Below are 56556 nucleotides of genomic sequence, written 5' to 3' on the forward strand. Positions count from 1 at the left end.
TTTGCAGCGGTGGGTGTCGCCGGCAGGGGCTGCCCGAGCTTCACGGCCGGGGGGCGGTCCGGTGACGTCCCGGTGTGTCGCCAGGGGCGGCAGCTTTGCAGCGGTGGGTGTCGCCGGCAGGGGCTGCCCGAGCTTCACGGCCGGGGGGCGGTCCGGTGACGTCCCGGTGTGTCGCCAGGGGCGGCAGCTTTGCAGCGGTGGGTGTCGCTGGCAGGGGCTGCCCGAGCTCCCCGGCCGGCCTGGCGGCGCCCCGGAAAGCGCGGCTCGTGGACGTGACGGCGGCGGATCTCCTCGTCGGGCGACACGGCCGGGATTCCCGTGCCGTTCGGTGGGACGCCGCCCCTCACAGCTCCGCGTACACCACCGTCGCGTCGTCGTGGGTCTTGCTGCGGCGCAGATACGTCCGGGTCTCCGCGTCCGCGCGCTCCAGCTCCCGGACGCGGTCCACCAACGCCTGCGCCCCCTCCTTGCGGACAAGCCTGAGGCAGTCCTCCCAGTCGCCCTCGCGGAACTTCTCCACCCACCGGGACGCCCCGTCGGTCAGGGCCACCAGGGTGCGCACCGCAGATCGTGGCAGCACCCCCGTCACCGCGCGCCCCGCCACCGACGGATCGGCCGCCGCCGTGAAGAAGCCGCCCTCCTTGTTGCGGAGGGTGGCGTCGATCAGGGCGTCCGTGGCCAGGGAAGTGCGGGGGAGGCGGGAGAGGCGGTCGTCCAGTACGGCCGTGACCGTGCCGTCGGGTGCCTCCACGAGCAGCGCCGAGTCCGACAGGACCAGGTACTCCACCGTCTCCGGGGACCACCGCGCCATCACCACGGTCGCCTGCGGCGTCCGTGGGTGAGAAAGGTCACAACCTTCACCATGTGTCTCAGCTGTGCGCGCGATGGCCCGGGACAGCACCTCGGCCAGGGGAACATCCATGAGCGAAACGGCCAGTTCGGTCAGCGCCCCGCCGAGCCGGGCCGTGAACCAGGGCACCGAATGCAGACAGCCCGTCGGGCCGTCGGGCGGGGTGACCCCGTCGAGGGCGATCAGCACACCGCCCCGTCCGGAAGCGGGGAGAGCGACGCTCGCGAAGTCCTCGTTGGGACGGCCGGCAGCACCGGGTTCCGAGACAAATTCCGTACGCATTCGGCCAGTCTGCACGAGCCCTTCACATGCTTCGCCAAAGGGCGGCAACGATCGCGGAATTGACGCAGCCGCGCAGGTCAGACGCCGGGTTTGAGATGGAATGGTTCACTCCGGGCGAGCGTAGCGGCGAATACTGCCAAAGGTCTTCGCCGACGTCCAACCGGCCTGCCGCGCAAGGTCCGTGAGCGTGCCGCAGGAACTTGCCCGCCAACTCCCCTCCGAGGTTCACTCCTTCGGGTGGCGGCTCAGGCGATGCGCGGCCACCGCCCACCGGCGCTGGGAGGGTCGGGAACCGTACCCCGGTGTGCACAACAGTTGACGGAGCGCCACCCCGGGCCCATGGGTATCACGAGTTCAGGAATGCGAGCAGCGGTGCAGAAGACGCGGCCTCGTCGCACAGGCAAGCAGACGGCCTCCGGCACAGGCGCGGAGCGCACACCCGCCACGCCCGGCGCCCCCGAGACTCCCGTCGGCACGGGCCGCCCCACCCACGTCCGCACCCGGCTGATCCTCGCCGTCGCCGTCGTGGCCGCCGCCGTCGCCGGAGCCGGTGCCCCCTCCCTCGTCACCGCCTCCGGGGAACTCCACGACTCCCAGGACCTGGTGACCTTCGCCGAGCAGACCCAGGACGCCCTCGACCTCGCCCACTCGCTCGCCGACGAACGCGACGAGGTCACCTCCTACATCGCGGCCGGCCGCCCCGGGTCGAAGGCGCCCGGCGAGCAGTCGAGCGCCCGCGTCGACCGCCAGGTCGAGGAACTGCGCGCCGACACCGGCCTGTCCACGAGCCTGCGCGGCGACCTCGACGACATCGCCGCCGTCCGACGCTCCGCGCTCACCGGCAAGAGCACCGCCCTCGAGGCGCACAGCGCCTACTCCGCCGCCATCACCGAACTGCACCGGCTCGCCGAGGAACTGGCCGAGAGGATGCCGTCCCGCGCGGGCTCCGGCGCCCACTCCCTCGCCGAGCTGGACTCCGCCGTACAGCAGGCCGCCGCCACCCGCGGACTGCTGCTCGCGGCGCTCAGCGTGCCGACGACGACCCAGAGCGTCTACGACCCGATCACCGGCCTGACGAGTACCAAGAAGGTCTCCTCGAAGGCCGACGCCGCACAGCGTGACGCGCTCAGCGCCGCCGCCCAGCAGGCCCGGCTGCGCTCCGACGCGGCCCTCGCCGACTTCCAGGACTCCGCGCCCGCCACCGCCAAGGCGAGCTACGACTCCACCGTCACCGGTCCCGAGGTCAACTCCGCCGACAAGTACCTCGCCGCCCTGACCGACCAGCCCACCCTCTCCGGCGGCGACCTCGGCACCAGCACCACCAAGCTGGGCGCGGCCCTCTCCGCCCGCGTCGACCTCATGCGCGGCGCCGAGTCCGCGCTGTTCGACCGCCGCGTCAAGGAGCTCGCCCAGCTGCGCGACGACGACGTCACCGCGCTGGAGCTGCGCGTCGCGATCCTCGGCGCGCTGATGCTGCTGGCCGTCGGCATCGCCACCGCGATGGCCCGCACCCTCACCCGTCCCCTCTCCGTGCTGCGCCGCGGTTCCGCCCGGCTCGCCGGGGCCGAGGACCCCACCGCCGAGGAAGCGGTCTCCTTCACCGGCCGCAACGACGAGTTCGCCCAGGTCGTCCGCTCCGTCAACGCCCTGCACGCGCACACCGTCGCGCTCGCCGAGCGGGTCAACACCCTGGAGTCCGACCGCAAGCACCTGGTCGGCCAGCGGCAGAAGATGGCGGACGCCCGCGAGCAGCTCAAGGGCGAACTCGCCGAATCCGCAGCCCAGTTGCAGCGGTTGCGCACCACCATCGGCGCGACCTTCGTCAGCCTCGCGCTGCGTACCCTCGGCCTCGTGGAGCGGCAGCTCGCCGTCATCGAGAGCCTGGAGGAGCGCGAGCAGGACCCGGACCGCCTGGCGACCCTCTTCAAGCTCGACCACTTCGCCACGGTCATGCGCCGCCACAGCGAGAACCTCCTCGTCCTGGCCGGCACGGAGCACGTGCAGCAGACCGCCGGGCCCGTCCCGCTCGTCGACGTCGTCCGCGCCGCGGTCAGCGAGATCGAGCGCTACGAGCGCGTCCGCATCGCCGCCCTGCCGCCGCACGCCCACGTGGCGGGCTTCGCCGCGGACGACCTCTCCCATCTCCTGGCCGAACTGATGGAGAACGCCACCTCGTTCTCCCCGCCCGACCTGCCCGTCGAGGTCTCCGGCTGGCTCCTGGAGAGCGGCGAGGTCATGCTCTCCGTGCAGGACGAGGGCATCGGCATGACCGCCGAGCGGATGACCACCCTCAACTCCCGCCTCGCCGAGTTCGATCCCGACGCCGCCTACGAGTCGTACGACGAGGGCGACGAGGGACTCGGGCTGGGCCTGTACGTCGTGGCCCGACTCGCCCACCGGCACGGCGTCCGGGTGCAGCTGCGCGAGCAGAAGCAGGGCGGGGTGGCCGCGGTGGTGGTCCTCCCCAAGCCGCTGCTCACCGCCGCGCCCACCTCCGCCGTACCGGCCTCCGGCACCGGCCCGGTCACCGGCGCGTCCCACTCCTTCTCCCTCCCCGGCGCCGACGCGGAGGTCAACTCCAACGTCCTGAGCGGCCGTTCGCAGGGCGACCCCCTGGTGGACCTGGCCGAGAAGGCCGTACGCCACGCGGCTGCGGAGTCCCCCGCCGAGACGACGATGGAGCTCCTGGCCCCCGTACCGGCACAGGGGGAGCCGGACCCCGTACCAGAGGAGCCGTCGGCACCCACGGCCGCCGAGACCGAAGCCGCCACCGAACACACCCGCGCCGACGAGGAACCCCTCACCGACGAGGAGCCCCTCACCGACAAGGGCCTCCCCAAACGCACGCCCAAGATCACCGCACCCAGCATCCCGGCGCCCCGCCAACGGAACAGCTCCGTGGACGCCGACGCCCTCCGCCGCAGGCTGGGCGGCTTCCGCCGGGGGGCAGAGGCCGGCTACCGCGACGTGGAAGCGGAGATCCAGGAACAGACCGGCGAGACCAGACTGCCGGCGACGCACAGCACCGCATCCGAAGAAGCCACGGGGGGCACAGCCGAGGAGGCAAGCAGTTGACCGCGCCCAGTACCTTCGGACTGAGTCGTGAAGCACGCAATCTCCACTTCCTGCTGACCAACCTCGTCGAGGAGGTCCCCGGCGTCCAGTCCGTCGCCGTGGTCTCCTCCGACGGACTGCTCCTGCTCTCCTCCGACGCCGAGCGGAACGCGGCGGCCCGCGAGGCCCGCGAGGCGAAACCCTCCGGCCCGCGCGGCTCGTCCGCCGACCTCGCGACCGTCGTCTCCGGCATCGGCAGCCTCACCCTCGGCGCCGCGAAGCTCATGGACTTCGGCGCGACCAAGCACACCATGATCGCGATGGAGGACGGCAGCCTGTTCGTGATGTCGATCAGCGACGGTTCGCTGCTCGGTGTGCACGGCTCCGCCGACTGCGACATGAGCGTGGTGGCGTACCACATGGCGCTGTTCGTCGGCCGCGCCGGACACGTCCTGACCCCCGAACTCCGCAGCGAGCTGCGCCAGTCGCTGGAGAACGACGCGACAGGGAGCGCCCGATGACGAACAGGCCCGAGCTCCCGGTCCGCGGCGGCGACCGCAAAGCCGCCCGGGTACGGCCGTACTCGCTCACCGGCGGCCGTACCCGCTTCGGCCACGTCCTCCTCGTGGAGACGTTCGTGGCGAGCACCGCGGCCCTCGAAGCCGCCGAGGAGCGCAAGGAGCTCACCAACGGCGGGCTGAAGTCGGTCATGCCGGAGCTGCGGGCCATCGTCGAACTGTGCCGCCGGATGCGCACGGTGGCCGAGATCGCCGCGCTGCTGAAGATGCCGCTCGGCGTGGTCCGCGTGCTCCTCAGCGACCTCGCGGACCAGGGAAAGATCCGTGTGTACGGCACCGGGACCGGTCACGGTACGGGCCGTCCCGACCGCGCTCTGCTGGAAAGGGTGCTCAGTGGACTCCGTCGTCTCTGACGCCGCCGCCTCCCCCGGGTACGGCGTCACCCCGTTCGTCGATGTCGAGACCGACGACAACCTCAGGTCCTGGCAGACGGACCGCACGCGGGCCCCCATCGCCACGAAGATAGTCGTCGCCGGCGGCTTCGGCGTCGGCAAGACCACCCTGGTCGGCACCGTCTCGGAGATCGAGCCCCTCCAGACGGAGGCGCTGATGACCGAGGCCAGCGAGCAGGTCGACGACCTCACCGGCACCCCCGAGAAGGTCAGCACGACCGTGGCCATGGACTACGGCCGCATCACGCTCGACGAAGACCTGGTCCTGTACCTCTTCGGCACGCCGGGCCAGGAGCGCTTCTGGTTCATGTGGGACGACCTGGTGCGGGGCGCGATAGGGGCAGTCGTCCTGGCGGACACCCGCCGCCTCAAGGACTCCTTCCCCGCCCTCGACTACTTCGAGAGCTGCGGACTGCCGTACGTCGTCGCGGTCAACCACTTCGACGGCAGTGAGCTGTTCGAGCCGGAGGACGTGCGGGAGGCGTTGACGATCCCCGCCCACATACCTGTCATGATCATGGACGCGCGGCGGAAGATCTCGGTGATCGAGACGCTCCTGTCCCTCGTCGGCCACGCACTGGACGTCACCCCCGAGTAGGAGAACAGCACCCGCATGCGGAAGATACTCGTCGTCGGAGCCGGCCAGTCCGGACTCCAGCTCGCCCTCGGCCTCCAGTCGCACGGGTACGAGGTCACCCTGATGTCCAACCGGACGGCGGACGAGATCCGCTCCGGCCGGGTCATGTCGACGCAGTGCATGTTCCACACGGCACTCCAGCACGAGCGCGATCTCCAGCTGAACTTCTGGGAGTCCCAGGCCCCGAAGATCGAAGGGCTCGGCGTCTCGGTGGCGGCTCCCGGCTCGTTCGACCCGGGGCCCTCGCAGCGCGCGATCGACTGGCTGGGACGCCTCGACGGGTACGCGCAGTCGGTCGACCAGCGGGTCAAGATGGCCGGCTGGATGGAGACCTTCGCCCAGCGCGGCGGCCAGCTCGTCATCCACGGCGCGGCCGTCGGCGACCTCGACTACTTCTCCCGTACGTACGACCTCGTGCTGGTCTCGGCCGGCAAGGGCGAGCTGGTCTCCATGTTCGCGAGGGACCCGGAGCGCTCCCCGTACTCCGAACCGCAGCGCGCGCTCGCCGTCTCCTACGTGCACGGCCTGGGCCCGCGCCCCGAGCACCCGGACACCGAGGCCGTCCGCTGCAACCTCGTCCCCGGCGTCGGCGAACTCTTCGTCATGCCGACGCTCACCACCTCCGGGCGCGCCGACATCCTCTTCTGGGAGGGCGTACCCGGCGGCCCGCTCGACGTCTTCAACGGCGTGAAGGACCCGGCGGAACACCTCTCCCTGACCCTGGAACTCATGGAGACGTTCCTGCCCTGGGAGTACGCGCGCGCCACGAACGTCGAACTCACGGACGCCGGTGCCACGCTGGCCGGCCGCTACGCGCCCACCGTGCGCAACCCGATAGGCCGCCTGCCCGGTGGGGGACTGGTCCTGGGCGTGGCCGACGTCGTCGTCGCCAACGACCCGATCACCGGGCAGGGCTCCAACTCCGCGTCCAAGTGCGCGGCCTCCTACCTCGCGTCGATCCTCGACCAGGGGGAGAAGGAGTTCGACGAGGAGTGGATGCGGGCGACGTTCGAGCGGTACTGGGCCACCGCCCAGCACGTCACCAAGTGGACGAACGCGATGCTCGCGCCGCCGCCGGAGCACATCCTGAACCTGATCGGGGCGGCCGGGCAGCTGCCGCCGGTGGCGGACCGGTTCGCCAACGGCTTCGACGACCCGGCCGACTTCGAGAACTTCTTCTACGAGCCGGAGAAGACGGGGGCCTACCTGGCCTCGGTGGCCGGCGGCTGATCGGCGCCGCTGCGGGTGCGGGTCGTCCGTGGCCGGTCGGGCCCCCGCGGCGGAGCCGCTGATGTCACAGCCCCGCGCCCCTTCGCGGCGCGTCTGTCGGGACGTACGGCTCCGAGGAGCGGGTGGGCCGCGATCGGGGAGATCTTGATCCGCTGGCCGGTTCTCGGGGCCTCGATGACCTTTCCCCTCCCGATGTACATCGCCACGTGGGTCGCCTTCGGGAAGTAGATCACCAGGTCACCGGGGCGCAGCTTCTTCAACGGGATCCTCGGGAGCCGCGCCCACTGCTCCTGGCTGGTCCTCGGGATCGGGGTGCCGGCGTGTGCCCAGGCCTCCGACGTCAGCCCCGAGCAGTCGTACGTCCTCGGGCCCTCCGCGCCCCACTCGTACGGCTTCCCCAGCTGCCGCCGGGCGTACCGCAGGGCCGTCTCGCCCTTCCGGGTGGGCTTGGGGTCCTCCTCGGCGAGGGCTCCGGAGGTAGTCAGCTTCTCCTGCGCCTTCTCGACTCCCTTCTCCTCGAACTCGGCCAGCCGGGTGAGCTGTTCGGCGGTGAGGGAGGCGAGGAGTGCCTCCACGTCGGCGAGCTTCTCCTGTACGCCGTCCCGCTCCCGTTTCTGCCGGGCGGCGAGCGTGAGCTGGTCGTCGAGCGCCTTGCGGGCCCTGCGGGCGACTGCGTCGGCACGGTGCTCCGTGCCGGTCAGGCGGCCCACCGTCACGGCCCGCTCGCGCGCCAACTGGCCGATGACATGGCCCTGGTCGAGAGCGTGCTGGGGATCGCGGGCGAGCAGGAGGCGGACGTACGGCGAGATGTCGGTGCTGTTCTGGTACTGCTGCCGGGCCAGCCGTCCCGCGGCGCCCCGGCCGTCGTGCAGGGAGAGGCGCGCCTTGGAGAGCTGCGTATCGAGGCGGGCGACCTCCGCGCGCTTCTCCTTCAGCTTCTCCTCGGTGGTGTTGTAGGCCTCGGTGGCCTCCTCGGCCTCCCGGTACAGCCGCTGAAGGTCCGTCACCAGATCGGCGACGGAACGCTCGTGCGGCTCCGGCTCCGGGACAGCCGCCGCGGGCAGTGGCGCGAGGGCGGTGCCGACCGCCACCGCCGCCGTACACACCAGACGCAGAAGCCTTCCTGACACGTCATCACCTCCCGTGCGGAGCAGCCCCTCTGTTCCGCACGGCGAGCATCAGGCGGCGACGGCGTCCTCGCGCGCCGGGTGGGCGGTTCGGCGCAACGTCGTCACCCTTCGGTGTCAGCCGGTCCGTCGTCCGGCCTGGCGTCCGGCGTGTCGTCCGGCCTGTCGGGCTTGGACCAGGGCCATTTCAGCCCGGCCGCCTTGCCCTCGGGGTCGTACTCGTACTTCCACCCCTTCTGGATCCCCATCCTCGAGTGGCCCCTGGGCACCAGGCGGTACACCAGCACGCTGGGCGGGCCGCCGGCCGTGTCGGGGACGGGGATGCGGTACGTCTTCGGCGGGCGGCCCGTGGGCCCCAGCAGCACGGGCAGCACCCGGCCGTCCATGGGGCCGCCCTCGAAGGGGGTGTCTTCGCTCTTCACCGCACCAGTGTCAGCCATCCGCCGCGAGGGCCGTGACCAGCGCGGCGGTCTGCGGATCGCGGTGCGCGGTCACGGAGAGCACGGCGACGAACTGCTCGACCAGCCAGTCACGCAACTCCTCGACCTGGGGCTGCTTGCCCTCGTCGAGCCAGATCAGTGAGGCCGCCTCCACCGCAGTGATCCACATCCGTACGGTCATGCGCAGCAGCAGGCCGGGTTCGATGACGCCCAGGTGTCTGAGGATGTGCTCGGCGGCGGCCCGTCGTACGCCGTCGACGATGGCGGTGGTCCGGGACGTCTCGACCACGCTGCCGCCCTGGAGGAGCGCGCTGAAACCGGCGTCGTGCTCGTCGACGAAGGCGAGGTAGCGGTCGAGGGCACGGGAGAGGCGGATGAGCAGCGGCCCCTCCCGGGGCTCGTCGAAGCACTGCTCCAGCTCATCGGCGGCGGAGCGGAGGGCGGCCTCGTAGAGCTGCTGCTTGCCGCCGGGGAAGTACCGGTAGACGAGGGGACGGGAGACTCCGGCCGCTTCCGCCACGTCGTCGAGGGAGACGTCCTCGGGGACGCGGTGCGCGAAGAGGGTGAGGGCGGCTTCGAGAAGTTGGCTCCGGCGCTCCTCGACACTCAGCCGACGGTAAGCGGGAGCGGATGGGGTCATGCCTCGAAGGGTAGTCGGCCGTCTGCGGGCGCGTCGTGGCTGGTCGCGCCCCGCGGCGGAGCCGCTGATGTCACAGCCCCGCGCCCCTAAGAGGTGGGTACTGCTAGGCATGCCTGACTGCACCCACCCCAGGGGCGCGGGGAACTGCGCGCCCAGCCCCCACCGGCCCGCACCCGACCGTCAAGCCAGCAGCCCCGACGACCTCCACAGCCGTCGCCCGACACCCCGCAGCACTCCGATGTCGTCCAGGAAGTCGGTCAACCGCCGAGCCCCGGTCTGCATGACCTCCCTGCGATGCCCGCTCGCCTTCACCTGCGCCAACGCCTCCCGCTGGTCGAGGCCCACATTCGTGTACACCTCCGGATTCACGAACGCCACGGAGAACACCCGCGCGAACTCCCCGGACGTCACCCGAGTGAACTCCTGCGACCACCGCGGAGCGGAGACCATCTGCCGCCGCAGCTCTTCCCGGGCGTAGCGCACATGCCGCGCCTCCTCCACGACATGGATCCGCGTCACGCCCCTGATCAGCGGCTGCACCCGCTCGTCCGGGAACGTCAGCCGCTGCATCCAGTCGAGGATCTCCTCGCCGAGCAGCGTCGCCGTGAAGGATCCCGGCGTCGTGGAGATCGTCTTGAACAGCCGGCCCAGCTGCTGATGGCCCCGGCTCACCGGATACCAGGGCGTCCCGCCCCGCGAGATCAGCCGCGCGAACATCTTGGAGTGCCGGCACTCGTCCTCGATCTCGGTGAGCGCGTACCGCACATGCGCGCTCGTCGCCGCCTTGTCGTAGATGTGACGGCACAGCAGCTGCATGAGGATGATCTCGAACCAGATCCCCAGCGAGGCCAGCGCCGCGGCCTCGTGCTGCGAGAGCAGGATCCGCTGTTCCTCGCTCATCCGGCGCCACATCGGGGTGTCGTACAGCGAGACCAGCTCCGGCGGCCAGAACCACTTGCCCTCCTCGAAGGGCGCGTCCCAGTCCAGTTCCTCGTCCGGGTCGAAGGAGTGCTTCCTTGAGGAGTCGAGCAGCCGCTCGGCGACCTGCTCCCGGTCCTTGAGCAGACCGAGCGCGTCACGCAGCCCTTCGAGCGCGTCGACTTCTGTCAGACTCGTCATGGCTCTTATGAGACTGCTTGTCAGCAAGCTCGTCAATCCCTTGCGCACGACTTGTTGACCCGGCGTCTAGGAAGGGGCAGCCTGCGGAACATGCCGACTTTCGACCTGTACACCACGGACCCCGGGGACCCCCACTGGCAGGTACCGGCGACGGGCAAGGCCCGTTTCAGCTGGGAGTACGACGACGGCCGCGACCGTCTGCTGGCCCTCTATCAGAAGGGCAAGGACAAGCAGTGGGACGGGCAGAAGCGCATCGACTGGGACCTGGAAGTCGATCCCCACGACCCTCTCGGCACCCCCGACGAGTCCATCTCCGTCTACGGCACCAAGTACTGGGCGAAGTTCACCGACCAGGACAAGGGAGAGCTCCGCAAGCACCTCGCCTCCTGGCAGTTCAGCCAGTTCCTGCACGGTGAGCAGGGCGCGATGGTGTGCGCCGCGCGGATCGTGGAGTCCGTCCCCGACCTCGACGCCAAGCTCTACTCGGCGACCCAGGTGATGGACGAGGCGCGGCACGCGGAGATCTACGGCCGTTTCCTGCACGAGAAGATCGGGATGCTGTACCCGATCAACGACAACCTCCAGTCCCTGCTGGGCGACACCCTCAGGGACTCGCGCTGGGACATGCCCTACCTCGGCATGCAGGTCCTCATCGAGGGCCTCGCGCTGGCCGCGTTCGGCATGATCCGCGACACCACCGACAAGCCCCTCCCGAAGCAGATCCTCGCGTACGTCATGCAGGACGAGGCCCGTCACGTGGCCTTCGGCCGCATGGCGCTGCGCGACTACTACAAGCAGCTCTCCGACGCCGAACTCCGCGAACGCGAGGAGTTCGTCATCGAGGGCTGCTACCTGATGCGTGACCGCCTGCGCGGAGTCGAGGTCCTGGAGAACTTCGGCATCCCGAAGGCGGAGGCCGAGGAATACGCCGAACGGTCGGAATTCCTCGCCCTGTTCCGCCAGTTGCTTTTCTCCCGGATCGTCCCCTGCGTCAAGGACATCGGCCTGTGGGGCAAGCGCCTCCAGCAGGCCTACGTCGACATGGGCGTGTTCGAGATGGGCAACTCCAACCTCGACCTCCTCATGGCCCAGGACGAGGAGATCGCGGAGAAACTGGATGCGGAGCGCTTCGCCGCGGAGGAGCGGGAGCGGGTCGCCGAGGTGGGTGAGGCCATCGAGGAGGGGGCCGCTCACATGGAGTAACGTATTGACGTGTCCACGCCTCAGGGTCCGTACGGGCCGCAGAACCCTTACCACCAGCAGTTTCCGCAGCCTCCGCAGGGTCCTTACGCGCCGGGCCCGTACGGTCAGCAACAACCGTACGGCGCACCGCCCGTGCCGCCCCAGCAGCAGCCGTACGGAACTCCGTACCCTCAGCAGCAGCCGTACGGCTGGGGCGTGCCGCCCGTCGCTCCGCCCCCGAAGGGGCGCCGTGTCGGGCTGATTCTCGGCATCGTGGGCGGGGTGGTCGCCGTGAGCGTTGGGGGGTTCGCCATGTACGGCTCGAAGCTGGCCGACGTCGGCTTCCCGGAGGCCAAGTACCGGCTCGCCCTCCCCAAGACGCTGGTGGACAACCGCTACGAACTCACTCGGGACGTCTCCGATTCTGAGGGCCAAAAGCTCAAGGAACAGGCCGCCGGTAGCTGGGACGTCAAACTCGCGGGTGTCGCGTACGGCCATTACAGCCTTGGCGGTGACGAGGCGAAGGGCGACCTGGTGGTGATGGGTCTGTACGGCCGGTTCAGGGACCCCGACTGGAGCCGGGACGACATGATGAAGGGCGGCGGGGACGGAGAAGGCGCGGACGTTGTCGTGTCTCCGAAGGACTTCCACCCGGCCGGCTCCGGCGGCGTCACGATCACCTGCGAGGTCAGCACCCGGACTGACAGCGGTGTGAAGGTGACGCTACCGCTCTGTGGCTGGGTCGATGCCAACACGTCGGGAGCGGTGTTCGAGGTGACGAACACCGCGACCACGGACGACCCGTCGGCCGTGGACCTCGACAAGCTGGCCGCGACCACCCTCCAGATCCGCCAGGAGATGCGCAAGCCGCTCTAGACCGAGCAGCCCAGGTCGTCCGGGATCTCCAGGGCCGTGACCGGCTCCGCCCCCTGTGCCGGGAACGGCGTCCGCAGGGTGAACGCGTACGGGGTGGGCCCGTTCGTGCGCAGGTGCAGCAGGCGGGACTCCGCCTCGGCGACCGTGGGTCGATGGCCGGCCGGGACCCACCACAGGGCCACCATCGCCTCCTGGACCCGCTCGAAGAACTCCCTGCGGCGGGCGAGCATCTCGCGGTGTCGGCCCTGGTACATGTACGCCGTCAGCGCGTTGGTGTCCCGCCACACCGACATGTTGATGATCAGCCACTCGTCGCCGAAGACGGCGATGTCCGTCGCGTCGCCGGTCTCGTCCTCCAGTCGCCAGACGAAACCGTCGGCGTTGTCGGCGTCGGCGTTCACGGGATCGAGGTTGTCGACGAAGGCCTTCAACTGCGGGGAGTCCAGCGGGGCTTTGAGGCGGCCGATGTTCACCTGGGCGAGTTGGTACGCGGTGGCTTCAGTCATGGACCGAACGTTAGGTCGGTGGCCCGGCGCGACTCAACCCCGGTCTCACTACCTGGAATTGAGCACCGCCTCCATCACCGCCCGCGCGATCGGCGCCGCCACCCCGCCCCCGGTGATGTCCCCCCGGACGGCCGACGCGTCCTCCACCACCACGGCCACCGCGACCTTCGGCTCCATGTCCCGTTCGCCCTGCGCCCACGACACGAACCAGGCGTACGGCGTCCCGGAGTTGCCGATGCCGTGCTGGGCGGTGCCGGTCTTGCCGCCGACGACGGCGCCGGGGATGGCGGCGTTCGTGCCGGTGCCCTCCGTGACCACCTGGGCCATGAGCTCCTTCAGCCGTGCGGCCGTCGCCGGGTACATCGCCTGCCGTACCGGGCGCGAGCCCGCCGTCGCCACCGTGGCACCGTCGTCCGTCGTGGTCCGCTCCACCAGGTAGGGCGGGCGGATCTGCCCGCCGTTGGCGACCGCCGCCGAGACCATCGCCATCTGGAGGGGGGTCGCGCGGGTGTTGTACTGGCCGATCGACGACAGGGCCAGCTGAGCCTTGTCGACGGTCGGGTCGAAGGTGCTGCGGGCCACCGAGAAGGGGATCCGCAGCGAGTGGTCGTTGAACCCGAAGGCCCGCGCGGTGGCCGTCATGTCACGCACCCCCACCTTCACCCCGAGCTTCGCGAACACCGTGTTGCACGACCACCGGAAGGCCTCCCGCAGGGACAGGTCCTCGCAGCCCTCGGACTCGTTGGTGAGGGAGGTGGTGGTGCCGGGCAGGGTGTACGGCTCCGGCGAGTCGGTCGGCGCGTCCACGTCCTTGATGACACCCGCGTCCAGCGCGGCCGCCGCGGTGACCACCTTGAACGTGGAACCCGGCGGATAGGTCTGCCGTACCGCCCGGTTGAGCATCGGCTTGTCCACGTCCGCGTTGAGCCGGGCCCAGGCCCGGCCCACCCGCGGGTCGTTCCCCGACAGCGCCGCGGGGTCGTACGAAGGGGAGGACGCCAGCGCGAGGATGCGGCCCGTCGACGGCTCCACCGCCGCCACCGCGCCCTTGCGTCCGCCGAGCCCGTGGAAGGCCGCCTTCTGCGCGGCCCTGTTGAGCGTGGTGACGACGTTCCCGCCCGGGTTGCGTCTGCGCGTGAAGTCGTTCCACAGCGGGAAGGGCGTCAGCAGCGGGTCCGAGCCGGACAGGATCGAGTCCTCGGTGTGCTCCAGGAAGGATGTGCCGTACTCCTGCGAGGCGAAGCCGGTCACCGGCGCGTACAACGGCCCGTCCGTGTACGTCCGTTCATAGCGCAGCTGCTCCCCGGTGTCCCGGGATCCGGTGACCGGCCGCCCGCCGACCAGGATGTCGCCGCGCTCCCGGCCGTAACGGGCGATGGTCTCGCGGCGGTTGGCCGGGTTCTCGCCGTGGGCGCGGGCCTGGACGACCTGGACGCGGGCGGCGTTGACGAGGAGCGCCACGAGCAGCAGGGTGCAGAAGCAGGCGGCGTGCCGGATGTAACGGGCCATACCGGGTCCTGGCGTCGTCACGGGCTCTCCTTTCCGTCGTACTGGTGGCGGGCCGAGTCGCTGACCCGGATCAGCAGGGCGACGATCGCCCAGTTGGTGACGACCGACGAGCCGCCCTGGGCGAGGAACGGCATGGCCATGCCGGTGAGCGGAATCAGTCCGCCGACCCCTCCCGCGATCACGAACACCTGGAGCGCCACGATCGAGGCGAGTCCGATCGCGAGCAGCCGCCCGAACGGGTCGCGCAGGGCGAGGCCCGCCCGGTAGCCGCGCTCCACCAGCAGGGCGTACAGCAGGAAGATCGCGGCGAGGCCCGCCAGGCCCAGCTCCTCGCCGGCGGTCGCCAGGATGAAGTCCGACTTCGCGGCGAAGCCGATCAGGATGGAGTGGCCGAGCCCGAGCCCGGTGCCGAGGACCCCGCCCGCCGCGAAGGCGAAGAGGGACTGTGCGAGCTGGTTCGGCCCCTGGCCCGCCTCGATCGACGCGAGGGGGTGCAGCCAGTCCTCCACCCTGATGTGCACATGGGGCTCCAGCCAGCCCACGGCGAGGGCGCCGACGGCGGCCAGCAGCAGTCCCAGCGCGATCCAGCCGGTGAGTCCGGTGGCGACGTACAGCAGCACGACGAACAGTCCGAAGAACAGCAGCGAGGTGCCGAGGTCCCGCTCCAGGACCAGGACCCCGACGCTGATCAGCCAGATGGTCAGCAGCGGGCCCAGCACCCGGCCGGTGGGCAGCTGAAGCCCCCACAGCCGCCGCCCCGCGAACGCCAACGCGTTCCGGTTGGTCGCGAGATACGCGGCGAAGAACACCGCAAGGAGCACCTTCGCGAACTCGCCCGGCTGGATGGAGAACCCGGCGATCCGGATCCAGATGCGGGCGCCGTTCACGGAGGGGAAGAGGATCGGGAGGGTCAGCAGGGCCAGTGCGGCGGCGACACAGACGTAGGCGTACCGCTGGAGCACCCGGTGGTCGCGCAGCATCAGCACGACCACGATGAACAGGGTCACCCCGACCGTGGACCACACCAGCTGGGTGGGGGCCGCGCGGTCCCCGGGTGTCTCCAGGTCGAGCCGGTAGATCAGGACGAGGCCCAGGCCGTTGAGCAGTACGCCGATCGGCAGCAGGAGTGGATCTGCGTACGGCGCCCTCAGGCGGACCGCTCCGTGGGCGATGAGCGCGAGCACGCCGAGCCCGGCGCCGTAACCGGCGGCGTCGGGCGGGACGGAGCCGTTCTTGGCGAGGCCGACAGCGCAGTAGCCGTACACCGACAGCAGGACGGCGAGGACGATGAGGGCCAGTTCGATGCCACGGCGCCGGGGCAGGCGTACCGAGGGAGCGGAGGTCTCCGCGGGGGCCACGGTGGTTCCGGCCTTGATCATGTCCGGAACTTACCCAAAGAGGACGTGATGTCTCCTAGTGTGCGTGGATGTCAGCACCAGCGGGGTGCCGGCCCGATGGTCCGGATGTAACGCGCCGGGCCCCAGGCCCAGGTGCCGTCCGTGAGGAGGTACCACTGGCGGTTGCCCTGGACGCTCTGGCCGTTGGTCCTGCAGAAGATCGAGACGACCTCGCCCCGGTCGGCCCACCGGATGACCTGGCCACCCCGGAACGGCGAACTGCGCAGCGCCAGCGAACGGGCCGTCACGACGCCTCTGGCCAGACGGGGGTTGTGGTCCTGGTTCGGGTCCTGGCTGTGATTCGGGTCCTGGTCGAAACTCTGACTCTGCGTCTGGTCCTGAGTCTGGTCCTGGGTCTGGTCCTGGGTCTGGTTCTGCCCCCAGTCGTCGCGCGGGTCGTCCGGGTCGTCACCGGCGACGGCGGGGGTGGCGAGGGCGGTGACGGCGAGGGCGCCGGCGGCCACGGCTATGGAGAGACGGGAGCGCAGGGACATGGGGGGACCTCCGTGATGGGGGTGCAAACCTGACTATTCGCCACGTTAGGAGCCCCGTACGCGGGTCGCCTTTCACACTGCGCCATAGGAGAACCGGCCCAGGGCCGTCTAGCGCAGGAACAACGTCGCGACCGCCCCGCCGTCCGCCGCGTTGGAGAACGACAGGCGCGCCCCCAGCACCTCCGCCTGCCCCACCGCGATGGTCAGCCCCAGGCCGTGCCCCTTCGACCCGCCCTCGGTACGGAACCGCTGCGGACCGTGCTCGATGAGATACGGCGGAAACCCGTCCCCGTGGTCCCGGACGGTCACCACCGGCCCGTCCACCGTCAACGACACCGGTCCCCGGCCGTGCCGATGCGCGTTGGCCACCAGATTGCCCAGCACCCGCTCCAGCCGCCGCCGGTCCGTCTCCACGGCAAGGTCCCGCACGACGACGACCTCGGTATCGGTACCGGACGCCCGGACCACCCGCTCCGCCAACGCCCCCAAGGGCTCGGTATCCAGCTCCACCGTCTCCCGCCCCGTGTCCAGCCGGGAGATCTCCAGCAGATCCTCCGTCAGGGTCCGCAGCGCCCCCACCCGGTCCCGCACCAGCTCCGTGGGCCGCCCCGGCGGCAACAACTCGGCGGCCGCGTGCAGCCCGGTCAGAGGCGTCCGCAGCTCATGTGCGACATCCGCCGTGAACCGCTGCTCACTCAGCAGCTTCCCCTGCAGGGACACCGCCATGGAGTCCAGCGCGGCGGCCACCGCGGCCACCTCGTCCTGCGGCCGCGACGGATCCTTCGTACGGGGATCGTCGACCCGCGCGTCGAGGTCGCCCGCGCTGATCCGCCGGGCCACCCGAGCGGTGGTGTGCAGCCGCGTCGTCACCCGGGTGACCGCGAACGCGCCCACCAGCAGCGTCGCCGTGATCGCCAGCGCCGACGACCACAGGATCGCCCGGTCGAGCGCCGCGATCGTCCGCGCGTTCTGCGCGTAGTCGACCTCCACGGCCAGCGACCGGTCCCCGTCCACCGGACCCGCCGCCCACATCACGGGGCGCCCGCGGTGCTCGCCGACCATCGTGCCCCGGTCCCCGGCCACCGCCAGCGCCCGCAGCGAGCCCGGCAGATCCGGCTGATCCACACCGGCGTCCCACGTCAGCGTGTCCCCGGCCTCGTACGCCTCGGTCGCGTCCTTCAGCCGGCTCAGCGCCAGCTCGCGGGCCTCGCCGACGGTCTGGTTGGTCACCGAGACATGCACGAGGACTCCGAGCAACGCGGCGAGGGCGCAGCACATCACGGTGATGAAGACGCCGGCCTTCACGGCCAGCGTGCCGGACCAGCGGGGCAGCGCGAGTCTCATCGCGCGCTCGCGGACGCGCTGGGCGAGCCGCTGGGGAGACGGGTGCTCTTGCCCGTCCGGAGCATCTCGTCGTGGGTGAGGAGCATCGCCTTCTGCTCGGGGTCCCAGGTCCACTGCAGCCGGTACTCGTACCCGGCCACCTCGGACGGCGAGCGGATGATGACCGACCGCCCGGCCAGCTCGACCCCGCTGACCGCGTCCTCCCAGTGCATGACCCGCACGAGCCGGTGCTTCGCCACGGTGTAGACGCGCACGGCGGTGATGCTGCCGGGCAGCTGCCGAAAGCCCAGCGTCAGGTCCTTGCGCCCGTCATCGGTCAGGTCGCGGTAGTACGGCTGGAGGACCGGGCACCTCCTGCCGGCCGCCCCCTTCTTCCCGCAGTCCGCCATCCGGCGGGCCGTCTCGACGTAGCCCCCGTCGGCGTAGCTGCCGGCGTCCTCCTTGATCTCCGCGCGCACGACCGCGACCGGGTCCACCTCGCGGATGTCGTCGCCGGGCACGGAGACGCCCTTGACGACCTGCCTGTCCACCTCGTCGATGGTGAACGCCGGGCTGGAGGCGGGCGTCAGCTGCGGCCACAACCGGTCGGGGCTGATCGCGGTCGGCGTCGGACCCGCGCCCACCAGGTCGCCCGCGTCGCCGCAGCCCGACGCGGCCGCGAGCAGCAGGGCGACGGCGGCGACGGCGCGGGTCGTACGGGGTGCGCGGCGGGCGGGTGGCACTGTGCTCCTGGAGGTCGGGCCGGTGGGCGTAGGTCGGCCCCGTACAGGTTATTCGTGGGGAAGTCCTTTTTGCGTTCCGGCGCCTCGGGGCCGCACTACTCGGTCAGCTCCTCCAGCAGCCGGGCCGTCGGGAGGCCGGTCCGGAGGTACTCGACGAACAGTTCGTTGTGCAGCGCCCACGGCGAGCGCCGGCTGCGGATCAGCCGGATCGCCTCGTCGGCCGTATGCCCCCTGCGGACCAGGGCGTGCGCCACGACCAGGCCCGAGCGGTTGTAACCGTGGTAACAGCGGACGAGGACCCTGCGGCCCTCGTCCAGCGCCTCACTCGCGGCCTGTGCCAGACGCATCACGCCGGTGAGCTGGGTGCCGTCCAGCGGGCCGTCCGGAATCGGCCACACATGGTGCTCGACACCGGGATCGGGACCGTGGCCCGGCAGCCGCAGCAGCGTCTGCACGACCTCGAACTCGCCCCGTACGACGGCGAACTCCCGTTGCCCGGACATGCCCTGGAACTCGTGCCCGCCCATCCACAGCCCGGGCACGATCTCGTCCCACGCTCTGTCCGGGGCCGGTACATCGGGTTGCTTCCTGCGGGTCCGCAACAGCGCCTCCCCAAGCCCCTGCGCCAAGCCCTGCAACTCACGGCAACTCACCCCAAAGGTATCCGGCTTCTTGCCTGCGCAGCACCCCGCCTGTTCCCATGGTCCATGGGGTGATGGTGCATGAGCGGACTGCGCGTCGTACCGACCTGGCGTCATGGTCAGGAGCGGCTCTACGTCTGCCTCACGGACGGCAGGAACATCGCCTGGTACGACCGTGAGGCGGCCCGGATCAATCTGCTGAGCGAGGACCGCAGAGAGGATGTGCTCGATGTCCTCGGTCCTTTCCTGAGCGGCCCGGTGGCCGTGGGCCCGCCCCCGGTGCCGACGCCCGCCGAACTGGCCCGGCTCACCCTCCACCCCGACGACGACCTCGCGCCCAACCGGCCCGGCGAGGCCCTCCAGATCGCCCTGGACCGGGATCCCGGCTCCCCGCACCTGATCCGCCGCGACCCCCGTCGGCGCGCGCTGGAGGCGGAACAGACGGTGGGTGAGGCGCTGGACGGCCTCGACGGCGCGGGCTGGCACACCCTGCACTCCGTCCCGCTGCCCGGCGGCGACCGCGTCCACCATCTGGTGATCGGTCCCGCCGGACTGTTCGCCGTGCACGCGCTGTACGCCCGTCGGCAGCGGGTCACGGTCGCCGACCCGATGGTCGCCTTCGGCCGCCGCGACCCACAGCCGCTCCTGCGCCGCGTCCGCGCCGACGCCGACCGTGCCTCCTACGCCCTGACGGCCGAGGTCCACCCGGTCCTCGCCCTCGTCGGCCCCACGGCCGTGACGGTCACCCTCCCGCCCCGTGGGGTCCGCGTCCTCACGGACACCGACCTCGAAGGCCTCGCCCGCCTCGGCGGGGTACTCAAGCCGGCGGACGTGGAGGCCCTGCACGCGATGGCACGGGACCGCCACACCTGGACGAAGGTCTAGGGCCTGTTGCGAAAGTGGCCTCTGCCGCGCGACGCCCGGCACGCTCCCCCACTGCCCTGAGGCGTGGGAGGTACCCCCACTCGCCGCACCGCCCGAAAGCCCGAGTACGCCCAGTACGAGGGCTTCCGGGCGGCACTCCCCCAGCCTTCGGCCGGGGGGACCCCCAGAGCACGCACCGAACGCCGCGCGGCCGCCCTCCGGGCGACGAGGCCACTTTCGCAACAGGCCCTAGCGCAGTGCCCCGAAGTAGTGGGCCATGGTCCAGGCGCCGATACGGGCACCGGTCCTGATCGCCACCACGTCACTGCTGCGGAAGTGGACCCCGCCCCAGACCCGGGCGTCGACCACCTCCCGGTCGTAGGCCGCCGCGTCGGTGTAGGTCCGGGTCGTGCCCGTCACCGCGGACGAGATCCGGAAGTCGACGTCCCCGCCGGTGAGGCGGTTCAGGACGCTCATCGCGGCACCGTCGTTGATGTTGTGACCGCTGACCCAGTCCGGGTACGGAGGGGTGTCGAGCAGCGGTTGCCAGGACGGGTCGGGCGTGGTGGCGGGGTTGCCGTCACTGTCCGCGAGCCGGATCGCCGTGATCGGACGCCACTGGCCGTACGTCAGCTTGGCGTTCCACGCCGTGATGGCCGCATCGGCCGTCGCCGAACCCGTCGCGGCGAACAGCCGTGCCGCGTCGACGAGATCGAGCCCGTGCCGTGCGACGTAGCCGCGGTACGCGGCCTGGAACTGCACCGGCAGTACGTCGGAGAAGAACCGCGCGGTCTCGGTCTGCGCCGCGGTCCGGTGGACGCTGTTCCTCGCGCCGACCGCCTTCACCTCGGCGAAGTCCCGGGTGTAGGCCTTCGACGTGAGCGCCGGGGGCGGCCCCGGCAGGAACCGGTCCGGTGAACCGAGCAGCATCGGGCGCACCTTGCCGAGCCAGGGGACGGCGAAGGGCGCGTTGGCGGGCGGGGTGGGCCGCCAGATGCCGGGGGCGGGCGGCTTGTCGTACGTCACCGGGGCGCCGCGTCCGTCGTTCTCGCGCAGCCGCACGATCCGCGCGGCGGCGCGTTCCCCGAAGCGGACGCCCTGCTTCTCGGCTCTGCCGTCGGGGATCCTCGCCAGGGACGCGGTGTAGGCGGTGTCGAGGCGGGCCCGGGAGGCCGGGAAGTAGGTCAGCAGGACCCGGTGGGCGGCCGCTGCGGCGGCGGCCTCCGAGGAGGCATGGCGCGGGCCGCGTTCCTGCCACTTGTACGGGGTGTACCGGCCCTCGATGCCGACGACCGCGTTGTAGACGGCGGCGTCGACGAAGCCGTAGTAGAGGAACTGCTCCGCGGCCGGCTTCTTTGCGTCGGTGTGGACGGTGGCGACGGCGGTCTCGCTCCAGTCGAGGATCACCTGGGCGCCGGTCCGCTGCTGCGGGGCGGCCGTGGCGGCGGTCCAGGGTGCGGTGCCGACGGCGAGGGCGACGAGGCCGGCGAGGAGCCCTAAGGCATGCTGGGTCGCTTTCGTGGTCATGGGGTGGTCCCCCTTCGGACGGTTGTGGTGAGCCCAGGATGGCCCCATGCCAGGGCGGACCGAGGAGTTCCGCGATTTGGTCAGCCCGCTGAACCGGAGGGCGGGGACGCACTTGGCCGCGAGCCCCGGAATCGCGAGCGGGCGTTCTCAGGGCAGCGGTGCCGCCCGCTCGCCGTCGAGGAGCGGGGCCAGCAGGTCGCCGTAGTCCTGGAGGCGCGGGCCCATGTCCGCTGCCTCGAAGGACAGCTGGGCCGGTGCGCCGCACTCCTCGACCTCCGTCCAGGTCACCGGTGCCGACACCAGGGGCCGGGTCCGGGCCCGCAGGGTGTAGGGCGTGGCGGTGGTCTTGCGGGCGGCGTTCTGGCTCCAGTCGACGAAGACCTTGCCGGGGCGCAGGTTGCGCGTCATCCGGTGCAGGGCCAGCCGGGGCATCGCCCGCTCCGCCTCCACGGCGAGCTGCTTGGCGTACTCCGACACCTGCTCGGACGACGCCCCCCGGACCGCCGCCAGCAGATGCAGCCCCTTCGACCCGGCGGTCTTCGGGTACGCCTCGATACCGTCCGCCGCCAGCCGCTCCCTGAGCCAGAGGGCGACCTCGCAGCACTCGACGATCGTCGCGGGCGGCCCCGGATCGAGGTCGAGGACCAGGCGGTCGGCCTCGTCGGGGGTGTCGATCGGCCACTGGTGGGTGTGGAACTCGGTGACCAGGTTGGCGGCCCACATCAGGCTCGCGAGGTCCTGCACGAGCACCATCCGGGCCGGCCCCTCGGAGCGGGGCACCTCGGCGGTGGTGACCCAGTCGGGCGTACCCGGCGGAACGTTCTTGGCGAAGAAGACCTGGCCGTCGGGGCCGTCCGGATAGCGCAGGAAGGAGACGGGACGGTCACGCAGATGGGGCAGCAGCACCTCGGCCGTCGTGGCGTAGTAGTGCAGCACCTCGCCCTTGGTGAAGCCGGTGGCCGGATACAGCACCTTCTCCAGATTGCTGAGCGCGAGCCGTCGGCCCTCCACCTCTGTGATCGGCGTCATACGATGAGATTCTCACGCATATCAGATGAAACTGCGTAATACGCCAGAAAGGGTGCTGCCGGTGAGATCCATTTGGAACGGCGCCATCTCGTTCGGCCTGGTCAGCATTCCGATCAAGCTGGTGAACGCCACCGAGAGCCACTCGATCTCCTTCCGCCAGATCCACACCGAGGACGGCGGCCGCGTCCGCTACCGCAAGGTCTGCGAACTGGAGGACCGGGAGATCAGCCAGGCGGAGATCGGCAAGGGGTACGAGGACGCCGACGGCACCATCATCCCGATCACCGACGAGGACCTGGCCCACCTGCCGCTCCCGACGGCGAAGACGATCGAGATCGTGGCCTTCGTGCCGGGCGAGCGGATCGACCCGCTCCAGATGGATGCCGCGTACTACCTCCAGGCGGGCGGCGCCCCCGCCGCCAAGCCGTACACCCTGCTGAGGGAGGCGCTCAAGCGCAGCAACAAGGTGGCCATCGCCAAGTTCGCGCTGCGGGGACGGGAACGGCTCGGGATGCTGCGGGTGGTGGAGGACGCCATCGCGCTGCACGGGCTGCTGTGGCCGGACGAGGTCCGCGCGCCCGAGGGACTCGCCCCCGACACCAAGGTCACCGTCAGCGACAAGGAACTCGACCTCGCCGACGCCCTGATGGACACCCTCGGCGAGATCGACCTCGACGAACTCCACGACGAGTACCGCGAGGCACTCGAGGAGGTCGTCGCCGCGAAGGCCGCGGGCGAGGCACCACCGGAGGCACCCGACCGGGCGAAGGGCGGCAAGGTCCTCGACCTCATGGCGGCACTGGAGAAGAGCGTCCGGGACGCGAAGGAGTCCCGGGGCGAGGAGCCGGGGGAGGTCACACGGCTGCCGCAGCGCAAGTCGGCGCGGGCGGCGCCGAAGCAGACGGGTGGCAAGAAGTCCACGTCCGCCACGAAGAAGACGGCGGCCGCGAAGAAGACGACGGCGAAGTCGTCACAGGGGACGAAGAAGACGGCGTCGGCGAAGAAGGCGACGGGCGCGAAGAAGACGGCGGCCAAGAAGACGACCGCCCGCAAACGGACCGCGTGACCTGCGCACCGCCGTCGGCACCGCGCAGGTCGCGTCCGTCCTTCGGCGAGATCAGCCGACGGCCTTCGCGGACTCGATGATCACCGGCTGCGTGGGCACGTCACCGTGACCGCGGCTGCTGCCGGTCCGCACACCCTTGATCTGGTCGACGACGTCCTGGCCCTCGGCGACCTTGCCGAACACGGTGTAACCCCAGCCGTTCGGGCTCTTGGCCGTGAAGTTGAGGAACTCGTTGTCCGAGACGTTGATGAAGAACTGCGCGGTCGCCGAGTGCGGGTCGCTGGTGCGCGCCATCGCCACGGTGTACGCGGTGTTCTTCAGACCGTTGTCGGCCTCGTTCGGGACCGGCGCGAGCGTGGGCTTCTGCACCATGTCCGGGGTGAAGCCACCGCCCTGGACCATGAAGCCGTTGATCACCCGGTGGAAGATCGTGCCGTCGTAGTGCCCGTTGCCGACGTACTTCAGGAAGTTCTCGACGGTCTTGGGAGCCTCGGCGTCGGCGAGCTCGAGGACGATACGGCCGAAATTAGTGGTCAGCTCGACCCTGGACATGGGAATCGTCCCTTTCTGGTGGGGCATGACCGAAGCATCTTGTCACACGGGTGCCCAGGCCCGACGGCCTCACGGCGTTGGTGACGTCCGGGGGGCGGCACCGGGCACGTTCCCGGTCGTGCCGCCCGATGCCGTCGGAACGGCCGACGGTTCGGAGGGGACGGCCGACGGCGACGCCGGGCCCTTGGTGGGCGGCTGACTGCGCACCGGGGCCAGCGGCACCGAGGAGCGGCCGGGGTCCGCGCCGGGCAGGGCGGCCACGGCCCCGGCCGTGAGGAGGGCGGCCACCAGCACTCCCACGGCGCCCGACACCGCCGTACGACGGCGTCGGATCCGTCGGCCGCCGGCGACGGCCGCGTCGGTGACGCTGGGCAGGGCCGGCTCCCGCGAGCCGTCGAGGATGGCCTCGAAGGCGCCCCGCACGCGGCCGCCCTCCCCGTACTCGTCCGAGTCGTCCATCTGCCGCCTCACCTCCCGCTCGTCTCGCCCGCGAGTCCCTCGACGAGCCCGCGCAGCCGGACCAGCCCGCGGGCGCTCTGGCTCTTGACCGTGCCCGGGGTCACGCGCAGCGCCTCGGCGGTCTGCTCCACGCTCCAGTCCTCCCAGAACCGCAGTACCAGGACCGCCCGGTAGCGGGGCGGCAGTTCCATCAGCGCGGCCTGCATCACCAGCCGCAGCTCGGGCGTGACCGGTGGTTCGGCGGACACCGGTTCGGGCAGCTCCTCCGTCGGCTCCTCCCGCCAGCTCCGCTTGCGGTACTGGTCGATGAAGACGCGGGTGAGGATCGTACGGGCGTACGCCTCGACGTTGCCGTCGCGGCGGATGCGGCCCCAGGAGGCGTACAGCTTCATCAGCGTCGTCTGGGTGAGGTCCTGGGCCTGGTGCCAGTCCCCGCACAGCAGATACGCGCTGCGCCTGAGCTGCCCCTGCCGGGCCTCGGCGAACTCCCGGAACTCCCGTTCCCGGACTGCTTCCCGCACCCGCCGCCCCTCCGCCGAACCGATCAGACCTGTCCTTCAGAGGTACGGCGACGGGCTCCGCGAGGTTGCACGGCCACGGAAGAAAAGTTTCCGGTCGCCGCGTGCAACCCGCCCGGGCCGGTGCCCCGTACTCCTCTCACGCAACCGACCCGACCACAGAGGAGCAGCTTTGACGAACCGTCATGGCATCCGACCCACCCGCCGCCTGCTGATCGGCGTCCTCGCGGGAAGCGCCGTGGCCGTGGCGGGCTGGGCCGCCGTCGCGGGCGCCGCGACCGGCTCCGCCACGCCGAAGCCGGCGACCTCCGCCTCTCCTACGGTGGCGCCTTCGGCCGTCCCGTCGCCCGTGCCTTCCCCCGTGCCGTCGAAGCGGCCGTCCCAGCCGAGTACGATGCCGTCCGCCGTGCCTTCCGAGCCGGGGACCGCGCCGAGCCCGGTACCGACGGTCGTGCCGGACCAGCACCCCTCGGCCGTCCCGAGCCCCGCCCCGGCGGAACCGACCTCCGTCCCGAGCCCGGTACCGTCGGCCCCCACAAAGCCGTCGAAGTAGGTCCGGTACGGACGACGGGCGGCGTTCAGAGCCGTCGTCCCGTCGTACGGCCACGTCCTCCGAGATCCGCCGGGCGGTGGTGGCGGAGGCAGCGGTGAGGGTGACCGGGCCCGCGCCGAGCGGTGGTGGCGCCGTCTGGGCGTGGGGCCCGGCTTGGGCCGGTGCTGTCGGAAGGCTCACCGCGCGGTCACCGGTGGAGGCGGGGGCGAGGATTTCTGGGCGCGCCGAGCGGTCGGGCCGCCATCTCGTCGTACGGCCACGTGCTCTCCGGTGCGCGCTCGGCTCGGGTCGCGTGCTGTCGGACCCGCCGCGCGGTCACGGCGGCGGTGAGGGTGACCGGGCCCGGGCCGAGCGGTGGTGGCGCCGTCTCGTCGTAGGGCGATTCTCCTCAGGCGCGCTCTGGTGGGGCCGTGGGGTGCCGGAAGGCCCACCGCATGTCCGGTTCGACCAGGTATCGCAGGGCGCGTCGGACCGGTGGGGTGCACAGGGCGGTCACGGCGGAGGCGGCGGCGAGGGTGACCGTGGCCGTGCCGAGCGGTTCGTGGACCCAGGTGGGCCCGTACCAGCCCCAGAACCGGGCGCCCTGGACGAGGAATCCGTGCAGCAGATAGCCGTAGAGCGTGCCCGCGCCCAACGCCGTGAACCAGGTCCGCCGCCCGGGCACCAGGGCGAGGAAGCACCCGACCAGGACCAGCGAGCACCCGAAGGTGACCAGCGTCATCACCGGCCCCGACCAGCCGGGCGCACCCAGCTCCTGGGCGCTGTCCCGGTGGTAGAACCAGGCCCCGCTCATCCGCGGCACGGCCCAGTGGGCCAGCGCGAGCGCGACCGCGAACACCGGCACGGCCGCCAGCCGTACGGCCCGCCGACGGACCAGGCGGAAGTGCTCCGGCTTCAGACACAGACCCAGCACGAAGTACGGCAGGAACTGCAGGACACGCTGCAGATCGAGATCGTCGCCGATGGAGGGCGTGAGGGAGGCGAGCATCGCCACCGCGAGGGCGAGCGGCACCGGATGACGCACCCGCTGCCACAGCGGAGTGGTCAGCCGCCACACGAACAACGCCACCAGGAACCACGTCAGATACAGCGGATCCAGCAGACTCACCGGCCGGTCCGGCACCTGGTCGGTCCACCGGGTGAAGAACGTGTACGCCGTCTCGAACACGACGTACGGCACGACCAGCCCGGTCACCAGCCTCCGCAGCCGCTGCGGGCCGGCGTCGAAGTTCCGCGAGAAGTACCCGGAGACGACGATGAACGCGGGCATGTGAAAGGCGTACACGAGCAGGTACAGCGCTGAGACACCCCGGCTCCCGTCCCGCAACGGCTCCCACGCGTGTCCCACCGCGACCAGCACGATCGCCAGATACTTGATGTTGTCGAAGTAGGCGTCGCGCTCCGCGGGACGCTGCGCTGCGGGTCTTTCCCGAGGGGCGACCGTGACAAGTTGCTCGTGCATCCCGGGCGCCTCACCACTCCGGAGCGGCCCAAACTCCGTACATAGGTGCCGGCTGTGCCCCGTAGGTACGGCGGGGGAGCGGATCACGACGCGTCCGGCCCGCCCTACGTCCACCCCGCCCCGCGTCCGGGCCTGCGCCGAGGGCTCGCGTCCGCGCGGCCGAAGCGCAGCGCCCCGCTGGGGACCGTCGGCGCACCCCCGCCGGGGGTGCCAAGCCCTCAGGCCGCCGTGCTCAGCGCTTCCCGTCCCGCCACCTCGCCGCCCGGCTTCGTCGGCAGGGCGACGGGCTCCAGTGTGCGGCGTGCCCGTACCAGGAAACCCGTACCGATCGCGCCGGCGACCAGCAGGCCACCGGTCACGAGAGCTCCGCGTGCCCCGGCCAGTTCCATGAGCAGACCCAGCGCCGGCGGGCCGCCGAGACCCCACACCGTGCCGATGCTGCTCCACACGCCGAGGACGCGTCCGCGCAGGTGAGGGGGCGGGTCGGTCTGGAGGACGGCCGTTCCGGCGGTGTCGGAGACGGACTCGACCACGGCCATGGGCAGGACCAGCACCAGCAGGACGGCCACCGACGGTGACAGTCCCGCTGCCAGTTGCAGCAGCGCGCCCGCGGCGGCCAGCGTGCCCACCAGCCGGACGGAGGGCCGCCGCAGCCGGGCGCCGAGGAACGCGCCCAGGATGCCGCCGACGGCGAGGACCGAGGAGACCGTGCCGAACGCCCCCGCACCGCCCGCGAGCGGCCCGGTGACGAGCACGGCCAGGGTCAGCCCGTAGTTACGGCCGAAGACCGCGCTGATCCCGGTGATGCCGGCGAGCGCGACCAGACGGGGCCGGCGCGCGAAGAAGCGCAGGCCTTCGCGCATGGTCATGTCGGCCCCGGCCCCGGCCCCGGCCCCGGCTCCGACTCCCGCCCTGGTCCGCGCGGCTGCGGGCGCCGCACCGGGCGCGGGGCGCAGGAACGGCACGACCGCGGCGACGAACAGGAAGGACATCCCGTTGGCCGCGTACGCGGCGGCCGTGCCGAGAAAGCCGACCGTCACGCCGGCCAGGGCGGTCCCGACGAGCCGGCCGGCGCTGTGCACCATCGCGCCGATGCCGATGGCGGAGGGAACGTCCTCGGCCGGGACGAGATCGTTGCCCAGCAGAGCGCACGCCGGTCCGTCGACGGTGGCGATGGTGCCGGTCACAGCGGCCAGCACCAGCAGGGACGTCATGTCGAGCCGGTCCAGCGCGACGAGCACGGCCGTGACGAAGGCGACCGCGCCGAGCAGGGTCTGGCTGACCGCCGCCGTCAGCTTGCGCGGCCAGCGGTCCACGGCCGCCCCGCCCAGCAGGCTCATGAACAGCGCGGGGCCGGCCTGGACGGACATCGACAGCCCTGTCGCGGCGGCGGAACCGGTGATCTGCAGAACGAGCAGGTTCTGCACCGTGAGCTGCATCCAGGTGCCGGCGTTCGACACGAAGTTCGCGACGGACCACCAGCGCATGCTGCGGTGTCTCAGGGATCGCCACGGCGAGCGTGACGCCTCCCGGGGCGAGGCCGCGGCCGTGTTCGGGGCAGCGGAAGGGCAGGCAGGGGCAGGAACGGAAGACACAGTGCGATACCCGAAAGGTGAAGTGGCAGTCAGACAGGTAGGCGAAACCGAAGAACGCCGGGCTGCGCTGCGCGGTCATCCACCGAGTCGGTCACGGCGCGAACCATCGTGGCAGATGTGATCGGTGCGTCGGCTGCGGTTCGCCGGGCGACACCGCCCTCAAAGGCTCAACTGCCGATCGCCCTCACGCCACTTGCCCTGTCGAGTGTGGTTGCTCACAGGCCCTCCGCACTCGTCAGCACGTTCCCGCCCGGTACTGGAGGGGCGCCGGGCCGCCCCCGCAGCAGTCGCGGGTGCTGTGGGGCCTATGCACAATAGGGATCAAAGTGTGAAAGCTACTGGCACGGGAACCCCGTGTTCGTTCCGTCGGGAAAACGGCGGCTGCGGCCAAGACGGCCCTGTTCCTGACGCGCGTTCCGTGCGTCCTGTCCATATCTGACCTTTCACCCCCTTCCCACGAGCCGCTCGCGTCGCACCGGACATGCGCGCGCCGCTCTCCGGCCTCGCGAGCACGGCTGAAGGACGTCCCATGACTGATGCCCCTCCTCGCGTGCCCTGGCGCCGTGCCGTGGTGACCGGCGGTGCCGGCTTCCTCGGCAGCCATCTCTGCGAGCGCCTGCTGGATTCAGGTGTCGAAGTCGACTGTGCGGACAATCTGGTGTCCGGATCGCGCCAGAACATCGCCCACCTCGAGGGCCGCGCCGGATTCAGGTTCGTGGAGTGCGACGTCTCCGCGCCCGAGTGCCTCCGGCGCCTGCGGGGACCGTACGACCTCGTCCTGCACTTCGCCTGCCCCGCCTCGCCCGTCGACTACCTGCGGCTGCCCCTGGAGACGCTCGACGCCGGCAGCCTGGGCACCCGCACCATGCTGGCCCTGGCCGAGCGGGACCGGGCACGCTTCCTGCTCGCCTCGACGTCCGAGGTGTACGGCGATCCCCTCGTGCATCCACAGCGCGAGGACTACTGGGGCAACGTCAACCCGGTGGGTCCGCGCAGCGTGTACGACGAGTCGAAGCGGTTCGCCGAGGCGCTGGTCAGCGCCCATGTGCGGGTCAAGGACGCCGACGCCGGCATCGTGCGCCTGTTCAACACCTACGGGCCGCGCATGCGCGCCCACGACGGCCGTGTGGTGCCGACGTTCGTCTGCCAGGCGCTGGCCGACGAGCCGCTGACGGTGGCGGGTGACGGCAGCCAGACGCGGTCCCTGTGCTACGTCGACGACACGGTCGACGGGATCCTGCTGGTGGCCGCGAGCCACTCGGTAGGGCCCGTGAACATCGGCGGAACCGACGAGGTCACAGTCCGGGACATCGCCCGCCGGGTGGTCGAGCTGGCGGGCTCCTCCTCGCGCATCGAGTTCGTCGACCGCCCCGTCGACGACCCGCAGCGCCGCCGCCCGGACACGCGGCTGGCGCGTGAACTGCTGGGCTGGGCCCCCAAGGTGCCCTGGGAGGAAGGGATCAAACAGACCATCGCCTACTTCGCCGCGGCGCGGCCGACGCGGCAGCCGGCCGGGCAGGTCTGAGCCCGCAGGCCGAGAAGTCGTCCACTGAGCCTCCCCGGAGGAACCGTATGCGCGTCCTGGGAATCAACGCTCTTTTCCACGACCCGGCCGCCGCCCTGGTCATGGACGGCAGGATCGTGGCAGCGGCGGAGGAGGAGCGCTTCAGCCGTCGCAAGCACGGCAAGCGGCCCATCCCCTTCTCCGCGTGGGAACTGCCCGAACTGTCCGCCCGCTGGTGCCTGGAGCAGGCCGGTCTCACCCCGGCCGAACTGGATGCGGTCGCCTACTCCTACGACCCCGAACTCGCCCGCCCCGCCGACCAGTTGGGTTTGAACGACCCCTGGGACCACCTGCGTCAGGAATACGCCCGCCGGGCCCCGGAGTTCCTGGCCGAGGCCCTGCCCGGACTCGACCCGGCCAAGGTGCGCTTCGTCCCGCACCACGTCGCCCACGCCGCCTCGGCCGGCCAGGCCTCCCCCTACCCGGACTGCGCCGTCCTCGTCCTGGACGGCCGCGGCGAATGCGGCTCTCATCTCGCGGGCCGCTACGCGAACCGCGAACTCGCCGTGCTGGGTACGCAGTCGCTGCCCGACTCCCTGGGCCTGTTCTACGAGGAGCTCACCCAGCACCTCGGATTCCTGCGCAGCAGCGACGAGTTCAAGGTGATGGCCCTGGCGTCGTACGGCCGGCCGCGTTTCCTCGAGCGGCTGCGCGAGTACATCCACCTGGACGGCGAGGGTGGGTTCCGGGCCCGTCCGGTTCCCTGGTCGTCGCTGGTCCCGCCGCGTGCGGCGGACGCCCCGTGGATGCAGGACCACGCCGACGCGGCGGCCAGTGCACAGGCGTGTCTGGAGGAGGTCCTGCTCGGCCTGGCGGGCTGGCTGCACGAGCGCACCGGCGAGGAGACGCTGACGCTGGCCGGCGGCGTGGCGCTCAACTGCGTGGCCAATACCCGGCTGTACCGGGAAGGGCCCTTCCGCCGCGTCTGGGTGCAGCCCGCGGCCGGGGACGCGGGCACCGCGCTCGGCGCCGCGCTCCATGTCGCCCACCAGAAGGAGACGGTGGAGGCCATGCCGACGGCCGCCCTGGGCCGTGGCTGGAGCGATGACGAGCTGCGCGCCTGGCTGGAGCGCGCCGCCGTTCCCTACGAGGAGCCCGCCGACATCGCCGACACCGTCGCCGAGGAGCTCGCCCGGGACGGCATCGTCGCCTGGTTCCAGGGACGCAGCGAGTACGGCCCCCGGGCCCTCGGCCACCGCTCGCTGCTGGCCCACCCCGGCCACGTCGGGAACCTCGAACGCCTCAACGCGGTGAAGGGACGGGAGGAGTTCCGTCCGGTCGCCCCCATGGTGCTGGCGGAGCGCGCGGCGGAACTCTTCGACGGGCCGTTGCCCAGCCCCTACATGCTGTTCGTGCACGACGTCGCCGCCGCGTGGCGCGACCGCATCCCGGCCGTCGTCCACGTGGACGGCACGGCCCGGATCCAGACCGTGGAGCGCGACGCGGAGCCGCTGGTGGCCCGGATGATCGACGGCTTCGAACGCCGCACGGGCCTGCCCGTGGTGGTCAACACGAGCCTCAACACGGCCGGCCGGCCCATGGTGGACGACCCGCGGGACGCCCTGGAGTGCTTCGGCTCCTCGCCCGTGGACCTCCTGGTCCTCGGACCGTTCGCGGTCCGGCGGAAGGGGATGTTCGCATGACGAACGCTCCGGCCTCCGCCCCGCCCGCCTACGCCGTCGTCGTGCCGACGATCGGACGCCCCTGTCGCGCCGACTGCCTGCGCGCGCTCGCCGCGGCCGGCGGTCATCCGCCCGCTGCGGTCGTCATGCTGTCCACCGGCGTGGTCGTCCCGTCCCTCGCGGTCCGCCACTGGCTCGGCGGCCTGCTGCACCATCGACGCGCCGCACTCCTGGGGAGCGCGCCGTGAACCACCGGACCACACCCGCCACTCGGCCCGCCGCGGTGCTCTTCGACCGCGACGGCACCCTCGTCGAGGACGTCCCTTACAACGGCGACCCCGACCTGGTGCGCCTCGTGCCCGGCGCCAGGCGGGCCCTGGACCTGCTGCGCGCGGCGGGCATCGCGACCGGCGTGGTCAGCAACCAGTCGGGCGTCGGCCGCGGACTGCTCACCCACACCGACGTACGGCGGGTCAACGCCCGGGCGGACGAGCTGCTCGGCGGCCTCGGCACCTGGGTGTACTGCCCGCACCTGCCCGAGGACGGCTGCGAGTGCCGCAAGCCCCGGCCGGGTCTGGTGATCGAGGCGGCACGACGCCTGGGAGTGGCTCCGTCGGACTGCGTGATGATCGGAGACATCGCGGCCGACGTCCTGGCCGCGCGCGCCGCGGGCGCCCGCGGCGTACTCGTACCCAGCGCGGCAACGCGGCCCGAGGAGGTCGAGACGGCTCCCCGGGCCGCTTCCGACCTGCTCACGGCGGTCCGCGAGCTCCTTGGGGAGGTGCCGCCGGACAGCTGTGGGAAGACACTGGTCGTGCGGCTGGACAGCTTCGGTGACGTCCTGCTCGCCGGACCTGCCGTCCGGGCGGTCGCCGCCCACTCCTCCCGGGTGACGATGCTCTGCGGCCCGCTCGGCGAACCCGCCGCACGGCTCCTGCCCGGCGTCGACGACGTGATCGTGTGGGCGGCCCCGTGGGAGGGCGTGGACGCGCCCGCCGTCGCCGAGGCCGACGTCGACGGGCTGGTGGAGCGCCTGAAGGCGGCCGGGTTCGACGCCGCGCTGATCCTCACGTCGTTCCATCAAAGCCCCCTGCCCACGGCCCTGTTGCTGCGGATGGCCGGCGTCGCCCGGATCGGCGCCGACAGCGTCGACCACCCCGGCCGCCTGCTCGACGTACGGCATCAGCGGCTCCCCGGCCGGCACGAGGCCGAGGCCGCGCTCGACACCGCCGCCGAGATGGGCTTCCTCCCGCCCCCCGGGGACGACGGCCGGCTGCGCGTCGTCCCGCCACCGGACACCATCGCGCTGACCGGCAACGGCCCCTACGTCGTCGTACACCCCGGTGCCGGCGCGCCCGCCCGCGCCTGGAGTCCCGAACGCTGCTCCGAGGCCGTGGCCCTGCTCACCGACGCCGGTCACCGCGTCGTCGTCACCGGCGGCCCCGACGAGACGGACCTCACCCGGCGGGTCAGCGGCGACTCGGCGGTCGACCTCGGCGGCAGGACGACCCCGCAGGTCCTGGCCGGCGTTCTGCGCACGGCCGATGTCGTGGTGAGCGGCAACACCGGCCCCGCCCATCTGGCCGCCGCCGTCGCCACCCCCGTCGTCTCCCTGTTCGCGCCCGTCGTCCCGGCCGAGCGGTGGGCTCCGTACGGCGTGCCCCACGTGCTCCTCGGTGACCAGAACGCACCCTGCGCCGACAGCCGGGCCCGGCACTGTCCCGTGCCCGGTCATCCGTGCCTGGACGAGGTCACGGCCCAGGACGTGGTGCGCGCGGTGCAGAAACTCCTCAAGGAGAGCGCATGAACATCCTTGTCTGGCATGTGCACGGCTCCTGGCTGACGTCGTTCGTCCAGGGCCCGTACACCTTCCTCGTCCCGGTGACGCCCGATCGCGGACCGGACGGACTGGGGCGCGCCAGAACCTGGGAGTGGCCGGCGACCGTGCGCGAGCTGAGCCCCGCCGAACTGCGCGAGGCCGACATCGACTTGATGGTGCTGCAACGGCCGCACGAGCTCGAGCTGGCAGAGCGCTGGACGGGCCGCCGCCCGGGCATCGACGTACCCGCCGTCTACGTCGAGCACAACAGCCCGCACGCCTCGCCCGTCGACACCCGCCACCCCCTCGCCGACCGGAGCGACATCCCGCTCGTCCACGTCACCCACTTCAACCGCCTGATGTGGGACAACGGCCGCGCCCCGACCGAGGTGATCGAGCACGGCATCATCGACCCCGGGTACCTGTGGACCGGCGAGGAGACCCGCGCCGCCGTCGTCGTCAACGAGCCCGTGCGGCGCGGCCGTACCACCGGAACCGACCTGCTGTCGCGGTTCGCGCGCTCGGTGCCGCTGGACGTCTTCGGCATGCGCACGGAGGGACTCGCCGGCCACCTCGGGCTGCCCGCCGACCGCTGCCGTAGCCGGGATCTGCCGCAGGGCGAACTGCATCCGGCGATGGCCCGCTGCCGCCTGTACCTGCACCCCGTGCGGTGGACGTCGCTCGGACTGTCGCTACTGGAGGCCATGTTCCTGGGGATGCCCGTGGTGGCGCTCGACACCACGGAGGTGCGGGAGGCCGTGCCCGAGGGGGCCGGGGTGGTCTCCAACCGGTTCGACGTACTGGAGGAGGCCGTCCGCGGATTCCTCGCGGACCGGGACCACGCCCGGCTGACCGGGGAGGCCGCCCGGGCCGCGGCACAGTCCCGCTACGGAGAGCGGCGTTTCCGGGACGACTGGGAACGCCTGATCAAGGAGGTCACCCGATGAGCCCCAGCCAGCCATCGGCCGGCCGCGTCGCCATGGTCTCCGAGCACGCCAGCCCGCTGGCCGAGCTCGGCGGCCCCGACGCGGGCGGCCAGAACGTCTACGTGGCCCAACTCGCCGCCCTGCTGGCCCGCCGGGGTCACGAGGTCGTCGTGTACACCCGCCGTGACGACCCGCGGCTGCCGGAACGGGTCGTCACGGCCGACGGGGTGCAGGTCGTCCATGTGCCCGCCGGGCCGCCGGCCCCGATACCCAAGGACGAACTCCTGCCGTACATGGAGGAGTTCGGAGCCTGGCTGGCACGTGAGTGGGCGACGGAGCCACCCGACGTGGTGCACGCCCACTTCTGGATGTCCGGCATGGCGGCGGTGGCCGGGGCGCGCGCCGCGGGCGTGCCCGTGGTGCAGACCTACCACGCGCTCGGCACCGTGAAGAAGCGGCACCAGGGCGCCGCCGACACCAGTCCGCCCGATCGCATCGCGATCGAGACGGCCGTGGGCCGGGAGTGCAGCGGCATCATCGCCACCTGCGAGGACGAGGTGCGTGAACTGGTCGCCATGGGGCTGCCCCGCCGGCGCATCCACGTCGTGCCCTGCGGTGTGGACCCCGTGCAGTTCGCGCCGGTGGCGGGTGCCCGCCGGGCCCCGTCCGCGCGCCGACGACTGCTCACCGTCGGCCGGCTCGTGCCCCGCAAGGGCTTCGACCGGGCGATCCGCGCCCTGGCGGACGTGCCGGACGCCGAGCTCCTCATCGCCGGGGGCCCCGAACCGGCCCTGCTCTTCGCCGAACCGGAGACGGAACGGCTGTGCGCGATCGCCGAGGAGTGCGGTGTCGCCGACCGCGTGACGCTGCTGGGCGGCGTGAGCCGTACCCGGATGCCCGCACTGATGTCCGGCGCGGACCTCGTGCTGTCCGTTCCCCGCTACGAGCCCTTCGGCATCGTCCCGGTCGAGGCCATGGCCTGCTGCACACCCGTCGTCGCCACCGCCGTCGGCGGGCAGCTCGACACCGTCGCCGACGGCGTCACGGGTGTCCTGGTCCCGCCCGACGAGGACCACGACCTCGGCGGGACCATCCGGGAACTGCTCGACGACCCGTACCGGCTCAGCCGGTACGGCGCCGCCGGACGGCGCCGTGTCCTCGCCCGCTACACCTGGGACCGCGTCGCCGACGGGGTGACCCAGGCGTACAGCGCCGTTTCCTCCGTTCCCTCGCTCTCGGGAGTCGTCCGATGACACTCGCCGCCGACGCCGCACACTGCGACGACCTGATGAAGGCTCTCGAAGGTTTCCGCGAATACGCCGCCCCCGTCGTCCGGCGATGGGGGACCTCCCTCGCCGAACAGCTGGGCGCCGGTGCCCGGCTTCTCGTCGCGGGCAACGGCGGCAGCGCGGCCCAGGCCCAGCACCTGACCGCCGAGCTGGTCGGCCGCTACCGAGAGGACCGTCCGCCGTTCTCCGCGCTCGCGCTGCACGCCGACACGTCCTCGACCACCGCCATCGCCAACGACTACGGCGTGCAGGAGATCTTCGCCCGGCAGGTCGCCGCGCACGGCCGGACCGGGGACGTGCTGATACTGCTGTCGACCAGTGGCGCCAGCGCCAATCTGCTCGTCGCCGCGAAGGAGGCCCATCGCCTGGGCATGACCGTCTGGGCCCTGACCGGTCCGGCGCCCAACCCGTTGGAAGGATCCGCGGACGACTCCCTGTGCGTGGACGCGGCGGCCTCCGCCACGGTCCAGGAACTGCACCTCGTGGCCGTCCACATGCTCTGCGAGTCCTTCGACCGCACCGTGGAGCGACTGGTGCCGTCCGACGGCCGGCGGGCGGACGGGGACGCGGAGGGCGGCGTATGAGCGCCCCGGCCCCGCTGCTCGTCGTCGGAGACGCGCTGCTCGACCACGATCTGTGCGGGCGGGTCGAGCGGCTGGCTCCCGACGCGCCCGTCCCGGTCGTCAGCTCGCTCCGGCGCATCACGCGGCCGGGCGGAGCCGCGCTGGCGGCCTGCCTCGCCGCCGCCGACGGGAGGCAGGTCACCCTCGTCACCGCGCTGGGCGACGACGAGGCCAGCGAGTCCCTGGGCCGGCTGCTGGCCGACCGGGTGCGCCTGGTGCGGCTGCCCCTGACCGGCACCCTGTCCAGCAAGACGCGGGTCCTCACGGAGGGCCGGCCGCTGCTGCGCCTGGACGACGGCGACGGGCGGGCCCGGGAGCAGACCGACGAGGCGTGCCGGGCGATCGCCGGGGCCGGTGCCGTGCTCGTCGCCGACTACGGCCGCGGCACCGCCGACGTCCTGCGCGACGCGCTGCGGTCCGCGGCCGCGCGGGTGCCCGTCGTCTGGGATCCGCATCCGCGCGGCAACCCGCCGGTGCCGGGCGTCCGGCTGGCCACGCCGTGCGCGAGCGAGGCGCGTGCCTTCGCCGGCCGGCTGCGTACCGGTGAGGAGCCCCAGGGCGGCAGCCCACTGCACGCCGCGGCGCGCCACGCCGACACGCTCGTCCGGGGCTGGCGTGCGGCCTCCGTGGCCGTGACGCTGGGCGGACGGGGCGCGCTGCTGTCGCACGGGGAGACTCCGCTGCTGGTGCCGTCACCGGTCACGGCCGAGGGTGACGCCTGCGGGGCCGGGGACCGGTTCGCGGCGACCGCCGCCGGGTTCCTCGCGGACGGCGAACTCACCGAGACCGCCGTGCGGGCCGCCGTACACGCCGCCACCCGGTACGTCGCCGAGGGGGGCGCCCGCGCGCTCGCCGTGGACACCGCACCGGCCCCACAGCCGCGTCCCACGGACGACCGCGAGCCGACGGGCGACGCCCTGCGCACGGCCGCCCGGGTACGGGCCGCCGGCGGGACCGTCGTCGCCGCCGGCGGCTGCTTCGACCTGCTGCACGCCGGTCACGTCGCCCTGCTGCAGGCCGCCCGCCGCACCGGCGACTGCCTGGTGGTCTGCGTCAACTCGGACGCCTCCGTACGCCGGCGCAAGGGCGGCGGCCGGCCCCTGGTCCCGCTCGCGGACCGGGTCCGGGTGCTGCGCGCGCTGGAGTGCGTCGACGCGGTCGCCGTGTTCGACGAGGACACCCCGGAGCGACTGCTCGGGGAGCTGCGCCCGCACATCTGGGCCAAGGGCGGCGACTACGCCCTGGCCCGGCTGCCGGAGGCGTCGCTCGTGGAGAGCTGGGGCGGACAGGTCGTTCTGTTCCCCTACCTGGACGGCCGCTCCACCACCGGCATCGCGGAACGCGCGGCAGCGACCCCCCAGCCTGCGCGCCCGACCGGACGGAGGGGCCGATGACCGCCCCACCGCGACGTCCCCGCCTCCTGGTGAGCGGCGACACCGGACTCGCGCATCTCGCCGTGGCCCATGGCACGCCGTCCGTGACGCTCTTCGGTCCGGTGTCGCCACACCTGTGGGGCCCACCCCGCTCCGGCCCCCACATCGCCCTGTGGAAACCCGGACCGCCCGGCGATCCGCACGGCGACGTCCCCGACCCCCGGCTGCTGCGGATCGACACCGACGAGGCCGCCGGAACGGCGCTGTCCCTGCTGCGGCCCGTACGGAGCGGTGCGCCACCACGGAAGGGGGGTGACGTGCGTGTCCCCGCAACCCCGGCCTGAGGAGTCCCGCGCAGAGGTCCCGGCCGGTCGCACCGGTGCGGGGGACGGCCGGGTCACGGTCGCCGTCATCACCCGCGACCGGCCCGCCGGCATCCTGCGGACCGTGAACGCTCTCACCGCCCTCCCCGAGCGGCCCCCCGTCATCGTCATCGACAACAGCTCCGACGACTCGACCCTCGAAGCCCTGCGCCACCGTCCGTCCTCGGTCCGCGTGCTGCGGCCCGGCCGGAACACCGGCGCCCTCGGCCGCAACCTCGCGGTACGGCGGGCCGACACGCCCTATGTGGCGTTCAGCGACGACGACTCCTGGTGGACCCGGGGCGCGCTGCGGCAGGCGGCCGACCTGCTCGACCGGCATCCCCGGCTGGGCCTGCTGGCGGCCCGCACCCTCGTCGGGCCCGACCGGGCCGAGGACCCCCTCAACGCCGTGCTCGCCGCCTCGCCGCTGCCGCGCGAGGCCGACCTGCCGGGCCGTCCGGTGCTCGGCTTCCTGGCCTGCGCCTGCGTGGTGCGCCGGGACGCCTACCTCGGGGCGGGCGGCTACCATCCGCTGCTGTTCTTCGGCGGCGAGGAGACCCTGCTCGCCTACGACCTCACGGCGCGCGGCTGGGGTGTCACCTACGAACCGTCGCTGACGGCCCGTCACCATCCCGAGCCGGGAGGCCGCGACGGGCGCAGCTATCTGCTGCGGCGCAACGAGGTGCTGACCCTGTGGCTGCGTCGTCCGCTGCCGGTGGCCCTGCGGGCCACCGCACGCCTGACCGCTGCGGCCACCGCCGGTGAACCCGGCGCCCGCCGCGCCCTGCGCGAAATGGCCGTACGCCTTCCCGCCGCCCTGGCCCGACGCCGACCGCTGCCGCCGCACGTGGAGGCCGCGACCAGACTGCTGGAGCGGCGCGCACCGGCCCGGCCGGAGGGAAGCGGACCGGCCTGATGCCGGAGGGAAGCGGACCGGCCTGAGCGGATTGTCCGACCCACGGCGGCGGCCCGCCCGTGGCTCACGGCACGTGGCTCACGGCAGGGGCGTGCCGCCGGTCGCGTTGAGGATCTCCGCGGTGACGAAGCTCGCTTCCTGGGAGGCCAGGTAGACGTACGCCGGGGCCAGCTCGGCGGGCTGGGCCGGGCGGCCCAGCGGGCTCTGCTTGCCGAACTCCACGGTGTCGGGCAGCGTCGCGGGGATCAGCGGCGTCCACACCGGGCCCGGCGCGACCGCGTTGACGCGGATGCCGCGCTCCGCGACCATCTGGGCCAGCCCCTGGGTGAAGGTCACGATCGCGCCCTTCGTCATCGCGTAGTCCAGCAGGTGCGGACTGGGCTTGTACGCCTGCACGGACGTCGAGTTGATGACGCTGCCGCCCTCCGGGATGTGCGGCAGGGCGAACTTGGTCAGCCAGAACATCCCGTAGAGGTTGGTGCGCATGACCCGGTCGAACTGCTCGGTCGTGATGGCTTCGATGCCGTCCGGCTGCGACATCTGGAACGCCGCGTTGTTCACCAGCACGTCGATGCGTCCGAACTCGGAGACCGCGCGCTCTGTCAGCGCCCGGCAGTTGTCCTCCTCACGGATGTCGCAGGAGACGGCGACCGCCTTACGGCCGGCGTCCTCGACGAGGCGGGCCGTCTCGCGCGCGTCCTCCGCCTCGTCCTCCAGATGGGTGAACAGCACGTCGGCACCTTCCCGGGCGAAGGCCAGCGCCACCGCCCGCCCGATGCCGGAGTCCCCGCCCGTGATGACGGTCTTGCGGCCCTCCAGCCGACCCGTGCCGCGGTAGGACTCCTCGCCGTGATCGGGTGGCGGGTCCATCGGCCCGGTCCAGCCAGGGTGCGGCTGGTCCTGCGCCGGAAACTCAGGGGTCGGATGCTGCGTCGTGGGGTCCTGCTGGCTGTGCTGTTGCTCGGTCACGGCAGCCTCCTCAACGCCGGCGGGTTCGGACGCACCAGCGAGTTCCCGCCCTGCACCACCCGAAAAGCCAGGACGTCACCGGCGTAAAGCTGCCGCCGGTTTGTGCGATGCGGCGGCAGGTACCCGCACAACTGGAGCGGCGCCCGCCGGGTACGGGTACTCCGCCTCGGCCACCGGAGTGAAGTGGCGGACCGGCGTGAGGTCGTCGGTGCGCGCGTGGCAGGTATCTGGAAACGACAAGGAGTGGAGAACCATGGCACACGGCGGAAACGTCATTCAGGAACTGACTACGGACCACCGCGAGGTGGACGACCTCTTCGCGCAGATCGAAGCGCTGCCCGGAGCCGACCAGCAGCGACGTGAACTGGCGGACCGGCTCACCATGGAGCTGATCCGGCACTCGGTGGCCGAGGAGGAGTACCTGTACCCGGCGGTGCGCCGGTACGTCGACGGGGGAGACGACCTCGCCGACAAGGAGATCGCCGACCACGCCGAAGTCGAGCGCATGCTCAAGGAGCTCGAAGGCTGCCAACCCGGGGACGGGAGTTTCGACACGCTCATCCTGCGGCTGAAGAACTCCGTCACGGCGCACGTAAGCGACGAGGAGAACCGGCTCTTCCCGTTGCTGGCCGACGTCTGCTCCGCCGACGCCCTGGAGGAACTCGGCGAGAAGGTCCGCTCGGCCAAGCAGCACGCTCCCACCCGCCCCCACCCGTCCGCGCCGGACACCCCACCCGCGAACAAACTCCTCGCACCCGGTGCCGGCATGGTCGACCGCCTGCGCGACATGCTCACCGGCCGCGGAAAGCAGGACTGACGCACTGACAGAGCCGACTGGCGGCCTCGGATGAGCCGGGGTCGACCTCGCCGACTCCGCCTCACGTATCCCTTTCGTCCAACGCCCGGTCGACCACCCCGCTCGCCGCGCCGGAGCGGCGCTGGACCTGCCGGCCGCCGTGCGCCAGGTGCTGACCGGGGGGGCCGCCCCGGAACTGCGGAGGTGTTGTCGGGCCGCTCACGCCAGTACAGGCGTCAACTGACGGCCCTGACTCGTGCAACGAAGGGCGTTCGGGTCAGACCTTGATGACGGTGGCCCGTCCACCGCACAGTGTGCTGAGATCCTCCGGATCCGACGTAAGCACGGTGACGGGAGGGTGAGCGGCGTGGGCTGTGGCGCCGAGCGACAAGCCGGGACAGGGCCCACTCCAGGCCGGTCGGTTGATCCGGGGGTGGACCACCTCGCCAAGAGTCGCTGCAGAAGTGATCACCCGCAGGTCGTCGGCGCGGGCGAGAGCGAGCCAGCCGGTGACGGTGCGGTCCCGCAGGACGGCCTTGGCCGGCCCTCCACTGTCGAGGATCAAGGTGCCACCGGGGACAGCGGGGGATCGGGTCCCGCGGCGTTCGTCCCGCCTCGCGTCTGCTCCTGACGGGCCTGGTGGAGCTGGTCGCGTAGAGCCTGGATCTCCTCGTCGGTGACGGGTCCGTGCTCGGCTCCCCAGGTCCTGGCGAAGACCGGCAGCGATCAAAGACTGGCCTACGGCCGCACACACGCGAAGACCCCGGCCTCAGCGTTTCCGCTGGTGACGGGGTCTTTGGGCACCTCATACAGGGTGCCCCCGGCAGGATTCGAACCTGCGCACACGGCTCCGGAGGCCGTTGCTCTATCCCCTGAGCTACGGGGGCGTGTCGGGCGCGGAGTTGGTGGCTCGCGGCGACGGGTAGAACACTACCAGCTCCCTCGGGGTGATCAGGAACGGGTTTCGCGGCGGCGACCCGGGTGTGGGTTCCCGGGCGGGGTGGAAGTGGGGAAAACCCGGACGCGGTGGCCGGTCCGCACCTACTCTCGAGTTGTGTCAGGCGCGTCGGGTCGGGTGCTTGTTGTGGACGACAACAAGGTCATCCGGCAGTTGATCAGGGTCAATCTCGAGCTGGAGGGCCTCGAGGTCGTGACCGCGGCCGATGGTGTCGAGTGTCTGGATGTCGTTCATCAGGTGCGGCCCGATGTCGTGACCCTCGATGTGGTCATGCCCCGGCTGGACGGGCTGCGGACCGCCGCGCGGCTGCGTTCCGACCCCCGGACGGCTCACCTTCCCCTCGCCATCGTCAGTGCCTGTACGCAGCACGAGGTCGACAGCGGTCTCGACGCCGGCGTCGACGCCTTCCTCGCCAAGCCCTTCGAGCCCGCCGAACTCGTACGGCTGGTACGGCAGTTGATGGAGCAGAGTACGCAGGAGCGGGCTCCCGGTGCCGAGGACGGTCGTCTGGTCGGGGGTGTCCTCGGGGGCGGAGAGGCCGAGCGGGCCGGTCGCGCCGGCGGCTGATCACCGGGACAGCGGTTCCCCGTCGCACTCCAGCGTCCCCACCCCGCTGACACCGACCTCCCCAGAGGGCCGACATCTCCCCGATCCCCTATTTCCCATCTCCCCTTGCTTCCCCGCCCGCGACAGTCGACCGTCCACATCCCGGACCCCTGCCCAAACCCGCTCGCCCACCCACCCCCCTCCTCCCATACGCTTGTCCCGTGACCCCCGTCGAGCTCTCCCGTACCGTGCTGCGCGCGGTGCGTCGTGCTGTCGACGACGGGGAGCTGGACGTGGTCGTGCCGGGGCGGACGAGCGTCACGCCCCCGGGGCCGGGTGGCTGTGGTGACTACGCCACCGGCGTCGCCCTCCAGCTCGCCCGGCCCGCCGGGCAGCCGCCGCTTCGGGTCGCCGAGATTCTCCGGGAGCGCCTCGTCCGCACGGACGGCATCAGCGATGTCGTCGTCACCGGGCCCGGGTTCCTCAACATCAGCCTGCGGGGTACCGAGATCGCCCTCGTACGGGAGATTCTGCTGAGTGGTCACCGGTACGGTCACGCCGACCGGGCCACCGGCCGGCTCGTGCAGCTGCACGCCCCCCACGAGGTCCGCGCCGTCGTCGTCATGGACGCCGTCGCCCGCATCCTCCGCTCCCAGGGCGCCCTCGTCCGCACCAGCTGTGCCGGCAGGCCTGAGCCGGAGTGGGCCGACATCCTCGGCGTCGACATCGACGCATACGGCACCCCCGACGCCCCCGCTCTCCCCGACGCCCCCGCTCCCCTCGACGTCGACGTGCGCCCCGTACCGGCGGCCCCCGCCGATCCCACCCCCCTGGGCCGGGACGCCGCCCGCTGGGCCCTTCTCCACCCCGCCCTCCACGACCTGCCTCGCATCACCGCCGACCACCTGGTCCAGCGCGAGAGCAACCCTCTCTTCCGCGTCCGTTACGCCCACGCCCGCACCCGGGCCCTCAGCCGCAACGCCGCCGACCTGGGCTTCCACTCCGAGCCAGGGGACGCAGACCTACGGGGCGCACAGGCAGCCGTACCGGAAACCGCGGTACAAGACGCGCAAGACGCGCAAGACGCGCAAGACGCGCAAGACGCGCAAGACGCGCAAGACACACGAGACACACGAGACACACGAGACGCGCAAGACGCGCACGATACGACCGCTCTGCGGCACGCCCTCGCCGATCACCCCCGCATCCTCCGGGCAGCCGCCGCGCACCACGCTCCCGACCGCCTGGCCCGGCACCTCGTCACCGTCGCCGATGCCGTGCTCCCCTTTCTCGCCGCCGTTCTTCCGCGCGGTGCGGAGAAACCCTCGGCCGCCCACCGTGCCCGGCTCGCGCTCGCCGAAGCCGCCGGGGCGGTGCTGGCCGGTGGCCTGTCCCTGCTCGGCATCGACGCACCCGAACACCTGTGACGCACACAGAAAGCCACCCGAGAACATGAGCCGTTCCGCACATCCCGCCGGGCCCCGGCACGCCGACGTCCTTCCCGAGGGCCACTACTCCGCCCCGCCCGCCGATCTCAACACCCTCGACCCCAAGGTCTGGGCCCAGACGGTCGGCCGTGACGAGGACGGCGTCGTCACCGTCGGCGGCATCGACGTCAAGACCCTCGCCGAGGAGCACGGCACCCCCGCCTACGTCGTCGACGAGGCCGACTTCCGGGCCCGGGCGCGTGCGTGGCGCGGTGCCTTCGGGACCGATGCCGACGTCTTCTACGCCGGCAAGGCGTTCCTCTCCCGGGCCGTCGTGCGCTGGCTGCACGAAGAGGGGCTCAACCTCGACGTCTGCTCCGGTGGCGAGCTCGCCACCGCCCTCTCCGCCGGCATGCCCGCCGACCGCATCGCCTTCCACGGCAACAACAAGTCGACGGAGGAGATCACCCGGGCCATCGAGAGCGGGGTGGGGCGTATCGTCCTCGACTCGTTCCAGGAGATCGTCCGGGTCGCGCACATCGCGCAGAGCCTGGGGAAGCGCCAAAGGGTCCAGATCCGTGTCACCGTCGGCGTCGAGGCGCACACCCACGAGTTCATCGCCACCGCCCACGAGGACCAGAAGTTCGGCATCCCGCTCGCCGGCGGGCAGGCCGCCGAGGCCGTGCGACGGGCGCTGCAGCTCGACGGTCTCGAGCTCATCGGCATCCACTCCCACATCGGGTCGCAGATCTTCGACATGTCCGGCTTCGAGGTCGCGGCCCATCGGGTGGTCGGGCTGCTCAAGGACGTCCGTGACGAGCACGGTGTCGAGCTTCCGGAGATCGACCTCGGCGGCGGGCTGGGGATCGCGTACACCAGCGACGACGACCCCAGGGAGCCGCACGAGATCGCCAAGGCGCTGACCGAGATCGTCACGAGGGAGTGCGAGGCCGCCAGGCTGCGGACCCCGAGGATCTCCGTCGAGCCCGGGCGCGCCATCGTCGGCCCCACCGCCTTCACGCTCTACGAGGTCGGCACCATCAAGCCCCTCGACGGGCTGCGCACCTACGTCTCCGTCGACGGCGGCATGTCCGACAACATCCGCACCGCGCTGTACGACGCCGAGTACACCGTCGCCCTCGTGTCCAGGACCAGTGACGCCGAGCCCATGCTCGCCCGCGTCGTCGGCAAGCACTGCGAGAGCGGGGACATCGTGGTCAAGGACGCGTTCCTGCCGGCCGACCTGGCACCGGGTGACCTCATCGCCGTACCGGCGACGGGCGCCTACTGCCGTTCCATGGCGAGCAATTACAACCACGTGCTGCGTCCGCCGGTCGTCGCCGTCAACGACGGCGAGTCCCGGGTCATCGTCCGCCGCGAGACGGAGGAGGACCTGCTGCGGCTCGACGTCGGATGAGCCCCCACCGGCCAGGGGCGGAAGATCTACGGTCTGCCGCCCCTGTGCAAATGAAATAGATGTCTCATCATCCGGACTGGGGGCAGAAACTCCCGTCCGGTGAGTGAGACTGGTCCCACCGAAGACGGTATGAGGAAACGAGGTCGGATGATGCGTACGCGTCCGCTGAAGGTGGCGCTGCTGGGCTGTGGAGTGGTCGGCTCAGAAGTGGCGCGCATCATGACGACGCACGCCGACGACCTCGCCGCCCGGATCGGGGCCCCCGTCGAGCTCGCGGGGGTCGCGGTACGGCGGCCCTCCAAGCTCCGTGAGGGCATTCCGCAGGAACTCGTCACCACCGACGCCACCGCCCTCGTCAAACGCGGGGACATCGACGTGGTGGTGGAGGTCATCGGGGGGATCGAGCCCGCGCGTTCCCTCATCACCACCGCCTTCGAGCACGGCGCCTCCGTCGTCTCCGCCAACAAGGCGCTCCTCGCCCAGGACGGCGCCGCCCTCCACGCGGCGGCCGGACAGCACGGCAAGGACCTCTATTACGAGGCCGCCGTCGCCGGTGCCATCCCGCTGATCCGTCCGCTGCGCGAGTCCCTCGCCGGCGACAAGGTCAACCGGGTGCTCGGCATCGTCAACGGGACCACCAACTTCATCCTCGACAAGATGGACAGCACCGGGGCCGGTTATCAGGAGGCCCTCGACGAGGCCACGGCGCTCGGGTACGCGGAAGCCGACCCGACCGCCGACGTCGAGGGGTTCGACGCCGCCGCCAAGGCCGCCATCCTCGCCGGAATCGCCTTCCACACGCGCGTGCGTCTCGACGACGTCTACCGCGAGGGCATGACCGAGGTCACCGCGGCCGACTTCGCCTCCGCGAGGAACATGGGCTGCACCATCAAGCTGCTCGCCATCTGCGAGCGCGCCGAGGACGGGCAGTCCGTCACCGCGCGCGTGCACCCCGCGATGATCCCGCTGAGCCACCCGCTGGCCTCCGTGCGCGGCGCGTACAACGCCGTGTTCGTCGAGTCCGACGCCTCCGGCCAGCTGATGTTCTACGGCCCGGGCGCGGGCGGCGCCCCCACCGCCTCCGCCGTCCTCGGTGACCTCGTCGCCGTCTGCCGCAACCGGCTCAGCGGCACGACCGGACCGGGTGAGTCCGCGTACACCGCGCTGCCCGTCTCGGGCATGGGCGAGGTCGTCACGCGCTACCACATCAGCCTGGACGTGGCCGACAAACCGGGTGTTCTCGCCCAGGTTGCCACCGTGTTCGCCGAGCACGGGGTGTCCATCGATACCGTTCGGCAGCAGGGGAAGGACGGCGAGGCATCTCTCGTCGTCGTCACGCACCGCGCGTCCGACGCCGCCCTGGGCGGGACCGTCGAGGCGTTGCGCAAGCTCGACACCGTGCGGGGTGTCGCCAGCATCATGCGGGTTGAAGGAGAGTAACGAGCAATGACCCACCAGTGGCGCGGAATCATCGAGGAGTACCGGGACCGGCTGCCCGTCTCCGACACCACGCCGGTCGTGTCGCTCCGTGAGGGCGGCACGCCCCTCGTGCCCGCGCAGGTGCTCTCCGAGCGCACCGGGTGCGAGGTCCACCTCAAGGTGGAGGGCGCCAACCCCACCGGGTCCTTCAAGGACCGCGGTATGACCATGGCGATCACGCGGGCCAAGGAGGAGGGCGCGAAGGCGGTCATCTGCGCCTCCACCGGCAACACGTCGGCGAGCGCCGCCGCCTACGCCGTACGCGCGGGCATGGTCTGTGCCGTGCTGGTCCCGCAGGGCAAGATCGCGCTCGGCAAGATGGGCCAGGCGCTCATCCACGGCGCGAAGATCCTCCAGGTCGACGGCAACTTCGACGACTGCCTCACCCTGGCCCGCGCGCTGAGCGACAACTACCCGGTGGCGCTGGTCAATTCGGTCAACCCGGTGCGCATCGAGGGCCAGAAGACCGCCGCCTTCGAGATCGTCGACATGCTCGGCGACGCGCCCGACATCCACGTCCTCCCGGTCGGCAACGCCGGCAACATCACGGCGTACTGGAAGGGCTACAAGGAGTACGCCGCCGACGGGGTGGCCGCCAAGACGCCCCGGATGTGGGGCTTCCAGGCCTCCGGCAGTGCCCCGATCGTGCGCGGCGAGGTCGTCAAGGACCCGTCGACCATCGCCACCGCCATCCGTATCGGCAACCCCGCCTCCTGGCAGTACGCCCTCGCGGCGAAGGAGGAGTCCGGCGGGTTCATCGACGAGGTGACGGATCGTGAGATCCTGCGCGCCTACCGGCTGTTGGCCGCTCAGGAGGGTGTCTTCGTGGAGCCAGCCTCCGCCGCCTCCGTGGCCGGTCTGCTGAAGGCCGCCGAGCAGGGCAAGGTCGACCCGGGCCAGCGGATCGTGTGCACGGTCACCGGCAACGGCCTCAAGGACCCCGACTGGGCCGTCGCGGGCGCCCCGCAGCCCGTCACCGTCCCGGTCGACGCGGCCACGGCGGCCGAGCGCCTCGGGCTCGCCTGAGAACCCGGCCCACGTCGTCCGAGCAGTCCCAGCAGTCCGAGCAGTCCGAGCAGTCCGAGCAGGGAATCCCTAGGAGGGGTGCACAGGGGGCTTACGACACGCATCGTGCGCCTCCTGTGCGCCCTATGTCGCCACAGAACCTTCCTTCGATAGGCTGTACCGAACCCGCCCGCTGCATATGCCCTCGCGTACAGCGGGGTGCCGCGTCGTCTCCGCGGTCGGCAGGGTCTTCGTACGTCATCGAATGTCATTCGACAATCACGCAGCTCAAGGAGAGTCATCGAGAGATGGCCGGTCCCGCATTCCGCGCCGCCGCCGTCCGGGTGCGCGTCCCCGCCACCAGCGCCAACCTCGGCCCGGGCTTCGACGCCCTCGGCCTCTCGCTGGGGCTCTACGACGACGTCGTCGTCCGGGTGGCCGACTCAGGGCTGCACATCGACATCGCGGGGGAGGGGAGCGAGACGCTCCCGCGTGACGAAAACCACCTTCTCGTACGCTCCCTGCGCACCGCCTTCGATCTGCTGGGCGGCCAGCCGCGCGGCCTGGAGATCGTCTGCGCCAACCGCATCCCGCACGGCCGGGGCCTCGGCTCCTCCTCGGCCGCCATCTGCGCCGGAATCGTCGCCGCGCGCGCCGTGACCATAGGCGGCGAGGCCCGGCTCGACGACACCGCGCTCCTGGAGCTCGCCACCGAGATCGAGGGCCACCCCGACAACGTGGCCCCGTGTCTGCTGGGCGGCTTCACGGTCGCCTGGATGGAGGCCGGCGCCGCCCGGGCGATCAGGCTGGAGCCCGACGATTCCATCGTTCCGGTGGTTTTCGTGCCCGGAAAGCCCGTCCTGACCGAGACCGCGCGCGGACTGCTCCCGCGCACCGTGCCGCACGTCGACGCCGCCGCCAACGCCGGCCGTGCCGCGCTGCTCGTCGAGGCCCTCACCAGGCGCCCCGAGCTGCTGCTGCCGGCCACCGAGGACCGTCTCCACCAGGAGTACCGCGCTCCGGCCATGCCGGAGAGCGCCGCGCTGGTGGAGCGGCTGCGGGCCGACGGAGTCCCGGCAGTCATCTCAGGGGCAGGGCCCACCGTGCTCGCGCTGGTCGACGCCGACAGCGCCGACAAGGTGGCCCATCTGGCGGGCGGGGGCTGGGCCGCCAACCGGCTGGAGCTCGACGCCCAGGGGGCCTGTGTGCTCCCGCTCGCGGCCGCCAGTGACATGTGAGATCCGGCGTGTGCCGGATTTCGAGAGGGGGAATGTTTGTTGGATCCGGTAGTGTTAATCTCAAGTCTGCACCCGACCCCACCATGGCGAGGTGCTTCACGTCCCCGTCCGGGACAGACATTCTTCCGGGAGCCTCCCAAGCCGCACAGCGTTCCGTACGACGTACATGGGCAGTACCTCGTACGCGGGCACTGAGCGACTTGCCGGGCACGCTCCGGAACCGGTGTGACCAAGCCACGTGACACGGACACTCAGTGCCACGGCTCTCGGAAGCGCCGTCACCACATTCCTCCGCCACTCAGGCGGACCACCGCCCCGGCACGGTCCACAAGGATGGGACCGACGTCGGACAGCACAAACGGTCGCCGAGCCAGACAGGCCGACGTCCGCTCCAGGGAAGGACCCTTCGTGAGCGACACCACCGATCTGATGGGCGCACGTGTCGAGGAGACCGCTGCCGCGCCCTCCACGGACGCCTCCGCGCCTGCCACCGGTGCCGGCTCCCGGCGGCGCCGCGGTACCGGCCTCGACGGCATGGTGCTGGCCGAGCTGCAGCAGGTCGCATCCGGCCTCGGCATCAGGGGCACCGCGCGTATGCGCAAGAGCCAGCTGATCGAGGTCATCAAGGAGGCGCAGGCCGGGGGAGGTGCCGCGGCTCCCAAGGTCGCATCGGCCCCCGCCGGGGACGCCACCGAGACCAAGCCGAAGCGCCGCGCCACCTCCAAGGCCCGTACGGGCGATGCCGCCGAGAAGAAGGCGGAGGCGAAGGCCGAGGCCCCCGCCGAGAAGGCCGTGGCCCAGCAGCAGATCGAGATCCCCGGACAGCCGGCCGCCGAGCGCGGGGCGGACGATGCTCCCGCGGAGCGCCGTCGTCGCCGCGCCACCGCCGAGGCCGGCGCCCCCTCGGGCAGCCCCGAGACGGTCGTGGCCGAGGCGAAGAGCGAGCCCAAGGCCGAGACGCCGGCGCAGCAGCCGCAGGGCGACGCCGGTGACGGCGACGGCCGTGGCCGCCGCGACCGCCGTGACCGCGACCGCGGCCGTGACCGCGGGGAGCGTGGCGACCGCGGGGACCGCGGGGACCGTCGCAAGAGCGACGACCAGCAGGGCCAGGGCGGTCAGCGCCAGCAGCAGAACCAGCAGCAGAGCGGCGGCCGTCCGGACCGCCAGGACCGTCAGCAGCGTGACAACGGTCCGCAGGACGACGACGACTTCGACGGCGGCCGCCGCGGCCGCCGGGGCCGTTACCGGGACCGCCGTGGCCGTCGTGGCCGTGACGAGATCGGTGGCGCGGGCGAGCCGCAGATCAACGAGGACGACGTCCTGATCCCGGTCGCGGGCATCCTGGACATCCTCGACAACTACGCCTTCATCCGTACGTCGGGCTACCTGCCGGGCCCCAACGACGTGTACGTCTCCCTCGCCCAGGTCCGCAAGAACGGCCTGCGCAAGGGCGACCACGTCACCGGTGCGGTGCGTCAGCCCAAGGAAGGCGAGCGGCGCGAGAAGTTCAACGCGCTGGTGCGGCTCGACTCCGTCAACGGCATGGCGCCCGAACACGGCCGTGGCCGCCCGGAGTTCAACAAGCTGACGCCGCTGTACCCGCAGGACCGCCTCCGTCTGGAGACGGACCCCGGCATCCTCACCACCCGCATCATCGACCTCGTCGCGCCGATCGGTAAGGGCCAGCGCGGTCTGATCGTGGCCCCGCCGAAGACCGGCAAGACCATGATCATGCAGGCGATCGCCAACGCGATCACGCACAACAACCCCGAGTGCCACCTGATGGTCGTCCTGGTCGACGAGCGTCCGGAAGAGGTCACCGACATGCAGCGGTCGGTCAAGGGCGAGGTCATCTCCTCGACCTTCGACCGCCCGGCCGAGGACCACACCACGGTCGCCGAGCTCGCCATCGAGCGCGCCAAGCGTCTGGTGGAGCTGGGCCACGACGTGGTCGTGCTGCTCGACTCCATCACGCGTCTGGGCCGTGCGTACAACCTCGCCGCGCCCGCCTCCGGCCGCATCCTGTCCGGTGGTGTCGACTCGACCGCCCTGTACCCGCCGAAGCGCTTCTTCGGTGCGGCCCGCAACATCGAGGACGGCGGTTCGCTGACCATCCTCGCCACCGCGCTGGTGGACACCGGGTCCCGCATGGACGAGGTCATCTTCGAGGAGTTCAAGGGCACCGGCAACGCCGAGCTCAAGCTCGACCGGAAGCTCGCCGACAAGCGCATCTTCCCGGCGGTGGACGTCGACGCGTCCGGTACCCGTAAGGAAGAGATCCTGCTCGCTCCCGACGAGCTCGGGATCGTATGGAAGCTGCGCCGGGTGCTGCACGCCCTGGACCAGCAGCAGGCGGTCGAGCTGCTTCTCGACAAGATGAAGCAGACGAAGTCGAACGCCGAGTTCCTGATGCAGATCCAGAAGACGACGCCGACGCCGGGCAACGGCGACTGACGTCAAGCGTTCGCGAAGAGGACCGCCCCCTGTTGTCGGGGGGCGGTCCTCTTTGGTTTAGGATCGCGCTCTTCGGACTCGCATTCGACATTCGTCCGAACTTCTGATCCCGAGGGGGGACTTCAGTGGGTACGTCCATGCCTGGAGCCGGTCGGCACAGACGCCGGATACGTTTCGCCCTGCCCGTCGCCGCGGCCGGCATCGCCGCCGCCGTGACCGCCGCGGTGCTGACGACGTCCGCCGACGCGGCCACCGCGCTGCCGACACCGACCGCGAAGCCCGCCGTCAGCCAGCCGTCGCTCGCCACGCTGAAGAAGCGCATCGTGGGCGCCGAGGCCGGCGACGACATCGCCGGCCAGACGACCAAGAAGTCGTCCCGCAGCGCGAGCACCACCGCCACGACCGCCGGCCCGAAGATCATCGGCGGCACGACGACCACCATCAGCACCGCGCCGTACATGGCGCAGCTCTGGTACTACGACGACAAGGGCACCACCGACGAGAGCGACGACCTCGGCTTCTTCTGCGGCGGTTCGGTCGTCTCGCCGACGAAGATCCTGACCGCTTCGCACTGCGTCAAGGGCTACAACTGGGCCAAGTACGGCGTCGTCGTCACCAGCGCCACCGTGCTGCCGACCACCGACGCCGACAACAACACCGACCTGCACGGCGGCCAGGCCACCGCCGTCCTGCGCCAGTGGAACCACCCGTCGTACAACGCGACCACGATCAACAACGACGTGGCGGTCCTCACCCTGGCGGCCCCCGTCAAGGCGACCCCGATCCGCCTGACGACGAACACCGACACGACCTCGTACACGGGCACGGCCGCCAAGACCGCCAAGGTCTACGGCTGGGGCCGTACCAGCTCCACCACGCAGGACATCTCCGAGACGCTGAAGACGGCCTCGCTGCCGATCCAGTCGGACGCCACCTGCGCGGGCGCCTACGGCAGCCTGTACATCAAGGGCCACAACGTCTGCGCGGGCGAGCCCGCCACCGGCAGCGACACCGGTACGACGGCCATCTGCAACGGCGACTCCGGCGGCCCGCTGGTCGTCGCCGGCCGGATCGTCGGTGTCGTCTCCTGGAGCGCCGACGACGGCGTGCCCGGCCACGACTGTGTCGTCGAGGGCTCCTACGGCGTCTTCGCCAAGGTCAGCGCGTACGTCGGCGCGGCCTACGCGCAGATCGATGACGGCAACCTCAGCTACACCGACGGCAAGGCCGACATCTACGCCCGCAAGTCCTCCACCAAGGTGGGCTACGAGCTGGACTCCAAGGGCACCTCGCTGGCCACCCGCCAGTCCCTGGGCGACTGGAGCGGCGTCAACCTGGTCCGGTCCGCCGACCTGAACCGGGACGGCTTCCAGGACTGGGTCTACCGGACCACCGCCGGCGCGGTCTACTGGGATCACTTCGTGCTCAACAGCGCGCGTGACGACGGCAGTTGGGTCAGCACGAAGATCTTCACCAACTGGAAGACCCGCACCCGGATCATCGCCCCCGGCGATGTCACCGGCGACTACCTGCCCGACCTGATCTCGGTCGACAGCTCCGGTGTCCTGTGGATCTACCCGGGCAAGGGCAACGGCACCTTCTCCTCGCCGTCGAGGGTCGGCGGCGGCTGGAGCCAGTACAACGCGCTGGTCGGCCACGGCGACTTCAACGGTGACGGCAAGGCCGACCTGATCGCCCGCAACAAGAGCACCGGCGCCGTCTACCTGTACAAGGGCGCGGGCAAGTCCGGCACGGGCGCCTTCGCGGCCCGAGTCAAGGTGCGCAGCTGGCCCAGCTACAACGCGTTCGACTCGGTCGGCGACTTCACCGGCGACGGCAAGGCGGACCTTCTGATCCGCAACGCCAGCGGCTCGCTCTACGTCTACCCGGGCACCGGGAAGGCCACCAGCGAGATCTTCGGCACACCGAAGTCACTGGGCACCGGTTTCCAGCAGTACGACCTCTTCGGGTGAAACAGCAGGTGAGCGCGGTCTGACCCGCTCACGCGACTACGCAGAGTGCTCATCGCCGTACGCGATGGGCACTCTGCGTTGTGCAACCCTTTCTCGAGTTTCCCCGTCTGACCAGGCGGGGCGAACATGGTGCGGTACGGGTCCTTTGGTGACCACGTCTGACCCTTGAAACAGGGGGTAACCGACCGGACGAGATTCGAGGAGCGCATGTCAGCCGAGGGCAGTGGCAAGGGACGTCGTCGCAAACCCCGCAGCAAGGGACGGAAAGGCCTGCTGATCACGGCCTGGGTCGCCGCGGGGATCGTCGTGCTGGGCGGTACCGGGGCGGGCTACCTGTACTTCAAGCTCAACGGCAACATCAAGAGCGTCGACATCGACCAGGTCCTCGGCAGTGACAGGCCCACGAAGGCCGACAACGGCTCCGAGAACATCCTCGTCCTGGGCTCGGACACCCGCTCCGGCTCCAACAAGAAGCTCGGCGGCGGCACCGACGACGGCAGCGCCCGCTCCGACACCGCGATGATCATCCACGTGTACGAGGGCCACAAGAAGGCCACCGTGGTCTCCATACCGCGCGACACCCTGATCGACCGCCCCGAGTGCACCGACACCGACGGCAAGGAGCACGACGCCGCGTCGGACGTCATGTTCAACTCCGCGTACACGACCGGTGGCGCGGCCTGTGCCGTCAGGACCGTCGAGTCCATGACCGACATCCGCATGGACCACTACCTGGAGGTCGACTTCAGCGGCTTCGAGAAGCTGGTCGACGAACTCGGCGGGGTCACGGTCACCACGACCAAGGACATCAAGGACACCGACAGCCACCTGGACCTCAAGGCCGGCCCGCACGAACTCACCGGCGCCCAGGCCCTCGGTCTCGTCCGCACCCGGCACGGCGTCGGCGACGGTTCCGACCTGGGCCGTATCCAGCTCCAGCAGGCCTTCATCAAGGCGCTGGTCAAGCAGGTCAAGAGCGTCGGCGTGCTGACCAGCCCCAAGAAGCTGTACGACCTCGCGAACACCGCCACCAAGGCCGTCACCACCGACTCCGACCTCGGCTCGGTCAACTCCCTGGTCTCCTTCGCGAGCGGCCTCAAGCAGATCAGCCCGTCGGACATGACCATGGTCACGATGCCGGTCCGCTACGACCCCGCGAACCCGAACCGCGTGATCGTGCAGAAGGCCAAGGCCCAGCAGATCTGGACGGCCCTGGAGAACGACCGGACGATCCCGAAGTCGGCCACCGAAGGCACCGCGACGGGCCAGGCCAAGGGCGTCGTCACGTCGTAGGGCACCCTCTGCCGAGGGCTGGGAATAGATCGCGGTGCCCCCTCGTTTTGGGGGATGCGGCCAGTGCTGGCAGACTGGTACGTCGGTCCCGGTTCACGCCCCCGCAATCCGCGGTGGCGACCCGGCACCCTCCCGAAACTAGGAGACACCTTGAAGCAGGACATCCACCCCGAGTACGTCGAGACGCAGGTCAGCTGCACCTGTGGCGCGTCGTTCACCACCCGTAGCACGATCCAGAGCGGCACCATCCGCGCCGAGGTCTGCTCCGAGTGCCACCCGTTCTACACGGGCAAGCAGAAGATCCTCGACACCGGTGGCCGTGTGGCCCGCTTCGAGGCCCGCTTCGGCAAGGCTGCTGCCAAGAAGTAGCGAGCCACCAGCGCCGGTCCACGCCGCACTCCTCGGAGTGCGCCGGGACCGGCGTTTTTGGTCGCCCGCCTTCCCCCTTCATCCGCAGTACAGGAGCCCTGAGATGTTCGAGGCCGTCGAGGAACTCGTCGGTGAGCACGCCGACCTGGAGACGAAGCTCGCCGACCCGTCGGTCCACTCCGACCAGGCCAACGCGCGCAAGCTGAACAAGCGCTACGCCGAGCTCACCCCGATCGTCGCCACGTACCGCTCCTGGAAGCAGACCGGCGACGACATCGAGACCGCGCGCGAACTGGGCGCCGACGACCCGGAGTTCGCCGCCGAGGTCAAGGAGCTGGAGAAGGCACGCGACGAGCTGACGGAGAAGCTGCGGCTTCTCCTCGTCCCGCGCGACCCCAGCGACGACAAGGACGTCATCCTCGAGATCAAGGCGGGCGCGGGCGGCGACGAGTCCGCGCTGTTCGCCGGCGATCTGCTGCGCATGTATCTCCGGTACGCCGAGCGCGTCGGCTGGAAGACCGAGATCATCGACGCCACTGAGTCCGAGCTGGGCGGCTACAAGGACGTCCAGGTCGCCGTGAAGACCAAGGGCGGAAACGGCGCCACAGAGCCCGGCCAGGGCGTGTGGGCCCGTATGAAGTACGAGGGCGGCGTGCACCGCGTGCAGCGCGTCCCGGCGACCGAGTCCCAGGGCCGTATCCACACCTCCGCGGCCGGTGTGCTGGTCACCCCCGAGGCGGAGGAGGTCGACGTCGAGATCAACCCCAACGACCTCCGCATCGACGTCTACCGCTCCTCCGGGCCCGGCGGGCAGTCCGTCAACACGACCGACTCCGCCGTGCGCATCACGCACATTCCCACCGGAGTCGTCGCCTCCTGCCAGAACGAGAAGAGCCAGCTGCAGAACAAGGAGCAGGCCTTGCGTATCCTGCGCTCCAGGCTGCTCGCGGCGGCGCAGGAGGAGGCGGAGCGCAATGCCGCCGACGCCCGGCGCAGCCAGGTCCGCACCGTCGACCGCTCCGAGAAGATCCGCACGTACAACTTCCCGGAGAACCGCATCTCGGACCACCGTGTCGGCTTCAAGTCGTACAACCTGGACCAGGTCCTGGACGGCGACCTCGACGCGGTGATCCAGGCCTGCGTCGACGCGGACTCGGCGGCGAAGCTGGCGGCCGCGTAAAGAGGTACCTACGCACGACCCAGTACCGAGTACGACACGGAGGACTTGCGTGCAGCCATCATTTGGGGGACGACCCCCAAACCCCCGCGGCTTGCTGCTCGCAGAGGTGGCCCAGGCCACCCAGCGGCTGGCCGACGCCGGCGTGCCCTCGCCGCGCAACGACGCGGAGGAGCTCGCCGCGTTCGTGCACGGCGTGAAGCGGGGCGAGCTGCACTCCGTGAAGGACGCGGACTTCGACGCCCGCTACTGGGAGGTCATCGCGCGCCGTGAGCAGCGTGAGCCGCTCCAGCACATCACCGGTCTCGCCTACTTC

General features: G+C 71.4%; 54 protein-coding genes, 1 tRNA gene and 1 pseudogene (1 of these 56 only partly in view). 33 read left to right on the forward strand and 23 right to left on the reverse strand.

From position 1 onward, the window contains the following. Positions 1-343 precede the first annotated feature (343 nt). Positions 344-1132 carry a protein phosphatase 2C domain-containing protein gene (locus ACIBJB_RS42885; protein WP_398939506.1) on the reverse strand — a complete coding sequence of 263 codons (789 nt, stop codon included), beginning with the start codon at positions 1130-1132 and terminating at the stop codon, positions 344-346. 372 nt (positions 1133-1504) lie between these two features. Between ACIBJB_RS42885 and ACIBJB_RS42890 the strand changes: the two genes are divergently transcribed. From ACIBJB_RS42890 to ACIBJB_RS42910, 5 genes are read left to right on the forward strand one after another with little or no spacing between them, the layout of a single operon-like run. Then, positions 1505-4207: a nitrate- and nitrite sensing domain-containing protein gene (locus ACIBJB_RS42890; RefSeq protein WP_398939509.1), complete on the forward strand. Its 2703-nt coding sequence runs from the start codon at positions 1505-1507 to the stop codon at positions 4205-4207. Then, positions 4204-4707 (forward strand): roadblock/LC7 domain-containing protein, encoded by a 504-nt coding sequence (locus tag ACIBJB_RS42895; protein ID WP_398939511.1) that lies wholly within the window; start codon positions 4204-4206, stop codon positions 4705-4707. Before ACIBJB_RS42890 ends, ACIBJB_RS42895 begins: the two co-directional genes overlap by 4 nt. Continuing rightward, positions 4704-5117: a DUF742 domain-containing protein gene (locus tag ACIBJB_RS42900; RefSeq protein WP_398939513.1), complete on the forward strand. Its 414-nt coding sequence runs from the start codon at positions 4704-4706 to the stop codon at positions 5115-5117. Before ACIBJB_RS42895 ends, ACIBJB_RS42900 begins: the two co-directional genes overlap by 4 nt. Then, the gene (locus ACIBJB_RS42905; protein WP_398939515.1) at positions 5098-5754 is read left to right on the forward strand and encodes a GTP-binding protein; all 657 of its coding nucleotides are present in this window, start codon (positions 5098-5100) and stop codon (positions 5752-5754) included. The genes ACIBJB_RS42900 and ACIBJB_RS42905 overlap by 20 nt, the downstream gene beginning before the upstream one ends. Positions 5755-5769: 15 nt before the next feature. After that, the gene (locus ACIBJB_RS42910) at positions 5770-7023 is read left to right on the forward strand and encodes a styrene monooxygenase/indole monooxygenase family protein (protein ID WP_398939517.1); all 1254 of its coding nucleotides are present in this window, start codon (positions 5770-5772) and stop codon (positions 7021-7023) included. On the opposite strand, the gene ACIBJB_RS42915 is transcribed toward ACIBJB_RS42910, so the two are convergent. From ACIBJB_RS42915 to ACIBJB_RS42930, 4 genes are all read right to left on the reverse strand, one after another. Continuing rightward, positions 6996-8153: a C40 family peptidase gene (locus ACIBJB_RS42915; RefSeq protein ID WP_398939519.1), complete on the reverse strand. Its 1158-nt coding sequence runs from the start codon at positions 8151-8153 to the stop codon at positions 6996-6998. The genes ACIBJB_RS42910 and ACIBJB_RS42915 overlap by 28 nt on opposite strands. 101 nt (positions 8154-8254) lie before the next feature. Continuing rightward, positions 8255-8572 (reverse strand): hypothetical protein, encoded by a 318-nt coding sequence (locus tag ACIBJB_RS42920; RefSeq protein ID WP_398939521.1) that lies wholly within the window; start codon positions 8570-8572, stop codon positions 8255-8257. 10 nt (positions 8573-8582) lie between these two features. After that, a complete protein-coding gene (locus ACIBJB_RS42925; RefSeq protein WP_398939523.1) occupies positions 8583-9230 on the reverse strand; it encodes a TetR/AcrR family transcriptional regulator in 648 nt (215 codons plus the stop codon). A 180-nt stretch (positions 9231-9410) separates the two neighbouring features. Further along, entirely contained in the window at positions 9411-10349 is a 939-nt protein-coding gene (locus tag ACIBJB_RS42930) for a diiron oxygenase (protein ID WP_057612148.1), read from the reverse strand. A 90-nt stretch (positions 10350-10439) separates the two neighbouring features. Between ACIBJB_RS42930 and ACIBJB_RS42935 the strand changes: the two genes are divergently transcribed. Both ACIBJB_RS42935 and ACIBJB_RS42940 read left to right on the forward strand, forming a co-directional pair. Continuing rightward, the gene (locus ACIBJB_RS42935; RefSeq protein WP_398939525.1) at positions 10440-11552 is read left to right on the forward strand and encodes a ferritin-like domain-containing protein; all 1113 of its coding nucleotides are present in this window, start codon (positions 10440-10442) and stop codon (positions 11550-11552) included. A gap of 9 nt (positions 11553-11561) precedes the next feature. Then, a complete protein-coding gene (locus tag ACIBJB_RS42940) occupies positions 11562-12407 on the forward strand; it encodes a hypothetical protein (RefSeq protein ID WP_398939527.1) in 846 nt (281 codons plus the stop codon). Here the strand turns inward: ACIBJB_RS42940 and ACIBJB_RS42945 are convergent. The 7 genes from ACIBJB_RS42945 to ACIBJB_RS42975 form a co-directional block, all read right to left on the reverse strand. Beyond that, on the reverse strand, positions 12404-12913 hold the full coding sequence (locus ACIBJB_RS42945; protein WP_398939528.1) for a DUF3291 domain-containing protein: 510 nt from the start codon (positions 12911-12913) through the stop codon (positions 12404-12406). The two genes, ACIBJB_RS42940 and ACIBJB_RS42945, sit on opposite strands and share 4 nt — an antisense overlap. 48 nt (positions 12914-12961) lie before the next feature. Then, positions 12962-14422: a penicillin-binding transpeptidase domain-containing protein gene (locus tag ACIBJB_RS42950; protein WP_398939653.1), complete on the reverse strand. Its 1461-nt coding sequence runs from the start codon at positions 14420-14422 to the stop codon at positions 12962-12964. 17 nt (positions 14423-14439) lie between these two features. Continuing rightward, entirely contained in the window at positions 14440-15801 is a 1362-nt protein-coding gene (locus ACIBJB_RS42955) for an FtsW/RodA/SpoVE family cell cycle protein (protein ID WP_398939530.1), read from the reverse strand. Between the two features lie 50 nt (positions 15802-15851). Then, positions 15852-16313 carry an SH3 domain-containing protein gene (locus tag ACIBJB_RS42960; RefSeq protein ID WP_398939531.1) on the reverse strand — a complete coding sequence of 154 codons (462 nt, stop codon included), beginning with the start codon at positions 16311-16313 and terminating at the stop codon, positions 15852-15854. Between the two features lie 108 nt (positions 16314-16421). Then, positions 16422-17657 (reverse strand): ATP-binding protein, encoded by a 1236-nt coding sequence (locus tag ACIBJB_RS42965; RefSeq protein WP_398939533.1) that lies wholly within the window; start codon positions 17655-17657, stop codon positions 16422-16424. Continuing rightward, positions 17654-18379: a hypothetical protein gene (locus ACIBJB_RS42970; RefSeq protein ID WP_398939535.1), complete on the reverse strand. Its 726-nt coding sequence runs from the start codon at positions 18377-18379 to the stop codon at positions 17654-17656. The genes ACIBJB_RS42965 and ACIBJB_RS42970 overlap by 4 nt, the downstream gene beginning before the upstream one ends. Before the next feature lie 95 nt (positions 18380-18474). Next, positions 18475-18981: a dual specificity protein phosphatase family protein gene (locus ACIBJB_RS42975; RefSeq protein ID WP_398939537.1), complete on the reverse strand. Its 507-nt coding sequence runs from the start codon at positions 18979-18981 to the stop codon at positions 18475-18477. A 120-nt stretch (positions 18982-19101) separates the two neighbouring features. Here ACIBJB_RS42975 and ACIBJB_RS42980 point away from each other — a divergent pair, with 120 nt between their 5' ends. Beyond that, complete coding sequence (locus tag ACIBJB_RS42980; RefSeq protein WP_398939538.1) at positions 19102-19905, forward strand: nuclease-related domain-containing protein; 804 nt, start codon at positions 19102-19104, stop codon at positions 19903-19905. A gap of 228 nt (positions 19906-20133) precedes the next feature. On the opposite strand, the gene ACIBJB_RS42985 is transcribed toward ACIBJB_RS42980, so the two are convergent. Beyond that, the gene (locus ACIBJB_RS42985) at positions 20134-21411 is read right to left on the reverse strand and encodes a vanadium-dependent haloperoxidase (protein ID WP_398939540.1); all 1278 of its coding nucleotides are present in this window, start codon (positions 21409-21411) and stop codon (positions 20134-20136) included. Positions 21412-21558: 147 nt separating this feature from the next. Continuing rightward, positions 21559-22440, reverse strand: a complete 882-nt coding sequence (ligD, locus tag ACIBJB_RS42990) for a non-homologous end-joining DNA ligase (protein ID WP_398939541.1) — start codon at positions 22438-22440, stop codon at positions 21559-21561. Positions 22441-22492: 52 nt separating this feature from the next. Between ligD and ACIBJB_RS42995 the strand changes: the two genes are divergently transcribed. Then, positions 22493-23506, forward strand: coding sequence for a Ku protein (locus ACIBJB_RS42995; protein ID WP_398939656.1), 1014 nt, complete (start codon positions 22493-22495; stop codon positions 23504-23506). Between the two features lie 51 nt (positions 23507-23557). Here ACIBJB_RS42995 and ACIBJB_RS43000 read toward each other — a convergent pair whose 3' ends face one another. From ACIBJB_RS43000 to ACIBJB_RS43025, 6 genes are all read right to left on the reverse strand, one after another. Then, positions 23558-24058: a peptidylprolyl isomerase gene (locus tag ACIBJB_RS43000; RefSeq protein ID WP_398939542.1), complete on the reverse strand. Its 501-nt coding sequence runs from the start codon at positions 24056-24058 to the stop codon at positions 23558-23560. Positions 24059-24127: 69 nt separating this feature from the next. After that, positions 24128-24517, reverse strand: coding sequence for a hypothetical protein (locus ACIBJB_RS43005; protein WP_398939544.1), 390 nt, complete (start codon positions 24515-24517; stop codon positions 24128-24130). Positions 24518-24525: 8 nt separating this feature from the next. Continuing rightward, complete coding sequence (locus ACIBJB_RS43010; RefSeq protein ID WP_355949307.1) at positions 24526-25038, reverse strand: SigE family RNA polymerase sigma factor; 513 nt, start codon at positions 25036-25038, stop codon at positions 24526-24528. A 180-nt stretch (positions 25039-25218) separates the two neighbouring features. Further along, the gene (locus ACIBJB_RS43015) at positions 25219-25572 is read right to left on the reverse strand and encodes a hypothetical protein (protein ID WP_398939546.1); all 354 of its coding nucleotides are present in this window, start codon (positions 25570-25572) and stop codon (positions 25219-25221) included. Between the two features lie 404 nt (positions 25573-25976). Next, a complete protein-coding gene (locus ACIBJB_RS43020; RefSeq protein ID WP_398939548.1) occupies positions 25977-27050 on the reverse strand; it encodes an acyltransferase family protein in 1074 nt (357 codons plus the stop codon). Positions 27051-27268: 218 nt separating this feature from the next. Continuing rightward, positions 27269-28537: an MFS transporter gene (locus ACIBJB_RS43025; RefSeq protein WP_398939550.1), complete on the reverse strand. Its 1269-nt coding sequence runs from the start codon at positions 28535-28537 to the stop codon at positions 27269-27271. 637 nt (positions 28538-29174) lie between these two features. Between ACIBJB_RS43025 and ACIBJB_RS43030 the strand changes: the two genes are divergently transcribed. The 11 genes and pseudogenes from ACIBJB_RS43030 to ACIBJB_RS43080 all read left to right on the forward strand — a co-directional run bounded on the left by ACIBJB_RS43030 (position 29175) and on the right by ACIBJB_RS43080 (position 39139). Continuing rightward, positions 29175-30170 carry an NAD-dependent epimerase/dehydratase family protein gene (locus tag ACIBJB_RS43030; RefSeq protein WP_398939552.1) on the forward strand — a complete coding sequence of 332 codons (996 nt, stop codon included), beginning with the start codon at positions 29175-29177 and terminating at the stop codon, positions 30168-30170. A gap of 47 nt (positions 30171-30217) precedes the next feature. After that, positions 30218-31852, forward strand: a complete 1635-nt coding sequence (locus ACIBJB_RS43035) for a carbamoyltransferase (protein WP_398939554.1) — start codon at positions 30218-30220, stop codon at positions 31850-31852. Further along, positions 31849-32079 (forward strand): hypothetical protein, encoded by a 231-nt coding sequence (locus tag ACIBJB_RS43040; protein WP_398939555.1) that lies wholly within the window; start codon positions 31849-31851, stop codon positions 32077-32079. Before ACIBJB_RS43035 ends, ACIBJB_RS43040 begins: the two co-directional genes overlap by 4 nt. Then, positions 32076-32612 (forward strand): annotated as a pseudogene (locus ACIBJB_RS43045) (D-glycero-alpha-D-manno-heptose-1,7-bisphosphate 7-phosphatase); the annotation flags it as partial. The gene ACIBJB_RS43040 and the pseudogene ACIBJB_RS43045, both read left to right, overlap by 4 nt. A 114-nt stretch (positions 32613-32726) precedes the next feature. After that, positions 32727-33638, forward strand: coding sequence for a glycosyltransferase family 9 protein (locus ACIBJB_RS43050; RefSeq protein WP_398939658.1), 912 nt, complete (start codon positions 32727-32729; stop codon positions 33636-33638). Further along, positions 33635-34597: a glycosyltransferase gene (locus ACIBJB_RS43055; protein ID WP_398939557.1), complete on the forward strand. Its 963-nt coding sequence runs from the start codon at positions 33635-33637 to the stop codon at positions 34595-34597. The genes ACIBJB_RS43050 and ACIBJB_RS43055 overlap by 4 nt, the downstream gene beginning before the upstream one ends. Continuing rightward, on the forward strand, positions 34594-35829 hold the full coding sequence (locus tag ACIBJB_RS43060; RefSeq protein ID WP_398939559.1) for a glycosyltransferase: 1236 nt from the start codon (positions 34594-34596) through the stop codon (positions 35827-35829). Before ACIBJB_RS43055 ends, ACIBJB_RS43060 begins: the two co-directional genes overlap by 4 nt. Beyond that, positions 35826-36449 carry an SIS domain-containing protein gene (locus ACIBJB_RS43065; RefSeq protein ID WP_398939561.1) on the forward strand — a complete coding sequence of 208 codons (624 nt, stop codon included), beginning with the start codon at positions 35826-35828 and terminating at the stop codon, positions 36447-36449. The genes ACIBJB_RS43060 and ACIBJB_RS43065 overlap by 4 nt, the downstream gene beginning before the upstream one ends. Next, positions 36446-37882 (forward strand): D-glycero-beta-D-manno-heptose 1-phosphate adenylyltransferase, encoded by a 1437-nt coding sequence (rfaE2, locus tag ACIBJB_RS43070; protein ID WP_398939563.1) that lies wholly within the window; start codon positions 36446-36448, stop codon positions 37880-37882. Before ACIBJB_RS43065 ends, rfaE2 begins: the two co-directional genes overlap by 4 nt. Continuing rightward, positions 37879-38205: a glycosyltransferase family 9 protein gene (locus tag ACIBJB_RS43075; protein WP_398939564.1), complete on the forward strand. Its 327-nt coding sequence runs from the start codon at positions 37879-37881 to the stop codon at positions 38203-38205. Before rfaE2 ends, ACIBJB_RS43075 begins: the two co-directional genes overlap by 4 nt. Next, positions 38183-39139, forward strand: a complete 957-nt coding sequence (locus tag ACIBJB_RS43080) for a glycosyltransferase family 2 protein (RefSeq protein ID WP_398939567.1) — start codon at positions 38183-38185, stop codon at positions 39137-39139. The genes ACIBJB_RS43075 and ACIBJB_RS43080 overlap by 23 nt, the downstream gene beginning before the upstream one ends. 78 nt (positions 39140-39217) lie before the next feature. On the opposite strand, the gene ACIBJB_RS43085 is transcribed toward ACIBJB_RS43080, so the two are convergent. Then, entirely contained in the window at positions 39218-40108 is an 891-nt protein-coding gene (locus ACIBJB_RS43085) for an SDR family oxidoreductase (protein ID WP_398939569.1), read from the reverse strand. A 253-nt stretch (positions 40109-40361) separates the two neighbouring features. On the opposite strand from ACIBJB_RS43085, the gene ACIBJB_RS43090 reads away from it, so the two are divergent. Continuing rightward, a complete protein-coding gene (locus tag ACIBJB_RS43090) occupies positions 40362-40925 on the forward strand; it encodes a hemerythrin domain-containing protein (RefSeq protein ID WP_398939571.1) in 564 nt (187 codons plus the stop codon). Between the two features lie 256 nt (positions 40926-41181). Here ACIBJB_RS43090 and ACIBJB_RS43095 read toward each other — a convergent pair whose 3' ends face one another. Both ACIBJB_RS43095 and ACIBJB_RS43100 read right to left on the reverse strand, forming a co-directional pair. Next, positions 41182-41469 (reverse strand): hypothetical protein, encoded by a 288-nt coding sequence (locus ACIBJB_RS43095; protein ID WP_398939573.1) that lies wholly within the window; start codon positions 41467-41469, stop codon positions 41182-41184. A 250-nt stretch (positions 41470-41719) separates the two neighbouring features. Beyond that, a tRNA-Arg gene (locus ACIBJB_RS43100) sits at positions 41720-41791 on the reverse strand. Between the two features lie 119 nt (positions 41792-41910). On the opposite strand from ACIBJB_RS43100, the gene ACIBJB_RS43105 reads away from it, so the two are divergent. The 12 genes from ACIBJB_RS43105 to prmC all read left to right on the forward strand — a co-directional run. After that, complete coding sequence (locus ACIBJB_RS43105) at positions 41911-42429, forward strand: response regulator (RefSeq protein ID WP_398939575.1); 519 nt, start codon at positions 41911-41913, stop codon at positions 42427-42429. 200 nt (positions 42430-42629) lie between these two features. Then, complete coding sequence (gene nrtL, locus ACIBJB_RS43110) at positions 42630-43835, forward strand: ArgS-related anticodon-binding protein NrtL (protein ID WP_398939577.1); 1206 nt, start codon at positions 42630-42632, stop codon at positions 43833-43835. Between the two features lie 25 nt (positions 43836-43860). Then, positions 43861-45252, forward strand: coding sequence for a diaminopimelate decarboxylase (gene lysA, locus ACIBJB_RS43115; RefSeq protein ID WP_398939579.1), 1392 nt, complete (start codon positions 43861-43863; stop codon positions 45250-45252). 147 nt (positions 45253-45399) lie between these two features. After that, positions 45400-46692 (forward strand): homoserine dehydrogenase, encoded by a 1293-nt coding sequence (locus ACIBJB_RS43120; RefSeq protein ID WP_391062763.1) that lies wholly within the window; start codon positions 45400-45402, stop codon positions 46690-46692. 6 nt (positions 46693-46698) lie between these two features. Then, positions 46699-47757: a threonine synthase gene (thrC, locus tag ACIBJB_RS43125; RefSeq protein ID WP_398939581.1), complete on the forward strand. Its 1059-nt coding sequence runs from the start codon at positions 46699-46701 to the stop codon at positions 47755-47757. Between the two features lie 287 nt (positions 47758-48044). Beyond that, positions 48045-48974, forward strand: a complete 930-nt coding sequence (thrB, locus tag ACIBJB_RS43130; protein ID WP_069765543.1) for a homoserine kinase — start codon at positions 48045-48047, stop codon at positions 48972-48974. 408 nt (positions 48975-49382) lie between these two features. Then, entirely contained in the window at positions 49383-51428 is a 2046-nt protein-coding gene (gene rho / locus ACIBJB_RS43135; RefSeq protein WP_398939584.1) for a transcription termination factor Rho, read from the forward strand. A gap of 137 nt (positions 51429-51565) precedes the next feature. Continuing rightward, positions 51566-53401 carry a trypsin-like serine protease gene (locus tag ACIBJB_RS43140; protein ID WP_398939586.1) on the forward strand — a complete coding sequence of 612 codons (1836 nt, stop codon included), beginning with the start codon at positions 51566-51568 and terminating at the stop codon, positions 53399-53401. Between the two features lie 207 nt (positions 53402-53608). Next, a complete protein-coding gene (locus ACIBJB_RS43145) occupies positions 53609-54694 on the forward strand; it encodes an LCP family protein (protein WP_398939588.1) in 1086 nt (361 codons plus the stop codon). 150 nt (positions 54695-54844) lie between these two features. After that, entirely contained in the window at positions 54845-55063 is a 219-nt protein-coding gene (rpmE, locus tag ACIBJB_RS43150; RefSeq protein ID WP_398939590.1) for a 50S ribosomal protein L31, read from the forward strand. 103 nt (positions 55064-55166) lie between these two features. Next, positions 55167-56243 carry a peptide chain release factor 1 gene (prfA, locus tag ACIBJB_RS43155; protein WP_031040658.1) on the forward strand — a complete coding sequence of 359 codons (1077 nt, stop codon included), beginning with the start codon at positions 55167-55169 and terminating at the stop codon, positions 56241-56243. Positions 56244-56334: 91 nt separating this feature from the next. After that, positions 56335-56556, forward strand: the 5' portion of a protein-coding gene (gene prmC / locus ACIBJB_RS43160; RefSeq protein WP_306976307.1) for a peptide chain release factor N(5)-glutamine methyltransferase. It continues 618 nt past the right edge of the window; 222 of the gene's 840 nt are visible here — the first part of the coding sequence; the start codon lies at positions 56335-56337; the stop codon falls past the right edge of the window.

It is taken from the genome of Streptomyces sp. NPDC050759, from assembly GCF_044456945.1.
Classification (GTDB): Bacteria; Actinomycetota; Actinomycetes; order Streptomycetales; family Streptomycetaceae; genus Streptomyces.

Bases quoted from the DNA above. Each gene is read 5' to 3' on its own strand.
- ACIBJB_RS43055 (WP_398939557.1), top strand. From the start codon at position 33,635: ATGAACATCCTTGTCTGGCATGTGCACGGCTCCTGGCTGACGTCGTTC.
- ACIBJB_RS43120 (WP_391062763.1), top strand. From the start codon at position 45,400: ATGATGCGTACGCGTCCGCTGAAGGTGGCGCTGCTGGGCTGTGGAGTG.
- ACIBJB_RS42960 (WP_398939531.1), bottom strand. From the start codon at position 16,313: ATGTCCCTGCGCTCCCGTCTCTCCATAGCCGTGGCCGCCGGCGCCCTC.
- ACIBJB_RS42950 (WP_398939653.1), bottom strand. From the start codon at position 14,422: ATGGCCCGTTACATCCGGCACGCCGCCTGCTTCTGCACCCTGCTGCTC.
- ACIBJB_RS43025 (WP_398939550.1), bottom strand. From the start codon at position 28,537: ATGCGCTGGTGGTCCGTCGCGAACTTCGTGTCGAACGCCGGCACCTGG.
- ACIBJB_RS42900 (WP_398939513.1), top strand. From the start codon at position 4,704: ATGACGAACAGGCCCGAGCTCCCGGTCCGCGGCGGCGACCGCAAAGCC.
- ACIBJB_RS43075 (WP_398939564.1), top strand. From the start codon at position 37,879: ATGACCGCCCCACCGCGACGTCCCCGCCTCCTGGTGAGCGGCGACACC.
- ACIBJB_RS42925 (WP_398939523.1), bottom strand. From the start codon at position 9,230: ATGACCCCATCCGCTCCCGCTTACCGTCGGCTGAGTGTCGAGGAGCGC.
- ACIBJB_RS43090 (WP_398939571.1), top strand. From the start codon at position 40,362: ATGGCACACGGCGGAAACGTCATTCAGGAACTGACTACGGACCACCGC.
- ACIBJB_RS42955 (WP_398939530.1), bottom strand. From the start codon at position 15,801: ATGATCAAGGCCGGAACCACCGTGGCCCCCGCGGAGACCTCCGCTCCC.
- ACIBJB_RS42965 (WP_398939533.1), bottom strand. From the start codon at position 17,657: ATGAGACTCGCGCTGCCCCGCTGGTCCGGCACGCTGGCCGTGAAGGCC.
- ACIBJB_RS43005 (WP_398939544.1), bottom strand. From the start codon at position 24,517: ATGGACGACTCGGACGAGTACGGGGAGGGCGGCCGCGTGCGGGGCGCC.
- ACIBJB_RS42910 (WP_398939517.1), top strand. From the start codon at position 5,770: ATGCGGAAGATACTCGTCGTCGGAGCCGGCCAGTCCGGACTCCAGCTC.
- thrC (WP_398939581.1), top strand. From the start codon at position 46,699: ATGACCCACCAGTGGCGCGGAATCATCGAGGAGTACCGGGACCGGCTG.
- lysA (WP_398939579.1), top strand. From the start codon at position 43,861: ATGAGCCGTTCCGCACATCCCGCCGGGCCCCGGCACGCCGACGTCCTT.
- ACIBJB_RS43050 (WP_398939658.1), top strand. From the start codon at position 32,727: ATGCTCTGCGGCCCGCTCGGCGAACCCGCCGCACGGCTCCTGCCCGGC.
- ACIBJB_RS43000 (WP_398939542.1), bottom strand. From the start codon at position 24,058: ATGTCCAGGGTCGAGCTGACCACTAATTTCGGCCGTATCGTCCTCGAG.
- ACIBJB_RS42945 (WP_398939528.1), bottom strand. From the start codon at position 12,913: ATGACTGAAGCCACCGCGTACCAACTCGCCCAGGTGAACATCGGCCGC.
- rfaE2 (WP_398939563.1), top strand. From the start codon at position 36,446: ATGAGCGCCCCGGCCCCGCTGCTCGTCGTCGGAGACGCGCTGCTCGAC.
- ACIBJB_RS43140 (WP_398939586.1), top strand. From the start codon at position 51,566: ATGCCTGGAGCCGGTCGGCACAGACGCCGGATACGTTTCGCCCTGCCC.
- ACIBJB_RS42930 (WP_057612148.1), bottom strand. From the start codon at position 10,349: ATGACGAGTCTGACAGAAGTCGACGCGCTCGAAGGGCTGCGTGACGCG.
- ACIBJB_RS43065 (WP_398939561.1), top strand. From the start codon at position 35,826: ATGACACTCGCCGCCGACGCCGCACACTGCGACGACCTGATGAAGGCT.
- ACIBJB_RS43020 (WP_398939548.1), bottom strand. From the start codon at position 27,050: ATGCACGAGCAACTTGTCACGGTCGCCCCTCGGGAAAGACCCGCAGCG.
- ACIBJB_RS43145 (WP_398939588.1), top strand. From the start codon at position 53,609: ATGTCAGCCGAGGGCAGTGGCAAGGGACGTCGTCGCAAACCCCGCAGC.
- ACIBJB_RS42985 (WP_398939540.1), bottom strand. From the start codon at position 21,411: ATGACCACGAAAGCGACCCAGCATGCCTTAGGGCTCCTCGCCGGCCTC.
- ACIBJB_RS42885 (WP_398939506.1), bottom strand. From the start codon at position 1,132: ATGCGTACGGAATTTGTCTCGGAACCCGGTGCTGCCGGCCGTCCCAAC.
- thrB (WP_069765543.1), top strand. From the start codon at position 48,045: ATGGCCGGTCCCGCATTCCGCGCCGCCGCCGTCCGGGTGCGCGTCCCC.
- ACIBJB_RS42935 (WP_398939525.1), top strand. From the start codon at position 10,440: ATGCCGACTTTCGACCTGTACACCACGGACCCCGGGGACCCCCACTGG.
- ACIBJB_RS42980 (WP_398939538.1), top strand. From the start codon at position 19,102: ATGAGCGGACTGCGCGTCGTACCGACCTGGCGTCATGGTCAGGAGCGG.
- ACIBJB_RS43035 (WP_398939554.1), top strand. From the start codon at position 30,218: ATGCGCGTCCTGGGAATCAACGCTCTTTTCCACGACCCGGCCGCCGCC.
- ACIBJB_RS43060 (WP_398939559.1), top strand. From the start codon at position 34,594: ATGAGCCCCAGCCAGCCATCGGCCGGCCGCGTCGCCATGGTCTCCGAG.
- ACIBJB_RS43040 (WP_398939555.1), top strand. From the start codon at position 31,849: ATGACGAACGCTCCGGCCTCCGCCCCGCCCGCCTACGCCGTCGTCGTG.
- ligD (WP_398939541.1), bottom strand. From the start codon at position 22,440: ATGACGCCGATCACAGAGGTGGAGGGCCGACGGCTCGCGCTCAGCAAT.
- ACIBJB_RS43030 (WP_398939552.1), top strand. From the start codon at position 29,175: ATGACTGATGCCCCTCCTCGCGTGCCCTGGCGCCGTGCCGTGGTGACC.
- prfA (WP_031040658.1), top strand. From the start codon at position 55,167: ATGTTCGAGGCCGTCGAGGAACTCGTCGGTGAGCACGCCGACCTGGAG.